The following is a 56,534-nucleotide window of genomic DNA, read 5'->3' on the forward strand; positions in this document are numbered from 1 at the left end:
CGACAGTCAGTGATACACCGTGGTCGTTGGAGTCAGACTAACGGAAGGGCTCAAGGCACCATAGTTTATCGACCTTCCTCTCCCAGCCGTAGTATACAATACCCGTTCTGAGTACATTTTCATCTTCTGTGGTGTAGCGCTGGTTTTTGCGCTACATGGATGGCTAACGAGATAGTAAAAAAAGGGATACCCAAAATAAAGTCGAATTATTACGGCAAACAAAAAGAACCCATTTTCAGTATTCTAAAACTATTTATTTTCACCAAAAGTGCCTAATTGAGTAAGTAGCAACCATCTGTTTCAACTGTTTGCTACTCTTAGATTACATCATTCTACTTTGCGATGAGCTATAGTAAAAATAAAATGACAGGAGCTGAAATCATGGCCTTCTATAAAAAGCTAAAAGAAGAACGCTTAAAGCATAATTTATCACAAGAAGAATTAGCCATTAAATTAAACTTTAGCAGACAATCCGTTTCTAAATGGGAGCTTGAAAAAGGTTACCCCAATATTGAAACGCTTAGTGCATTAAGTGATTTATTCAATATTAGTATTGACGAATTAATGAAAGGAGACAATTCCTTGAAAGCTACAAGCATCAAAGAAGAAGAGAGGGTATTAACAATGACATATCTATTCAAATGGATATATGTACTGAGTTCAATTTTAGTAGTATTTTGGCTTTTTGTACTTCCCTGGTCCGAACCATCAGGTCTTACATTAAGTATCATTAATCTCATAGCTGTTATTTACTTTGCAATTGTCATTAGCTACATCAAAAATAACAAGAACAAATTTTTTAATTAAACACGCAATTATGCCTGTGATGCAGGTCAGTTAACATTAGCTTAAGTTTGGAGGGAGATGTATGGTAAAAAAGTTGGGATTGCTTTGTTTACAATTGGTATAGTAATGATGTTTTTAGGTATGCCTTATTTATTGGGCTATTCAACAAATGAATTTTTAAAGTATCCTTTATATTTAGAATTAATAGTAACAGTTATCTCCTTCTGTGCCGAGCCGTTTACCACTGAATAAAAAAACTACCCAGCATTTCATTCTTGGGTAGTAGTGATTGATGCAATATTTGCTTTTGTCACAGCGACTAAATCATCTAGCTGTAGGTGGATTTGCATACCGATTTTCCCGGCACTCACTATAATATTTCCTTGCTCTTGGGCCGACGAATCGATGACAGTTGGATAAAGCTTCTTCATGCCGACTGGAGAGCATCCGCCTCGCACATAGCCTGTATAGCCAAGTAACTCCTTGACCGGGAGCATGTCGATTTTTTTCTCTCCTACAACCTTTGCAGCTGCTTTTAAATCAAGCTCATCTGCTACAGGAATAACAAATACAAAAAGCTTTTGTGCACTTGCCTTTGCTACTAATGTTTTGAAAACACGTGCAACTGGGTGACCAATTTTTTCAGCAACCGAAATTCCGTCAACTTGGCCATCACCAATCTCATATTCAATTACTTCGAATGGTATTTTTTGTTGCTCCAATAATCTTATCGCATTTGTTTTCGCATGCTTTGCTTTTGCCATATCAAAAATCCCCCATCTGCAGCATTAGGCTATCATGGAGATCATGGAGTCATTACTCGGTCGATAGCCGTCTTTTGCCATTTGAATATGAGTGGCATACTTTTCAGAAGCGTGTTTATATGTTCGCACCTTGTATGCCTCCGCATAACTCTTACCGAAAATTGTATCTACAAATGGATCTAATTTCAATTCCTTCGAAAAACGTTCTGGTACTTTGACTTCAATATCTTCACGTACAAAAGCTGGCTCACTGTCATCTACCTCTTGACCATTTAATTGCGCTTGCATGTGCTGTATATTTGCACTTGCCGCTACACGTAAATCCTGTGGTGATGGCTGCGCGGGTCCCAGCGCAGTATTCCGCACCCGCTCTAAAATTTGTAACGTTTCCTTGGCATTTGCATCATCTACTATAGGCGCTTCCTCATTTACACGCTCTACTTGTGAATAATGCTGCATTTGCTCATGGGCGAGCACATTTTTCGTCTGTTGCATATCTTGAATGATTGCTTGCTGTTGAGGTGTGACCTCTTTGGACGCCTCTTTTTGTTGCTCAAAGAGTTCTTGGTCTGTATGCCCTAAAAGTAAATTTTCTAGCTCAAGCAATAACGGATTTTTCTTTGGAGGAAAATACAGTGCACTTTTTCGATACGCATCACCAGCTTGTTTTCGCTGTAAAATCTTTTTACGATTATAGTATGATGATATTCTTTCTTGTTCAATTAAACTAGATAGTTTCATATGATTCACCTCGGCTTTCTTATTTAATATGCAAGTTAACTAATAGATATGATAATTTCCTCTATTAACTTTATCTATTCCTTCAGAATAGTTTCTGTACCCTAATTATCGGAATTTTCTTTACCAAATTCAAGAGCAAATTAATACTAAGCTCCTAAAGAAATATTTCACTTTCAATGAAATAGATACAAAGACCTAACTGATTCCTCGATATTATATTCATTTAGTATTTCAATATTTAATTTCAATAAATTTTATTATCGTTACCACTTTATAAATGGTGTTAATTCACCACTAAAAAAACAGCCCCATCACAAGGACTGTTTCTATCTGTCTTTTTTAGGCTTAATGAGTATACTTTTATAGGCTAAGTAACCAAGCCATGCGCCGAGTGTATTTAACATTAAATCATCAATATCAGCCGACCCAACCGTAAAAATAAACTGGATTGTTTCTACCGCTAGACTAGAGAAAAAGCCTGCCCAAATAACTGTCCGCGCTTTCCGAAACCTTTTTGATAATAATGGAAGTAAAAAGCCCATTGGGGTAAATATCAATAAATTGCCTAGTAAATTAATAATAATGATATCTAAATTAAAATACTGAGAGTAATTTATATAGCGAAGAATTGTATCAAAGGGAATAAAATTTGTGGTTAAACGCCAGTCACTATAATCAAACAGCCCTAATTCGTCTAGGGAATATTCGCCATTAAATAAAATAATAATTACATTCACTAGTCGATCAATAACTAGTTTATAAAAAGCTATTACAGAATAAATACAAAAAAATATCCAACCTATTATCTTGATTGGTAAATAATATGTATCTATCAATGAACGATAAGGTAACGGTAGCTTGGCACTACCCTGTAAATTATTTTTTGTCATGCCTATACGACCTACCTCCTGTATCCTCTCATAATTTTAATATGCCTCCCTTCCCCATGCAAGTGGCAATAAGAAGATGGGTGAAGCGTTTTAAATCATACTAGATACTTTATCCCCCTTTACTATACGTTTGTCCAGAGTCAATTAGAAAAGAAAAAAATACAATCCTCGGCTTTTAGTGATGCAAAAAAAGCTGCCTCAATTAAACTGAGACAGCATTCTTTCAGACTTTATACTGGATTTACTCCATGTTTACGCTCCGAGAATAATAAATATTTTGACATATACAGCTCTAAACGTGATTCAAGTGCTTTTCGTAAATCATTTGGCTCAATAACATCGTCAATGATGAGCTCTGAAGCTAGTCGATAGACATCGATCTCCTCTTGATATTCCTTGCGTTTCTCTGCAATAAAGTGCGCTTGCTCCTCTTTTGGAAGTTCAGCGATTTTATTTGCATATACTGCGTTGACCGCTGCCTCAGGGCCCATTACAGCAATTTGCGCGTTAGAAAGCGCAATACAGCAGTCTGGCTCAAAAGCAGGACCTGCCATTGCATACAGCCCTGCACCGTATGCCTTACGAACAATGACCGTTAATTTAGGGACTGTTGCCTCGCTCATGGCGAAAATCATTTTCGCACCATGGCGTATAATCCCAGCTTTTTCAACTTGCGTACCAATCATAAAGCCTGGTACATCTGCAAGGAAAAGAAGCGGAATATTAAACGCATCACAAAGTGAAATGAACTTAGCTGCTTTATCAGCTGAATCGTGGAACAAAACGCCACCCTTTACGCGCGGTTGATTAGCGATAATTCCAACGGATTGCCCATTAATGCGTCCTAGTCCTGTAATTAATTCTGGAGCGAATAATTTTTTCACTTCACAAAACGTATTTTCATCTATAATACGGTCAATTAGCTTATACATATCAAAAGGAACGTTTTGATTTTTTGGTATTAGCTCTTCAATCGATTTATCAAATGTAGCTGGTGGCTTTGGAGCCTCTACTTTACCGCGCTCTGCATAATTGTTCGGGAAGTAGCTCAAATATTTACGCGCATAGGCAATTGCTTCCTGCTCGGTTTTAGCAAGCACATCTCCACAACCGGAAATGGAACAGTGCATTTTCGCTCCACCCATCGTTTCCAAATCTACCTTCTCACCAATAACCATTTCCGCCATACGTGGGGATCCTAAATACATCGATGCATTGCCCTCTACCATAACTACAATATCGCAGAATGCAGGGATATATGCACCTCCTGCTGCAGAAGGTCCAAACAGTAAGCATATTTGAGGGATTTTACCTGATAGTTTTACCTGATTATAAAAAATACGTCCTGCTCCTCGTCGGCCAGGAAACATTTCTAATTGATCAGTAATACGTGCACCTGCCGAATCGACTAGATACAGTAATGGGCAATTTAACTTTTCAGCTGTTTCTTGAATACGAATCATTTTTTCTACTGTACGTTTACCCCAAGAGCCAGCTTTAATCGTCGAGTCGTTTGCTAATACACAAACGGTACGGCCATGGATTTTACCGATTCCTGTTACAACGCCATCTGCCGGTAAGTCACCGGCTAAGCAGTTTGCGTACAAGCCATCCTCTGATTGCAGCCCATCATCTAATAATAATTCGAGTCGTTCACGTACAAATAATTTTCCTTGCTGCGCGTTTTTATCGTGGTATTTTGGCAGACCGCCTGCTAAAATTTGTTCCTTCATTGTTTTAGTCGTATTTTCTGTCGGTACATTGCTCATATTTAATTCCTCCTTTTGCCCATTCGGTTACGCCTTAGCACTTTGTATAACTTTACTTCTGTGCTGAGAATTTAAACGATATGTTTGGATTTCATTGTTTTAAAATTCCTACTTTAAAACCATTCAAGATCTATCGAGCTTTTATTTCCCTAAGTATTGCGGTGTTCGTTTTTCTTGGAAAGCAAGTAAGCCCTCTAATCGATCTTCTGTAGGAATCAGAGCATTATATGCAAGTGATTCGATTTTTAAGCCCGTAGCTAAATCTACTTCAACTCCTTGATTCATGGCGATTTTCGCCTGTACTAAAGAAAGTGGAGCATTTTTTGCCATTTCGAGCGCAAGCTGCTGAGCCTTTTCTAGTACTTCATGTCCTTCATGAACATACTCCACAATACCGTAGCTTCTAGCTTCCTCTGCATTTAGTCGACGTGCTGTATAAATTAATTCCTTCGCTTTTCCAATGCCAATTAGTCTTGGAAGTCGTTGTGTGCCTCCTGCACCTGGGATGATGCCGAGAGATGTTTCCGTAAGGCCAATCTTTGCATGTGCAGCTGCAAGACGTAAATCACAGGCTAACGCTAGTTCGAGTCCGCCACCGAAAGCAACACCATTTAGTACGGCGATAACTGGTTGGGCGAGTGCTTCTACTTTTGCCACTGTGGCACCGATTAATTGCACAATTTGCTTTACTTGTCGGTCCGGCATCCCTTTACGTTCTTTTAAATCTGCTCCGGCGCAAAAGGCTTTTTCCCCTGCCCCCGTTAGTAAAACGACTCGCACTGCCGGATCACCGTTTATGTTGTCGAGTGTCGTGCTCAGTTCTTGGAGTAGTTGTACAGACATTGCATTTGCAGCTTCAGGTCTGGAAAGTGTAATAAGCCCAATGCTACCATCTAATAATTCAAAACGAACGAGCTGCGTCATAATTGACTCGCACTCCTTTCATTACGGGCAATCGCCATTTGTTTAGAGGCAACGGCCTTCCCTAGTTTCTGTTCAATAAATAGCGCAGCCTCTAGCACTTTATTGAGCTCTACACCCGTTGTAATACCCATTTCATGTAATAAATACAGTAAATCTTCCGTAGCTACATTACCTGATGCTCCTTTGGCATACGGACAGCCGCCAAGTCCACCAAGCGCACTATCAAACTTCGTAATGCCCATTTTTAAAGATTGAACAATATTCGCTAGCGCTGTGCCACGTGTATCATGAAAATGCATCGCGAAATGTTCTGCAGGATATCTTTTTAGCAATTCTTCTAACAGATTTTCCACCTGTGTCGGTACACCAACACCAATCGTGTCACCGAGCGAAATTTCATCGACGCCCATTTCTAATAATTTTTCTGTTACTCGCAAAACCTTTTCTGGTTGTATGTAGCCTTCATACGGGCACCCAATTACCGTTGAGATATAGCCTCGTACGTTTTTATGCGCTGCCTTTGCCCCTACCACAACTTCCTGTAGTATCGGAAATGTTTCATTAATCGTTTTATTAATATTACTTTGATTATGGCTTTCGCTTGCTGACATAAATACGCTTACTTCATCTATTTCAGCCTGCAATGCACGTTCTAAGCCACGCATGTTCGGAACGAGTGCCGCATATGTGATATCTTTTTGGCGTTTAATGCTCTGAAGAACCTCCACTGCATCAGCCAGCTGTGGAATCCACTTCGGATGCACAAAAGAAGTTACCTCAATATAATTCAATCCAGTTTGACTAAGTAAATTTACTAATTGTACTTTATCGGTAGTTGCAAGGTGCGTTTTCTCATTTTGCAAACCGTCACGAGGCCCTACTTCCTTTAACGTGACATGCTTCGGTAGCTGCATAAAGAAGCCTCCTTATTCAATTTCTAAAATATCATCATCAACGTTAATGAAATCCCCTTCGTTCGCAATGATTTTTGTGACTACGCCATCTTCCTCTGCTTCAATAGGAATCTCCATTTTCATCGACTCTAAAATTGCCACATCTTGTCCCGCTGTAACTTTCTCGCCCTCAGCTACAACAATTTTCCATACTGTTCCTGCCATGCTCGCTTTAACTGTTGCCATTGTAAATCCCTCCAAATATTATGAATGTACTGATAACGCATTCGCACTAATATTTAAGTGCGAATGCTTTTATCATTTTCGCCTTGGCGTAATTGTTGTTGTTGCTGTCGCTTCGCTTTCGCACAGAATACATTTGTTGCTGGCGCTTCGCTTTCGCACAAATAAACAATTCGTCCAGACGTTTTATTTTGTCTCTGCTAATTGAGGTAAATAATATTCATCTACAAATTTAGTTGTTGTATAGCCCTTTAAAAATTGTTCATGTGTGACTGTTTTTAGTAGCATTGGAATATTTGTTTGAATTCCTTCTATTTTATATGCTTTAAGTGCCTCAATAAGTCGTTCACACGCAATTGCTCGTGTTTCTCCCCACACAACTAATTTGCTAATCATCGGATCGTAAAAAGGTGTTACCGAAGTGCCAGCCTCTACGCCACATTCATGGCGAATACCTTCACCTGTTGGTAATTCAAAAGCCGTGATTGTACCTGGAGAAGGGAAAAAGGTCGAAGGATTTTCGGCGTAGATGCGTACTTCAATCGCATGCCCTTTTCTTTCTATACTATCGCGCGTAAATGCTAATGGTTGTTGTGCCGCAATCTTTAATTGCTCCTCTACAAGATCTAGATTCGTAATTTCCTCAGTTACCGGATGTTCAACCTGTAAGCGCGTATTCATCTCTAAGAAATAAAAGTTTTGCTCTGCATCTACTAAATACTCAATCGTGCCAGCATTCACATAGCCAATATGCTGAACTGCCTTGACGGAAGCATCTAGCATACTTTTTCTTGTTTCTTCAGAAATGAAAGGAGATGGTGCTTCCTCAACTACTTTTTGATTTCTGCGTTGAATCGAGCACTCGCGCTCAAATAGCGGTACGACATTGCCATTGTAATCCGCAATAATTTGTACCTCAACGTGATGAGGATTAGCAATAAATCGTTCCATATACATCGTGCCATCACCAAAGAATGACTGTGCACGCTTTTGATTTCCCTCAAAGGCTTTCGCCAATTCCTCTGCATTTTCTACGAGCTGCATCCCGATGCCCCCACCGCCAGCAGAAGCTTTTAACATAATCGGATAGCCTAGACCGGAAGCAATTTCAATAGCTTCTGTTACATCTTTCACCGGTGCCTCTACGCCTTCAACAATTGGTACACCTGCTGCCTTCATTGTTTTTCGGGCTTCTAATTTACTCCCCATCGAAGCAATCACGTCCGCGCTTGGCCCAATGAAAACTAAGCCCGCCTCTGTACAACGTTTAGCAAACTCAGCGTTTTCTGATAATAAGCCATAGCCTGGATGAACAGCTTCAGCACCGCTTTCCTTCGCTACTTCAAGAATACGATCAATATTTAAATAACTGTGTGCAACAGGTGGTTTCCCGATACAGAACGCCTCATCCGCTTCCTTAACATGTAAGCTTTCAGCGTCTGCCTCGGAATACACCGCAACTGTTTGAACATTTAGTCGTTTACATGTTCTAATAACACGTCTTGCTATCTCTCCGCGATTTGCAATTAATACCTTTTTGAACATAACACCGGCCCCCTTCTTACTTCACTGCTGGAACAAAACTCTCTCGTAATCTATACTTTTGAACTTTTCCTGATGCAGTCATCGGATAGTCGTCGATAAAGAAAATATGTCGTGGTATTTTATGTCTAGATATTTTATCCCGACAATAATCCCGAATTTCTTCCTCTGTTGCCTGCTCTCCTTCACGCAAAATGATCCAAGCTGCCGCTTCCTCTCCATAAACAGGATCAGGAACACCTGCAACCTGTACATCTGCAATTTTCGGGTGTGTGTAAAGAAATTCTTCAATTTCCCGAGGAGATATATTTTCACCACCGCGAATAATCATATCTTTTAAACGCCCTGTTACACGTACATAGCCCGCCTCATCCATCGTTGCCAAATCCCCGGTATGCAGCCAACCAGCCCCATCAATTGCAAGAAGCGTTTCTTCTTCGTTTTTATAGTAACCTTTCATGACGTGGTAGCCTCTCGTACATAGTTCCCCTTGCTCATTCGGCGCAGCTTCTTCGTCTGTACCAGGTACGATGATTTTAACTTCCAAATTCGGTAATGCACGACCAACGGTTTCTACCTTTAACAATAGCGGATCATCTGCTCTCGTTTGCGTAATAACAGGAGAGGCTTCTGTTTGTCCGTAGCAGATAGTAACATCCTTCATGCCCATTTTGTCGATCACGGCTTTCATTACCTCAATAGGACAATTAGAGCCTGCCATTACTCCAGTGCGTAACGTTGATAGATCAAAAGACGAAAAATTCGGTAAATTAAGTTCGCTAATAAACATCGTTGGTACACCATGTAACGCTGTACATTTCTCTTTTTCAACTGCTTGTAGCACTTCAGTAGCTGAAAATTCCTGAACTGGTACCATCGTCCCTCCACTAGTCGTAATGGCTAATGTTCCAATTACACAGCCAAAGCAATGGAAGAATGGAACAGGGATGCATAAGCGATCTTCGAAAGTTAAACCCATACATTCTGCAATATTAATCGCATTATTGACTAAGTTATAATGCGTTAACATAACACCTTTTGGAAAACCTGTTGTTCCCGAAGTATATTGAACATTAATAACATCATCATAATGAAGCTCTTGCTGCCTTTGATCTAATTGCTCCTCTGTTATTTGCTTTGCAGCCGATAACACATCCGACCAGTTTAGCACTCCGGGGTATTTTGTCTCGCCAATTAAAATAACATTTTTCAATAAAGGCAGTCGCTTTGATTGCAAATTACCCGGTTCACAATGTTCAAGCTCTGGACATAACTCTTGCAGTGTATTCATAAAAGAATGGTCTCGATAATTTTCAATTAGAAAAATCGTTTTTGCATCGGATTGCTTCAATAAATATTCCAACTCGCTTGAGCGATAATTCGTGTTGACAGTGACGATCGGAGCACCCATTTTACCTGTACCAAATTGCAGCTGTACCCATTCCGGGACATTGGTCGTCCACACTGCAATATGCTCGCCCTTCTCTATTCCCAGAGCCATTAACCCTCTAGCTACTAAACGACTTTGCCGATTGAGCTCCTCGTAGGTCATCCGTAAATCCCTGTCTGCATACACTAATGCTTCCCGCTGTGGATACTTTTCCGCTTGTTCATCTAGCAATTGACCAATAGTTTGATACACAAGTTCCGCCATGAAAATCCTCCTTTTAGCTACCTAAGATGATTAACAGCCTATTAAACGAGAAATAACGAGACGTTGAATTTCAGACGTTCCTTCACCGATTTCCATTAACTTAATGTCACGCAGATGACGCTCTACGTCATATTCTTTCATATAGCCTGAACCGCCGTGAATTTGAATGGCTTGATTACAAGTTCGGAAGCCCATTTCAGAAGCAAATAATTTTGCCATTGCCGCTTCCTTCCCGAACGGTTTCTTTTGATCTTTAAGCCATGCCGCCTTATGTACTAACGTACGTGCAAGCTCTATCTCCATTGCCATATCGGCCAATTTAAACTGTATTGCCTGAAGTTTTGAAATTGGTGCACCAAATTGTTCACGTTCTTTTGCGTATTTTAATGATTTCTCATAAGCTGCCTGTGCAATTCCTACTGATAATGCTGCTATGGAAATACGGCCTCCGTCTAAAGTATTTAAAAATTGGCTAAATCCGCGTTTTTCATCCCCTAAAAGATTAGCCCTTGGTACACGAACATTTTGCAAAATAATCTCACATGTATTGGAGCCACGTACGCCCATTTTGTCGTAATTGCAGTTGATCGTTACGCCAGGAGTATTAGTCGGTACAATGATAGCTGAGATGATTTTTTTACCATCCTCACGTTTACCTGTCACTGCAGTCACAATAACTTGACGTGCATGGCCAGCATTTGTGATCCAGCATTTTTCACCATTAATGATGTAATCATCACCATCAATTACAGCTGTTGTACGTGTCCCACCAGCATCTGAACCGGCATTAGGCTCTGTTAGACCAAACGAACCTAATGTTTCTCCCTTCGCTAACGGAACAAGCCATTCTTGCTTTTGCTCCTCGGTACCGAAATTATAAATAGGCGAAGCACCTAAGCTAACTGCTGCTGCATAGCTTAATCCGGTGCCACCACACGCACGACCGATTTCTTCAACAGCAAGTGCGTAGGAAACAGTATCTCCGCCTGAACCACCATACTCTTCAGGAAATGGAATACCTAATAAGCCTAGCTCTGCCATCTTGTTAAAGCTCTCTATTCTCATCGTCGATGTCTCGTCAACCTCACGAGCATACGGTTTAATTTCATTTTCAGCAAAATCACGCACCATGTCTCGAATCATTGCTTGCTCTTTCGTTAGTTCAAAGTTCATCCCCAGTCCCCCTAATGTTTAATGTGCCATAGCGGATTTCGTTCAGATGACAGTTGCAAAAAATCAATTATACCTCGTCATAATAGCATCCGGAATCGGACGAGGCTTTTGGCCAACGTGATGTTGGTCACTCAGTCGTTGCCACAGGACGTGGCGGTTTGAGATTGAGTTCCTCTATTTCAACTGGTGTTTAAATACCCATTGAAAGAAGTTGATACCGACTAGTCGGTTTGTTTTAACTATTAATAAAACCAGTTTTTGCTTCTGGCTTCTCCTTGACCATAAATTGAACGGCTTCTTCCATTGCTTGTTCAGTGACAATCGCACGCAATACCATATCCGTAAATACTTCTGTAATTTCCTCCATTGTTAAAGGGCCTGATTGCTTAAACCATTTGTATGTCCAGTTAATCATCCCAACAATAGCCATCGTTACAATAGTACAAGGTAGTTCTGTACGAAAATCCTTTGTTTGCTGGCCTTCCTCTATGACTTTTTGTAAAATATCCCGATATTGATCTCGTTTATTATGAATAATTTCACTATATTCCTCTGGCAAGGCACGACTTTCCTCATAAAAAACAGTAATATGTGCTTGATACACATCAAATACTTGAGTCAGTGTTTGCAGCATTGCACATAAACGTGTAATCGGTGTATCGTATTTGTCATATGCCTCCTGTGATTGTTTAATAACATAGGAAATAAATACATCGTGAATTTCATACAACAACTCATCTTTCGATTTAAAATTATGATAAAATCCACCCTTTGATGCACCAATATATTCAACAATGCGATCAACAGTGACATTGTGATAGCCATCTTGCTGAAATAGCACTACAGAAGCGTCAACAATGCGTTGTTTTAATGTTTTCTTTACCATAGGCATCTATCATCCTTCTTATAACTCTTTACTCCATCACTCTTTATAACTAGAAAAAGTTTGAGTCATCACCATAATGTGTTGTTGATTTCCGTTCCAGCTGGGCGCTTTAGTAGCTCACGCTTCACTTTCACTACGGAGCAAAGCTTTCTTGGGGCGTCCGATGAACCGCTTCACTCGCGATGCTCGCTCCCAGGGTTTCATCTGTGACGCTGATCCCCAAGAAATCGTCCAACCCTCCAATCAACTTACGTATATCGTATAAAATGCCATCCCATCTATCGGTGTCGAAACCTGATTTTTCTTAATTATAAAAAAACTATGACACTATTAATATAGCATTCACAAAAATTAGTGTCTAGCACCGAGATAGATTTTATTTGGAAATACGAGAATTAATTTTACGCAAAGCAGAATTTTTAAAATCCCCACGAATTTATTTCGCCTTGGTGTAATTGGCCGCTGTCGCTTTGCGTTTGGAGGTTTTATCTTTATTCAGTATCTCATCACCTACTGAAATGGGAATGTTCTGTAGCTTCAAGAAAGATTTGTAACAGTCGTTTCACTTACGTTACATTAAACATTTGCTGATTAAAAAACATACAATTACTGTATGATCATCAACTTGTTTTCATTACTAAGATCCAAAAAAATTCCCTAGCGCTGTATAAAAACACTAGAGAATCTCAAAAATATAATTAGGAAGCTTTTGGTATTTTACGTAGCCACGAGATGATAATAGCTACGATTAGTGCAAAGCCTAAATACCCCATTGTTGAATATACCTTTCCAACTAAAGTCGTGAACCCTACTAAACTCGCGACAAAGCCTATTAAGCCTATTACCACAATACCCAATTTAAAGCTTTTATGGTCAGGCGCTATAAAACGTACTGTAAATGCATAAAGCATTCCTACAGCCGTATTGTACATCATACCTAATAGAGCAATAGACATTAAAATACCTACTACAGGATGAATTTGTTTTGCTAGCTCTAATGTTGGCATTGCTGTCCCACCAACTATATCCATTTTAACGAACAAAGCAATATTAATAAGTATGATTAAAACACCGAGCATGACGCCACCAAGAAGACCACCTAAACCGGCAATCTTGCGCTCTTTTACCGTTCCCCCCATAACAATTAACATCGCAGTACCAGCAGCTATGTTATAAGATACATAGAGAAGTGCGCCCAATATCCAATTAGAAGACGCAGATGTTTGCTCCTGTGCTAACACATTCTGTTCGGCAATTGTTAAGTCCATCGTGAAAATAGAATAAATTAATATAATAAAAACGATTCCCATTAAATAGGGCGTCACTAAAGCTATTATATTAATAATGTTTTTTACATTTAATAGCAATGTTAAAATCGTAATGATGACCATAAAAATACTACCAATCATCGGATTTATATTAAACATTTGCTCGAATGTAGACCCCGAACCAGCAAACATAACAACCGCAACGCCAAATAAGAAGAATGTAATGACAATATCTAATAGCACCCCAACATACCGTCCACCAATTTGATAAATAACCTCTTTATGAGAGGTCGTTTGTGAATCCGCTCCTAATTGTGCTAGACTCATCCCTAAAAAAGCAAATGCAATTGTTGCGACTATTCCTCCTGCTATCCCGTAAAGACCAAAGCTCGTAAAATATTGCATAATTTCTTGTCCTGATGCAAAGCCAGCACCAACGATTAGTCCTACAAATGCGCCACCTATCTGCCAACTTTTTTTCATAGACCACCTGCTTATCTATTTTTTCAAATCCATATGACGGTAGATTCCTCGTAGGAGTTATCGCCTTATGATTTAAGTTCTATCCAATAGTTTTCTAAGATCGTATTATTTATATATTTTCTGTGCTACTGTGAATAAATCGATTGTCTCCCTATTCACTTCATAGCCGATTCCTGCTTTTTGAGGAACTTCAATATAACCGTCCTTCACTACAACTTCTGGGTCGATGATATCTTTTTCCCAATAACGGCTTGAGCCTGCAGTATCTCCAGGTAAAATGAAATTCGATAATGTAGTTAATGCCACATTATGTGCACGACCAATACCAGACTCTAGCATGCCTCCACACCAAACTGGAATGTTATTTGCCTCACAATAATCATGTATTTTCTTCGCTTCTGTTAAGCCACCAACACGACCAATTTTAATGTTAATAATTTTAGTACTGCCTAACTCAACAGCTTTACGTGCATCTTCTAACGAATGGATACTTTCGTCTAAGCAGATTGGCGTATCGATTAATTTTTGTAATGCCGCGTGGTCAATGATGTCATCCGACGCCAATGGCTGTTCGATCATCGTTAAATTAAAAGCATCTAACTGCTTGAGCGTTTCAGCATCTTCGAGACGATAAGCTGAGTTTGCATCTGCCATAAACGCCACATCAGGGAACGTTTCACGTAATGTACGCATGACCTCTACATCCCAGCATGGCTTAATTTTGATTTTCATTCGTTTATAGCCTTCATTCACAAAGCCATCGACTAACGCAATGAGGTCCTCGATTGTTTTTTGAATACCGATACTGACCCCTACTTCAATTTTATCCTTGTTGCCTCCAAGTGCTGCCGCCAGCGATTGATTCGTCTGTTGGGCGTAAATATCCCAAATAGCACCTTCAATTGTTGATTTCGCCATATTATTTTTGCGAATTGGTTTAAATAGCTCATTAACCTCATCCGGATGCTGAAGCTCTTTATTTAAAATAAGAGGGATTAAAAAATCCTCTAGCATATGCCAGTTCGTTTGCAATGTTTCCTCGTTGTACCAAGGAGAATGGAATGCAACAGATTCTCCCCAACCGATTGTTCCTGCCTCATCCTTAGCCTCTAAAACTAAAAAATCTTTATCCTCGAATGTGCCAAAGCTTGTTGTAAATGGTTCTTTTAATTTCATTTTCAAATGCCTGATGGTGATTTCTGTAATTTTCATATTGGTTTTACCCCTTCCAAATCTAAAGTTTCTAATTTTACGAGGACATACTCGTTATAATATTCTTGTTGCTGCAATTGAACTGCCGCATAGCCTTGTGCAAATAGACGTTGTAATAAATATCTCGTTTTGAAACGCCAATCCAATGCTAATGCTGGATCTTGTAGCTTCAAAGCTTGAAAATCCTTTGGTACAGGCAATGTATATAAGCCTTCTTTATATTTTAAATTTTCAGTTATAACTAAACGTAGAAATCCTTGTTCATTTAATACACAGCTAGCCACTGGTATAGCATCCGTCGTATCTATTGAAACATTCTTACTTACATAATTAGAGGTTATATGCCAACACACCTCAAAACGGTCTGAAGGTAGTCCCTTATTTAAGCCATCCTGCATTTCACCGTAGCAATTTTCTATATACGTATAACAAATACCATTTAATTTGGACAGATTGAGAAAACCATTTCGTGTTTCCAGCGGATCAAACGTCCACACCATTAAATCGTAGCCCCGATCAATAGCAATAGCTTGCTGGGCATATTTTAATTGTTCACCTATTCCTTGAGAGCGGTAATTTTCGTCTATCCCTAACATATGGGAACATAAATAGCTTTTGCCCTCTCGAAACCCCGAAAAGCCATAGCTAAAGCCAACTAATTGATCACCGTCATAGGCCCCAACAACGATACCGCCATTTTTCACAGCTGTTAAAGTTTGATGAATAGGGATTGAAGGCATGCCCCAAACGTTATATTCCAATTGCTGAACTTGCTCCAGCTGTTCGATTGTCTTTATTTCCCTTATGTCAATCATTGCTATCTCTCCTCCTTAGGGTCTATAAAGCTCGTAAAATAGCTCTCGTGATAATGTTCACACCGGTAATAAGCCGCTCTCGATTAAAGGTCATGTTCGGATGATGTAATCCTGGTGTTACACCACAACCTAAGCCAAGCATTGTTGCTTTCAGGTTCGGACGTTCATACGTATAAAAATGAAAATCCTCTCCTCCAGGAGTGACGACTGGTGAAGTACATGCTTTTTCACCTACTACGTCAACAATCGCTGCATTCATATGTTGTAATGCCTCATCATTCACTAATGCTGCAACAATATGTGCATCTACATGTAAGGAAATTTTTGCACCATACATCACTTCTATCGATGCTTTGACACGTTCAATACCATCCGTGAGCGTTTGCATTACTTCATTTGTTTGTGCTCGTGCATCGATGCTAAATGTTGCTTTCCCCGGAATAATATTCGTCGAGGTTCCTCCTGCATTAAATTGTGTCATTTTGACTGAAGCAGAGACATTTGGGTCGGTCCAGATCTTTTGTAAACCTTCGACAAATGCAGCCCCTACTTCAATTGCATTAATGCCGAGTTCAGGTCGTGCACCATGAGCCTCTTCCCCCAAAATTGCCCCAGTAAAAAGCTTTGCAGCACCGTGGTACAATGCTGGAGCATACGTCCCGTCCCTTAATTCTTTTAACGGACGAACATGGACACCAAATAAGTATTCTAAATGATCGATAAGCCCCTTCTCGACGAATGCACGAGCGCCCTGTGCCTTTTCTTCAGCGGGCTGGAAAAGAATACGTACTGCACCTGGGAGTGAATGCTCCATATCCTTTAACACTAGTGCCGTCCCAATAGCCATCGTCATGTGACCGTCATGACCACAAGAATGATTAGCCTTAAATTCACCATCTACTTCCTGCCATAGAGCATCAATATCCGTACGAAATCCGACTCTCGGCATTCCTTCACCAATATCTACATACAGTCCCGTCATATCCTCAAACAATTGAGGCTCCATCTGTGCCTCCTTCAATAAACCAGCGATGTATTGCGTTGTTTTCTTTTCTTGCCAGCTAATTTCCGGATGCTCATGTAAATATGTAAAAATATCAGCCAATCTCGGCTGTAAGTTTTGTAAAATTTGATTCATAGTATTCAACTCCATCGATTTGCTAAAAAGCTATTTTGGAAATCATCATATTTTACGCGTTGATTTTCATAATAATCGTGATCTTGTGCAGTCATACCTGCAATTAATGTATTTAAAAATGAAATCAGTGCTGGCATTGCATCAATCGTAGACATTTCTTGTTGTTCATTCACAAAGGTAATCGTCGCATATTGCGTGATAGGTGCAATTTTAGAATCAGTAATACCAATTATCTCGCAATTTTTTTCTTGAACTTCGGCTGCAAATTGAATCGGTTCTTTAAAATAACGATGGAACGATAAAATAATGACTACACTATCCTCATCAATTTCTTGTAAAGCTCTAATGATTTCACTAGTTTCAAATTCTAAAAGCACTACGTTAGGACGTAGTATATTTAACGTAAAACACAACCATTGTGCCGCTAAATGGGAAGACCCATTCCCGACAATATAAATTTTTTTCTTCGTATGCAGCAGGATGGAAGCACGATTAAAATCTTCCCCGTTAATGTTCTTCGCAACATTTAAAATACTTGCTGCATCCTTTTCCATCGTTTTTTCATAAAAACGTGGGGTCACAAAAAGTGCCTGCTTTGATTGCAAATAATTGTGTAAGCTACTTGTATTTCCTTCATTGAATAGCTGCATCGTAATTTCACGCTGTAGCTCAGCATAACCCGATAATCCGATAGCGTAGCAAAAGCGGATAACCGTCGTTTCACTTACCCCTGCCTTCTCCCCCACATATGCGGCTGAATGAACACCAACAGTCTGCAAATTTTTGAGGATGAAGATCGCTACCTTTTGCTGACTCTTTGAAAGCTCCTGATATTTATGTTGAATGACTTGTTGAATTGTTTGATTATCCATCAAAGAAGTTCATCCTTCTATTTTTATTTTTTGAAGCTTAAACTGCATTTTCATGTTACATACAGTAGCACACTTATTTTCTTAATTCAATATATTTTCTGAAATTTCTGTTTATTACGCAAAAAAAAAGCGGGAATGTTAATTTAGTTAACACTCCCGCTTTTTTATTTATAACTATTCATCAAACTTCATCCCTTTTAACAAATCTGCAAAAGCATTGTTCAAAGGTTCTGCTTCTTTTTCTTGCTGTTTCATATATTTCTGCACACTGCGCTTATCTACTTTGCCACCGCCTTCTTTTTTACGACGGGCTTCAAATGCAGATAACTTTTCGCGATAACCACATTTACATACGAAGATTTGGCCATCACCTTCACCACGTAGTTCAAGCTTTTTCTTACATTGCGGGCATCGTGCGTTTGTGACGCGTGATACATTTTTACGATGACCACATTCACGGTCTTGGCAGACAAGCATCTTGCCTTTTTTACCGTTAACTTCAAGCATTGGTTTACCACAATCCGGGCAGGACTTTGTTGAAATATTGTCATGCTTATATTTTTTATCACTTGCTTTAATTTCAGCGACTATTTCTTGTGTGTGCTTTTTCATTTCGTTGATGAACACATCTTTCTTCAACTTACCTTTTGAAATGAGCTCCAGCTTTTGCTCCCACTCCGCTGTTGTCGCTGGAGAGCGTAATTCTTCAGGAACTAAATCAAGCAATTGACGACCTTTGGATGTAATGTAAATATCTTTGCCGCCACGTTTTTCGATTAAGAATGAATTAAAGAGCTTCTCAATAATATCTGCTCGTGTTGCAACTGTCCCTAATCCACCTGTTGATTTCAACGTATCTACAAGTTTCTTATCGTTCGTTTCCATATACTTCGTAGGATTTTCCATAGCTGATAGTAATGTTGCCTCTGTAAAACGCGCTGGGGGCTTGGTTTGACCTGACGTTTGAGCAATTAGCTTCGTTTTTAATACTTGTCCTTGTTCTAAACGAGGAAGCAGCTGCTCTTTGACATCATCCGTGGATTCTTCATCTTCAAAACGATTTTGATATACTTCTTTCCAACCTGCAACTGTTACAGTTTTCCCTTTGGCAATAAATTTCTCATTACCGATTTGAGCTTGTACTGTTAATTGCTCATATTCTTGTGCTGGGAATAATACAGCTAAAAATCGCTTTACTACTAAATCATATATTTTACGCTCTTTATCATTGAATGCAGATAAGTTCACATAGCCTTCAGTTGGAATGATCGCATGGTGATCTGATACTTTACTGTCATCTACAAATGATTTATTCGCTTTAATCGGCTTTGTTAAAATTTTATTCGTTAATGTACGATATTCGCCGATGCCACATGCTTTTAGACGCTCAGGTAATGTGCCTACAATATCAGATGATAAATAGCGTGAATCTGTACGAGGGTATGTCAGCACTTTATGAGATTCATATAGCTTTTGCATAATATTTAAAGTTTCTTTTGCAGAATAACCAAATAATTTATTGGCATCTCGCTGTAATTCTGTTAAATCATAAAGACCTGGGGCAAATGATTTTTTAGGCTTGCGGTCAATTGAAACAATCTTTGCATCTTGTTTGCCTAATGCTTTGACAATAACGTCGACTTTTTCTTTATTAAAGCTACGTGAATTGCCATTTGCATCTTGCCATGTAAGCTTTAATGAATCTGTTTGTGCTTCAATACCGTAGTATGTTTGTGGTTTGAAGTTTTTAATTTCATCTTCGCGTGCAGCAATAATCGCAACAGTTGGCGTTTGCACACGGCCACAATTCAGCTGTGCATTAAATCTTGTCGTTAATGCCCGTGTCGCGTTTAATCCGATATACCAATCCGCTTCAGAACGCGCAACAGCAGCAGCATATAAATTATCGTAGTTCTTACCCGGTTTTAAATTAGCAAATCCTTCTTTAATCGCTTTATCTGTAACAGATGAAATCCATAAACGTTTAATTGGCTTTTTCACATTCGCTTTATCAATAATCCATCGAGCAACTAATTCCCCTTCACGCCCAGCATCAGTAGCCACAATGATTTCATTGACATCATTACGAGTTAATTGTGATTTAACTGCATTATATTGCTTACCTGTTTGTTTCATCACGACTAGCTTCATTCGTTCTGGCAACATTGGAAGGTCGTCCAAATTCCATGTTTTATATTTATTATCGTAGGCTTCTGGATCCGCTAACGTCACTAAATGACCTAATGCCCAAGTAACTATATATTTGTCACCTTCTAAAAATCCGTTCCCCTTTTTATTACATTTCAAGACATTTGCAATATCACGTGCCACTGAAGGTTTTTCAGCAATAACTACACTTTTAACCATATATTCCCGTACTCCTTTACTAACTATGTACTGTCTAATATACCATAAGTTCGGGGCAGAAATTGGTTAGAGCTATCTTCTTAGTCTTCATAATAGTCATTGCCGGAGAACTGATTAGGTAAGATCAGGTTCCCCACAGAGCTGGGGAGACGAATAATTTAAGGCTGTTTTCTAAAAGATTATTGCTGTTAAAACATAAAAAAAGAGTAAATCTACAAAATGTGTAGAATCAACTCTGTTTGATATCTCACAAATCAAATATTTAACTAAAGTACCCGTTACTTCCATGAGTATTCAGTTGCTTGTTTTATCCAATCTTTTATATCCTCTTCATTATGGATAAGTTGTCGGTGAATCTAATATGTCTATTCCACTAAGTAAAATTAGCAAATCCCAAACATTTTCATCATCAATATTAGGATTATCAGCCATCACATATAACGTAGCCCAATCGGAAACTTCTTCCCTTGTCATTTCACTTATAAGAACTAATTTTAATATTTTTATTATTTCGCTTACAGTTGGTTGCTTCATTCCACACGACCCAACTATCCTAAACTCAAGCACTCCGTTATCTTAATAAAAACATTCTCTTAATTTAGAAACTAATTCTTTATATTTAACAAAGAAATCTTTTATAGGAAGAATTGCAAAGTATGAATATACTTCATTATTAGCTAATAAACAGTCATCATATACTAAAATTATATTTAAGTGCTTTTGAGGTTCGACTCCACTATTCTTTAGAAAATTTGCCAATTCTAAATATGAATTTCGACCTATTCTATCGATAGACCTTTCTACCGAAAATCTCCCTGCAAAGCTATCCCACCACACTTGAAAAGATGTATATACTTCATTAAACCCTGTCAAACTATCTGCATTATTCATAAACAGTCTTTGATAGAATACATCTTTTTCTTCATAAAATATCCTTAAATCGCTACCATCATCATTATATATTTTTCCTGAGACTTCATTCCAAAGTTCCTAATACTTTAATTCAAAGTGTTCTTTAAACATCATTCTGTTTGATAAATATGGAAACCTTAATTCTTCTTCATTTTGATTTTGATTGAGAAAAATATTTTGAATGTAAATCAAAAAGTTTAAAGTAAAGGATTTATCAGTCTTCAACAATAATGAATTATCCAATTTTCTCTCTCCTTTTGATACTGTCACTATTTCAATAATTATAGAGATAATCAATTAATCCTTCCTCAACTAAACTGCACCGTTAGCACAAGAAGCGATTGCTCTAATCGAACAATCTTTCTTAGAATTTAGGGTATTACCTTTATTTACCGATATATTAGATGATTTCTAGAAAAGCAAAAATAACCTCTTAAGGGCAAGACCCAAAGAGGTTAAATAAATTTATTGTCTGTTTTTATTGAGTGTCTTCGTCACCTTTGTACTCCAAAATATCACCTGGCTGACAATCCAAAGTTTTACATATCGCTTCTAATGTTGAAAAACGAACCGCTTTCGCTTTCCCATTTTTCAGAATAGAAAGATTCGCCATAGTAATTCCAACCCTTTCCGAAAGCTCCGTTACGCTCATTTTTCGTTTTGCTAACATCACATCAATATTAATAATAATTGCCATATCATCCACCTCAGACAGTCAAATCGTTTTCTGATTTTATATTAATCGCTTCTTGTAGAAGTCGTTGGAGGATAGCAGCAAAAACGGCGATAATCAATGAAGCAAAAATGATGATGAGTCCCATTATTCCAATAGGAGGGTCAACTCCCTCTGCTATAAAATGGAAGAGTGGCAAACCTAATACATACAAACCACTGATTATAATCGCACAGCACTTTATGTTCTTTAACGCCTTTACAGATAATTCCGAGAACGCTGTGTTCTCGTCAATGTACCGTAAAAGATTAAAAGCCTGATAGAGAGCAAAGTAAAAAGCCACAGCCGATCCATACATCACGATGAAAATGAGATATTTCATTAAGGAAAAATGTGGATACAATCTTGATGCGAAATTAGCCATATTGGGTACTAAAAATATACATAAAGCAAGAACTGCAATTCCAGCCAGAAAAATAATTACCTTTAAGAAAGTTGTTGAACCTCGTTTAACATTCATATTAAGCACCTCACTTATTTAATAACATTATAAATTTAACACAAATTTTATCGTTTTACGATAAATCTATATTGTTTTTAATTATATTATTATTGTTATTTATATATCCTTTTAATTTTGACATTCATTAAAATATTCACAATAAAAAACTCGACCCATAACTAATGGATCATTCAACATCAACTAAACTGCTCCGTTAACCATCCATGAAGCGCAAAAATCAGCTCTTCACCACAGAAAATGAAAGATGATTAAGTTCTTTCATGGGAGTACAATAAGAAAAAAGAGCTGCATATGCAACTCGATGATCTTTAATTAAAGCACCCGTTCGTTTAAGTACATTTTTTCACAATCTTATATCTCCATTAGTATCTCTCAATTTTTATTGTTATATTTTCTTCGCTAATTGCTACGTTTTCCGTTTCAGAAACATTCTTAATAGAATCTTTAACTATTTGTTGAATCATCGTATCATCAACTTTTACATCCTTCGGGAAACCTACTGATACATCAATAATTCCTTTAGCAGGACTACCATCTAACATTATTGCTATTGACTCACTATCAAGTTCCGTTTGTTCTGTAATAGATACTATTATTTTATCTCGTAATTCTGATAATAAATTTGATTTTGGTGATATATTAGCATCATTTTCCCCGTCTTTCGGAGCATCTATTACTTTCACTTCCGGCCCTCCATTACACCCAACTAACAAAATTGAACTAAATATAATCCCTGAAATTATAGCTTTTTTCAGCATTTCTAATTTCTCCTTTCAAAAATAAAGTGCATATTCCACAACAATTCTCCATACGTAAGTTTGATGATAATATTAATATTGGTCGGTTGTTGCTCCTAAGGTAGCACCACGTATCATAGAATTGTCATTATATTTTTTTAAATCACTAGGTTTCCCTGTAACTACTATCCCAATAATTTTAAGGTTCTCGGGTTCTAGTTTTATTTTGCCCTGATTAGTTATGTTATTAATAATTTTCTCTGCATCGCCGTGATAATTACCACCATCTTCCTTTACCTTCTCTAAGACTGATATAAAGTTAGAGGCAGAATAGGCTTCTGCACTTCGGTTATACGGAAAGCCATATACTTCAAAACCATAGATCGTATCGTCACGGAAATTCTTATCTTTGTTAAATTTATTATCATTTTCTATATCATCTTTACTAAACGTATCTACCCAATACCATGCTAATTGTTTTTTAAATACCTCATTTACTTCCTCAATGGAGTATCCATCATCAAATGAAAAAGCCATTTCTACAACTTTGTTATCATCAATCACATTAAGTAATTTTCTATCATCAAATATTTGCTTATAATTTACTTGTGGATGAAAAAATTCAACGACTCTTTCTCCTTCATAATACAAAGGAATTCGCTCATCATCTGAGTAGCCTAAGCCAGAAGGACCATTATTTGAAATAAGTTGAGATGTTCCCAAAATAGTAAAAACTTTTTCCTGTTCCCCCCATGGAATCGGTACTCCTCCAACGATTTTTACTAACTTCGTTTTTGCTGTAGCTGAAGTTAGAGAGTAATTATATATTGTACCTCGCTCTTCAATGTTGGCACCCATAATTCCGCTCCAAGTCGAATCTAAGCTTGTCTCCTTTTCCATTTTTATTTTCATTACTGTATCGCCAATAAAATATAGACCAGTTAAAACGATCACACTAATAAATAAGGAAATAAACACCATTTTAATCATTGAACGTCTCTTCGCTTTTTTCACTAAATCCTCAAATTCAAAATCTTTATGTATAAATTCATTTTCTTTGCTCATTTTCATACCTCCTGTATTGTTCAATAAATTCTTTTCTTGCCCTGTGGAGAGTAGTCTTTACCGATCCTTCTTTCATGCTATATAATTCTGCTATTTCATTTATTTTCAATCCAGTACTATATTTAAGAAGAAGTAATTGTCTATGTTTCGGCTTTAATCTTTTTAACAGTTCATGTATATCTTTTTCTAATTCACTTTGTAAGAGGACACTTTCAGGTGTGTCTTCCTCAAATAATTCTTGTAAGTTAAATTTCAATAAAATTTCTCTCCTCCTAGATTTCTTGCGAGTCATGTCATAATATTGATTTACTGCTACTTTAAACAACCAACTTTGTGTATTAGTAGTTTTGACTGAATCAATATATTGTAAGAATTTATAAGCAGTATCCTGAATAATATCTTCTGCATCTTCCTTCGAAGCACCCATTTTTAATAGGTAAGAGTAAACAAATTTAAGTATTTCGTTAAGTTTTTTTCCCATCACGGAATCATTCATATCAGACCTCCCACCTTTAAAACGTTTTAATAATTAAAAGGTTAACAAAAACTTCTCAAAAATAATTTACTTGTTAGTCTAATACATTATTAACTACTGATAAATTTGACTGTAATAAAAAAGGATTAGACTATAAGGATTTTACATCCATGCCCAACCCTCTCTAAAATATATATCAAGTGCCATAAATCCCCTTTGCTTGATCCTCTATAGCTAATAAGTATATAAAGTTATTTCTACCTTCTGTTTTTATGGACTATTTGTCATACGGTTCAACGTTCTTAACTAACCTGCTCTGTTAGTGAAGTATTTATTTCTATGTAAACTCTTTCCAACAAATTGGAAATAACTTCTCTATAAATAATATTTTTGGAGGAATGTATTTTGTTAATGTCAAAAGCATGGAAAACATATGCATCTGAAATGAGAATTGAAGGTTTTTCCTTACAAACTTTAAAAGCATATCATCTTTAGGCGACATTACTTACTCGCTATTTTGAAGATGTTGATATTGAAACACTTACGACTGTTCAACTAAAAGAGTACTATCTAGTGTGTATCTTAAACCCTCTAGTCTTGCTCACCGAATTCGTTTTATGAAATCATTTTTCCGTTGGTCACATGAAGAAGGACATATATCTAAAAATCCAGCAGCTAAAATAAAAGAACCAAAAGTCGGAAAACGAATTCCTAAGTTTTTAACCGAAAGGGAAATTGAACATTTAAGGGAGGCATGCCATACTCAAACACTCCATATAAAATAAAGTCCGTTACTAAAACAGAAATGATGGAAATTTCCGATTTTTTATTACGCCATTTTTTATTAATCTTTTTAAAATGGAGGCCTTATTTTCTGCAGTTTACGTCTCATTGCTTCAAATTCTTTTTGACATTTTTCACAATCCACTAAATGCTTCATTTTGAAGCTCATTAAAGGTTTTATTTAACCATACAGTAAACTTTTCGCTCTCTTCGAACTGTGGATAATGAGCTGACTCTTCAAATATAATAAACTCTTTTACCGGTGCTTCCAGACTATCATAATAATTTTTTGCAGCATTAACAGACGTCATATAATCGAATTTCCCCATTACAAAATAAACCGGCAAATCCACTCGATTTACAATATCCGGAATATTATGTTGTGCCTCTTCGTTCAATAAAGTTTCTTGTGTAATACAAACCCCTCTTAGATAACGAATTACATCCAGCCCGTTATATTCAGTATTTAAAAGAAATCCTATTTGATAATCTCTATTATCATTAATAAGTCTTGCCGCACCTCCATATTTACGTACAAGATTTCTCGGTGTCTGCGCTTCTCCCTGTTCAATCAATCGTTGAAGTAGCATTAACCTTTCTACATCATGCAAATTCCCGTCTAGTTTTGCCTGTTCCATTGTAAATTCTAGACTGTCCAACTCACTTTGAACCGTATTGGCTACTTGCCCAATTCCTATATACGCATAATATTTCTCGGGTGCTTCAGCGACAGCTTGCATTCCAATATAAGTACCAAATGAATGCCCGACTAATAAAACCTTTTCTTGGTTAAACCTCTCCGAAATGTAATCAGTTACTGCCAGCAAATCCTCAATCAGTAAGTCAGTGGTTAGGTTTGAATAGTCTTCAAAGAAATGATAGGATTTTCCACTGCCACGCTGATCATAATGTACAATGGTAAATTGCTTTTCAAGGTCTTTTTGATATTTCCTTACATAAGGAATTTCGGAGCAGGCTGGGCCACCATGAACAAAGATGAGAATTGGATTGCTTGTATCTACTCCTCGAATCATAATTTCATGTCCTGTCCCATTAATTTCAACCTGTTCCATCGTACTTATGCTATGCTCCCCCTTAATGTGTGGTGTCCATGTAGGAAAAAACATCCAGATCAAAACAATCAACAAAGTAATTATTAAACTAAACTTGGATATTTTAGTTATACTCCTTAGCATTCTATTTCTCTCCTCACGGTATAGCCATATAATCTAATTATTACTATTATCCAATTTCATAGTCAAAAGCATCTAATCTATAATTAGTTTATTGGGTGAAGTGTTTCTAAAAACCTCATTTACTTATGATACGGTTCACCATAATTAATGTAAGTGCGTGCGTCTTTTTCATATAAACTTTATAATGTAAAAAAGGATGTGATGTAATGGATTTAACAATTGGATTTTTACCTAAAAAGTATTTCTCAAAATCGCCTTCCTCACATGGTGGCTATCCTTTTTTCGTATCTGAACGGCTTTTATACTCTTTAAATATTGGTGAAATGTATTATCCTGAAATTCCAGATAAGCAACTTATTGCATTTACCGAAAGCCTAGCACCTTATCCGCTTTATTATTTATTCGAACTAAATGACGAGGATGACTACAAAACCGTACAACAGATGCTTGTAGAAAATGATATTATTTTTGAGACGCTTTATACATCTCCTAAAAGTACTTTTCTGCTTACTACCATTCATGACAGTGAGGAGTTAGCACATCTAATTCCAACTCTTATTTGGCAGCACAATTACAATATGAGTACATTTTGGTCTCCTCATAAGCATGCTTTTACTATCGAGAAAAAGACCTGGAACTATGGGAAATACGTTGAACTAAACGATACCGTTTGCATAAATTTCAATCAACCGACAACTGTTTTCTGGCTTGGACATGACTTCCACGGAACAGATATTTATTCGAATGAGGGGAAATTCACAAAATTAGGGGATGTTCAACAGCTACTACCAACCTTCATCAAAACAGAAATTATTGAATTTGAATAAAATCAAAACCACCTAAAATGGTGTCAACATTTTAGGTGGTTGTTTTATAAACCGTACTTATTTATGATACGCTTCACCGCAACTAATATTAAATTCATTCCTAAAAACAGAATTCCTTCAACTAAACTGCACCGTTAGCCATCCATGAAGCGCAAAAATCAGCTCTTCACCACAGAAAATGAAAGATGATTAAGTTCTTTCATGGGAGTTGAATAGCACCCATTTAGAAAACAGCCTAATTTAAAGAGCAAATCACGTTAATTGTGAATTTGCTCTTTTTCTATGTTTCACATAAAAATATCAAAGATGAACTGCATACTCAAACTCTAAAAACATATGTTGAGTTAACAGAATGTTCACAAAATCAAAAGGGGATGAATGAATGGATGCTCGAACTTTTAGGCCTCGTAATGTGATTTGTATGACAATTATCGTTTTTATATCGGTGTTAATTGGTTACGGGATATATATAAATTTTATTGATGTTCCTTTCCCATGACTGTCTTATTTCTTTAACTGACTTAACAAGTATTTTCGGTTGTCTAGTATGCGCTGATCTTTTGGCTTAAATTTACGTGCTACTTCATTATGCTGATATGCATTTTCATAGAGACGCAGGCGATTGTATAACAAGCTTAGCTGTAAATGTGGAAGCCATGTGGAATAAGCGTGCTTGTGAATAGCCATTGTCTGTTCTATAGGTTGCTGTAATGCTTGTGAATACCAGTAAATAGCCTCTTTGTTTTTCGATTGCTCCATAAAAAAATGACCGATTCGACAGCATGTTTCTGGTCTTGGTCGATCATATAATAATGATTGTAAAATAGCTTGTGTTGCTTGTTTTGAATCGTGTAGCTGTTGGTAGCAATCCGCTAAATTTAAGCAAGCTTGAATTTGATCATCAGCAGAGCCTTTTGTGGAATCTAGGAAAATATTATAGTGATTGATTGCTTCTAAAAATCGCTGGTGAAATTTAAGCTCATTTGCATAATGAAAAGTTTCTCTAGCTGAAAATGGGTGCCCTTCTTTCTTTAAATGCTCATAAATATTAATATTGCGATGAATATCACTTTTTATTGGCAAATGTGTAATTGCTATATCGCTATGATAGAGCTGGCCTGTTACATCTAAATATTCATGGACGGCACCCTGCCACTGAAAATTACGTGCACGTTTTACGAGACGATACCTTTTTTCACTTGATTCTACACAGCCATCAGCATCCAGCGTTACATAATAATCCATTGAAACAGCATCGACGTTTGGATGAAAAAGAGATTGTTTAAGTTGTAGGAACTTTTGCTGATGTTCTGTTGTGATCACGTCATCTGCATCGAGCCATAAAATAAAATCTTTCGTCGCTTGTTGAAAGGAAAAGTTTCGAGCTTTGGCAAAGTCATCGCACCAGGTAAAGTCGAAAATTCGAGAGGTATAGTTTCGGACGATATTTTTTGTACGATCAGTTGAGCCCGTATCAATAATATTGATTTCATCCACTAAATGTTGAACGGAGTCTAGGCATCTTTCAATAGTACATTCTTCATTTTTAACAATCATACATAAACTAATCGTAAACATCGGTCCCCTCCTTTTTTTGTAATAATATATGCAAGCTTAAAAATTTAACGAGGCTATTTACCATTTTATCTCCTAACTTTTTGAATTTATCACCCAACTTTTCCGTTTTATCGACATACACCTTGAAAAGCACAAAAAAAACGAACGCTACACACACGTTCGTTTTTTGTCTTATAAGTACTTTTCACGCCACTTTAGTTGTTCTTTTTCTGTAAGCTGCTGTTCTAGGTGCGAATCCCATTGGTTTAACAGCGCATTCCATACTCGAACGAATAAAATATCTTGTTCTTTATCGTGAAGGACAAATTCAAGGCATGGGATATCATTGATTTGTTTAGCGTCTGTTTCAACAATTTTTGAAATTATTTTTTGAGAGGCTCCAGCTTCAGCTTTTTCTTCATCCTCTTGCTGTAGCGCTTCTATTAACATTGCTTCTTCGAATTGCTCCTGCTTCTCAGCCTCTTCATCCACATAGCGATATAATTCTGGTAGGTCATCATATTCTTCTATATTGTCCTCGTCGACAGCAAGAAATGCAAGATGGCATGGACTATAGTAAAGGGTAGCCATCTCCACATCTAGCTCCTCTTCGAAGATGCCACGTTCCAGCTGCTGCTGTCCTTTAGCGGTTAATCTATAGAAGTCTTCCGTTTGCTCAATAAGACTTACTCGGGACATTAACGATACTAAATCCTCAATAAATAACGGATCAACTAGTAATAGCTCACTTAATTCTTGTGCGTTTGCAAAATCCGCTTCCTGTATGCTCATTAACAGCATTGTCATCAAGACATCCATAGTAGAACGACGAACTGGCTCATAGGTCACTTCTACTGTTCGAATCGGGATGCACCATTCATCGGTTTTGACGATTTTAATATTTCGATTTTGATGAAGTTCACGCATTAAGCGCTGCTGTAATTTTGACAATCTACATCACCTGTCCTTCATGATTACGCAAGCCGTTATAGGATTTCACGGTCTCTAACAAATTGCTGTACATCTCTCGTGTATCTGGATGCTTCGCACGTTTGGCAAACATCTCAGCACTTCCGACAAGTAATAATAGTTCCCGTGCACGAGATAAGGCAACGTTTAAACGACGATAATCTCTTGCAAAACCAACGTCTCCCCCTTTAGGCGTATTACGTACCATACTAACTAATATGACGTCCATCTCCATACCTTGGAACTTATCGACTGTCCCTGTTCTAAATTGAAGATGCGGTAGCTGTAATTCCTGTTGCAGAAGGCGATTGATTTTCTTTACTTGCTCCCCATAGAAGCTAATTACTCCAACACTTTTTTGTGCATCCTGAGGTATGCGCCCAGCTGCTTTAGCTTCAATAACAGCTTTGTTCATATCTATTAAAATACGACGAATTGTTTGTAATTCACCCTCATTGTAACGACTCGTTCCGCCCTTTACCTGCTCCTCTAGATAAGGTTTTTCAGTTGGAATATCAATCCATAGCAAATGATCATCTCGGTTCACAAATTGTCCTTCTAGGCAATGGTCTCGTGCTGCATCCGAATCTGGTAAACCACATTGCAGACCGTTTTCCTCTTTCGCGTAAAACGGTGTAATACTGTGCATAATTTTTTCATGCATTCGATACTGCAATGCCAGCATTTGCTTATGTGTTTGCGGTAAATTATTAAATAAACGTTCAAACAGTGATTCACGCAGTAAATTTTTCAACTCCTGTGCGCCGTCAAAGTTTGGATTTTCATCGAGCATCGCCTTTAACGTTTCTTCCAACGTATCGTCTCCAAGTAGTGGAGGTAGCTGATGATGATCGCCTACTAAAATAACTTTTTTACCTTTAAGCATTGGCAATAATAGCTCTGGTGGTGTTGCCTTCGAAACTTCATCAATAATAACAACATCAAATGTCGGGTAGTTCTCCATAAACTCCTTACTTGCCGAAGCAACGCATGTTGTACCGATCACATTCGCATGACGCACATATAATTTACGAATTTCATCTAAATCGTATTCAGTAGCATTTTGTAGCTTGTCACGCCATTGCTCTTGTAATTTTTTGCGAAGAGGTAGTTGCTGTTCCTTACGCTGTAATTCCACTATTGCTGTTTTCGAGGATGCAATTGCTTCCACTACTTCCTCGGAAGTGCGCTCTGGTGTTGATTGAAGAAGCTTTGTGCATGCTGTAAGCTGCTTCTCCTTCTTCAATCCAGCTATATTAATTTCTTTTATATTTTCTTCTAATTGTGTTAGCTGTAGTTCAATCTCTTGTAAGTTCGTCTGCGCTGTTTGAAGTGCCGCTTTCTTTGGTAGGAGCTGTGAATTAGCGTGCTCCACTGCCTCAAGTTGTTGACGTGCTGTTTGAAGTGAAGATTTCGATTGTGATACGAGCATTTTTAAATGTTCTACAGACTCTTCTGGCTCAGCATCAATTTGGAATACCTCAGCTAACTGCTGAAGTCGTTCTGTATGCTGTAAAAATGGCTGCAATTGTCGTTGCAAGCTTTGGACGTCAAAGCTAGTAATGGCGCATTCTTGATGTAATAGGCCTCCAATACCTTTACGCAAGGACTCAAACTCCCGATCTTTATGATCTTGTTGTTGTTTAAGAGCTACACCCTTTTGCCAGACAAAATCACGACGCATATATAATCCGAGCAAGAAACGCTCAATTTGCTCGGCAGGTGGTGTTTGATCATCTTGAAAGGCTGTATTGAGCTGTGCAAAAACACCTGTTAGGTTTTGCAATGAAAACGATTGAACTTGCTGCACTCTACTTTTAGCAAGGGCACGTTCTTTTTCTTCATCAGATACTAACGATTCAAGCTTTGCGATCGCTTTTTGTAGACGTGAATTGATGGTTGCCCACGCCTCTAAATCTTTGGCATCCTCTAAATGTTGCAAACGGCTAATTTGCTGTGACAGCACATAGGATGGGCGAATGTGATAGTGCTGTAAAAATCGTTCAATTCGCTCATAGGACGTTAAATTACTGATATATTGTTCGGCTTCCTTCATTAATTGAAGACGATTATTTTCCTCTTCATATTTCGATTGGATATCTTTGAACTGCAGTGCTAAATGTTGCTTTTGCTGTTGCAGCTCCTTATATTGAGCAGCTGCTTCCAATTGCTCAATTTTTTGAGTAGTTTCTTCTATAGTAAGCTTCAGCTGCTCTATAGATGGGCTTTCAGCAAGGGTTTGCTCAAGCGACTTTACAGCAGGCTCGATTTGCGCCAGCTGTTTTTCGTAATGCTCTTTATGTGCCTCATTCTCCTGTTGTTCAGCTTTTGCTGCCTTTAATTCTTTCTTTAACGCTTGTATTTCCTGCTGTAAAATTGGCTCATCTATTGCGGCCTGCTCTTTTGCAGCTATTTCCTTTGTTAACTCCTCAAGCCACGCCTCAAGCTTTGCTAGCTCTTCTTCAGCCTTGATAATACTTGATTTTAGTTCTTGCTCACGTTCTGTAAAAGCTGTTATTTCCTCTTCAATCGCTACGAGAGTTTGCTCACGCCAATGAAGCGCAACATTTTCCTCAATAAACTTTTTACCCTCTTCTTCTATGCTTTCCGTTCTACCGTAACGTAAAATTCGAATTTCTTGATTGGAAAGAAGTCGTCCTAAAGCATTATCAACGGCGAGATTTGATTGAGAAGCTACGAGTGTTTTTAAGCCCGCCTTAACATTTTGCTGACAAATTTCAGAAATAACAGTTGTCTTACCTGTGCCAGGAGGTCCTTGAATCACATACAAATCTTCAACAGACAATGCTCCTAAAACAGCCCGTCTTTGATATTCGTTTAAATTATTGTGAAAAACAATATCCTCTCGAAGCTTGGATGCTCGGACAGTTGGGCGTTTTTCAAATAGTATTGTCTCTAAATTAGGGTTAACTGCCTCGCCTTTTTCTAGTTTTGTAAAACCATTGCGTAATCGTCTAATTTGACTCAATGTCGCAAAATTACTAAAGCTCGCTTGCTTTGAACGAAGGTTAAGTTGATCTTTACGTGCTAAATCCTGCACAAAAGGCTTTAAGTCAATTTCTATTGTCTGCTTTCCTGCATTAGCCTTCAATACTTGTCCAATTTCACCGCGTACCCCTTGAATGCTCACACTTAACCCTTCAAGCTTCTTCCATTCCTTCGATTTTATATAAGGGCAGACAATTGTCAGCCTAGTAAAATCTTCGTTAAAATAGCTTTGTTTAAACTCTGTATGAATATCATCAATGGTCGCATCGCGTTCTTGAATTTTTAAATAGCCTTCCCAGCTTGATATACGCTTTTTCACATATTCTGTGCGTTCCTCGGCTATCGGTAGCGCTCTTATTTTTGTATGAAGATCAAGCGGAATGCCCGCTCCATTATTAGGTCTTGTCACAAATTCTAATGCTGCTGGTAAGCGTCGGTTCGTATTGATTGGGCCTCGCATATGTACAAAACGAATATTTGTTGCTAGCAATCCTTCAACCTTTAGCACACAATCCATAATGGCTGTTTTCTCAGCAATGACGTCGGTTAGCTTTTCATTTTGCTCCGCATTAAAATAAATCGATAAAAATGTTTCACCAACTGTTTTTGCTTTGCGCTTTTCGATATAAACGGTGAATGTTTTTTGTAAGGCAAAAAAGGCATGCTCGTTTGCTGAGCATTCCTCTACCGCTTCCTTCGCCTTATTCGTCAATATTAGACTACAGCGTTGTTTTTCTAGTATAGCGATGTCCTGCATGAGCAGCCCTCCCTTCCGTTTCACTAAAATCCTATTTTATCACATCGTAAAAGGATACTTGAAAAGAAAAATCCCCTGCACAGTGATTTCTTTCCACTGCGCAAGGGATGAATTTTATTTTAATGTTGATCAATCGGTTCTTTCGGCAATGTTTTGCTCATTTCACAATACTGTACAAAAACACGAGCCAATTCACGTAAACGATTATGAACATCTTCGTCGACTATATGATTATTTGCATCAAAGTGAGATGTGTGTGTGTATACATAGTTCGGAGTTACAAGCGCACGGAAGTAGTCTAAAATTGGTTTCAACTGATTCTCTACTACTAAATGGTGCTGATACGTACCACCATTTGCCACAATCGATACAGGCTTATAGCGCATTGTTTTCGGATGCAAAAAGTCAAATGCATTTTTTAAAACGCCTGGAATCGATGCTTGGAAAATTGGTGTAGCGATAATATACGCATCCGCTTCTTCGAACTTTTGAATCATTTCTTTCATGTCATCATTTAACGGTGAACCGTCTACAATTTGATGCTTATATTGACTAAAATGCATAATTTCTAACTCGAAACCTGCATCTAATTCTTTAATATATTGCTCCACTTGTTCTAAGATAGCACCAGTTTTACGACCAAACATTGTGCCATCAACGAGTAAAATTTTCATTTTCGCTTTGCCTCCACATTCATTTCTACAATAATATTGTAACAAATGAAAAGAGGCACGGAAAGAATTGTGATGGTTGAAACCGTAAATTCAGTCTTTAGGCGGAATGGAGTCTACGCTGGAAATATGATTTCTAAAAGTTATTAAAATAATATTTGGCCCATATATGTGTAGTTGATTTCCTTTCCGGCTGGGCGCTTTGTTGTGGCTGTCGCTTCGCTTTCGCACAGATAAAACAATTGTGGCTGTCGCTTCGCTTTCGCACAGAGCAAAGCTTCCTGGGGCGTCCGATGACCACTTCACTCACGTTGCTCGCTCCATGGTCTCATCCGTGACGCTGTGATCTGACCCCAAGGAGTCGCCCAGCCTTCACTCCAATCAACTTATCTGCTTTGAATACATTTTAATAAAGAAATTTCGGTGATGAACCTTTATTTATCCTGACGACGCTGGAATTTTACTTCTATATCAACTACGGTTTCCTCTATTTTATATTTATCTCGATTAATCACGACTTCACGATTTACTTTATCGCCTTCATCGTTAGATCTCGATAATTTGCGATTATCCCAATTAAATAAATTCTCCCTTGAAACATCCTCACCCTGCGTTTCAGGGAAATCTAGCTTAGCCAATTCCTGAGATGGATAAATTGTAACCGGCTGTTTATTGCCATATAGCGCAATAACGATCATCGCCTTCGCAACCTGGGAAGCTTCTATAGCTCTTGAACGCTTTAATGGCCCAACTAATAACGGCTTTACTAGCTTTAAAGCTTTCTCACCCGCCTTTTCACCTAAGCGGAATTCCTCTCTATCGCCAACCAATAAAGATGGGCGAATAATTGAAAGTCTCTGTAAGCCTAGCTCTATAAGGTCATGTTCAAGCTTTCCTTTTACTCGATTATAGTAAAATGATGAACTTTCATTTGCCCCCATTGCTGTAATGACTAGCATATGTGGGATTCCTCGATTTTTCGCTAATGAGGCAATCGTTAACGGATATTCAAAATCAACTTTCTCAAATTCCTCACGTGATCCTGCCTTTTTAATCGTTGTTCCTAAACAACAATAAAGCTCATGTGCAAATTCGATATCTTTTTCCTCTAAAGTATCAAAATTACGAATTTTCACTTCTAGCTTCGGATGTGTAAATGCTAGCGCTCTTCGTGCAATAACCGTAACTGAAATATATTCATCGTTTTCACATAATTGTTCTACAAGAGAGGTACCTGTTAATCCAGTAGCCCCTACAACAATCGCTGCGCGCATTCCCATTAGTTGTACCCCCTTCTATACGGAACAAAAGTTTTGCTGAAAAACTTGCAAACTCTACTTTATTTATCGGTTAAAGAAAGAGCTCTTACTCATTTAATTTTAAGTTTTTATCATTTATACGTCGTTGAAAATGATTTAATAATCCTAATTTTTTACACATACTTGCCCATCATTCACCATAGTTTAAATAGACGGATGAAAGGATGGGATACATTTGCAAAACGAAATTCAAACAACGGAACTAAAAAAGACGATTGTTTTCATTATTGAAAGCTGTATCGATAAAGGGCTGTATCCTTTTGAACGGGTTGCAACGCTGGCAAAGCTACTTACAAATCAAGAAGTTTTCATATTTGTAAAGACCCCTTCAAACGATGGAATTCAAATTTTAATGAATGAAAATCTCTCGCCAATCTTATTTGAACATTTCGATGAGCTACCAAAGCAAATGAAAGGTATTCAACCTGATTTAATTGTAAGAGATGGTCGTAACTCCGAAAGTTGGCAAGTACAAAATTTACGACCGTTCTGCAAAACTATCATTCATTTTGATGATTTTGGCGAGGGTGGCCAAGCCTGTGACTGTGTATTGCTAGCACTCTATCAAGAAGTTAAAGATTATTTACCATCCCATTATATTGGGGGGAGTTTCAACTTCGCATTACCACAAGCTTTTCAGAAGTTTGATGATAGACCCGACAGTAAAATACCTGAAAATCCACCTCATATTGTTGTTGCTTTTGAGGATGGGGACGAGCATAACTTAACCTACCGTACTCTTCGACACTTAACGCAGCTACAAATTCCACTACAAATTACAGTGATGATTGATGATAGCTATCGCCACGCAACCGATGATCTGCAAATGATGGTGCTTAGTCGTCGTAATACTGCCATTCTTCGTGATAAAAACGCACTCCTAAAACTATTACCAAAAGCAGATGTAATTATTTGCAATGCTAACTATACACCTTATAAAATCGCCTCTTATGGTGTACCTTGTATTACTCTTGCACAAACTGAGGCTGAGCTATTACATGCCTTCCCTCGCGAACAGAACGGCTTTATTCACCTTGGACTTGGTCGCAAAATGAAGCAATCACAAATCCAAAACGCTGTTATGGAGTTTTTATTACATGAGGCCCGAAGCGAACGTGCTGTAAAAAAACAACGACAGCTCAATCTAGCAAATAACAATGAAGCACTACAGTCATTACTTTTAGATTTCGCTTACGATCGACACAATATCGCTTCTACTTAGTGATTCTTTGAAGGTGGATATGATACAATATAGAAGAATTTCATCTTTAATTATAGAAGTGAAATCAAGCAACATTAGTACCCGATTGATAGTAACCAATAAGCGGTGGGGGATAAAAAAACCTCCATCGCTTTAACTTCTTCAGCGGATGTCAAGGAATCGAAATTTGCGCAAGCACAACGCCGATTCCGGACGCAATTATGCCGAGGCATAATTGATACGCATTCGCTATACAACTATACACATAAAGGAGCAATCATCATGCCATCAAAAAGTGATATTGAATATCAAATTAGAGAGTTAAAAATGGATTATATGAATTTACAAGGCGACATCGAAAAGCTTGAATCTACAGGTCATAATGATCAAGTAGCAAAAGCAGAGCAACGTCTTGCAAATATGGAAGCTACGCTAGCGCAATTAAATAAACAATTAGCAGAACTATAAAAATGATATCGGCGGTCATAAAATAACTTAGGCCGCTCTCTCGGAGGAACGTATATGGCAATATTAACAGTTGAAAATTTAGGTCATTCTTTCGGTGACCGTACACTTTTTAAAGATGTCTCTTTTCGTCTAGTTGAAGGTGATCATATTGGTCTTGTAGGTGCAAACGGTGTTGGTAAATCAACATTAATGGGCATCATTACAGGTCAAACAATCCACGATACTGGTAAAGTTGAATGGCTTCCAGGAACGCATTACGGCTACTTAGATCAGCACACTGTATTGACAGCTGGCCGAACTATGCGTGATGCATTACGTGACGCATTTCTTCCTTTATATAAAAAAGAAGAAGAGCTTAATGAAATTACAGGAAAAATGGCCGAAGCAACACCTGAAGAATTAGAAGATTTACTAGAGCAAATGGCTGAAGTGCAAGATGCTCTGGATGCAGGAGATTTCTATTCTCTTGATATGAAAATTGAAGAGGTTGCACGCGGTCTTGGTCTTGATGCAATTGGCTTAGAACGTGATGTTGCTGCCCTTTCAGGTGGTCAACGTACAAAGGTTTTACTAGCTAAGCTATTACTTGAAAAACCAAAAGTATTATTACTAGATGAGCCGACGAACTATCTGGATGAAGAGCATATTACATGGTTAAAAAACTATTTAAAGAACTATCCACACGCTTTCTTATTAATTTCGCATGATACAGAGTTTATGAATGACACGGTGGATGTTATCTTCCAACTAGAATTTTCAAAATTAACTCGCTATACAGCGACATATGAAAAGTTTTTAGAGCTTGCTGAAATCAATAAGCGCCAGCATATTGATGCTTATGAAAAACAACAGGAGTTCATTAAAAAACAAGAGGATTTCATTGCGAAAAATAAAGCTCGCTACTCAACTACTGGTCGTGCAAAATCTCGCGCCAAGCAGCTTGACCGTTTAGAGCGTATCGATCGTCCTGAAACAGCTGTAAAGCCTGAATTTGGCTTTAAAGAAGCACGTTCTTCAAGTCGTTATGTAGTAGAGGCTGAAAACTTAGTCATTGGCTACGACAAGGACAAGCCGTTACTTCCTCCACTTACATTTGCTATTGAACGTGGGGAAAAAATTGCTCTAGTTGGTATGAATGGTGTAGGTAAATCAACATTATTAAAAACAATGTTAGGCAAAATAAATCCGCTAGACGGAAAAGTAATTCGTGGTGACTATCTTTACCCATCATACTTCGAACAAGAAGTAAAAGCTGAAAAAATCACACCTATAGATGACGTCTGGAATGCCTTCCCTTCAATGGAGCAAGCGCAAGTACGTGCAGCATTAGCACGCGCAGGACTAAAAACGGAGCATATTACTCGCCCTCTTAATTCTTTATCTGGTGGTGAGCAAGCAAAGGTTCGTTTATGTAAGCTTATGATGGATGAAGCAAACTGGCTTCTATTTGACGAACCGACAAACCACTTGGATGTCGATGCAAAAGATGAGCTAAAACGTGCCATGAAAGAATTTAAAGGCACAATCGTACTAGTAAGTCATGAACCTGATTTCTATGAAGGTTTAGCAACAAAGGTTTGGAATGTCCAAGACTGGTTTACTTCAGGACAACAAAACTAGAAATATTAACAATATGGGCAGTTACCGCTGTGATTCATGGATCAGTTCGGGGCTGCCCTCTTTTTTTGTCTTAAAATCGAGTGGTGTCGATAGCATCAATTTGGCAGTTCTTCAGCATACCTGAGCAGTTTTTCGACCTACCCGATCAGTTTCCTGGCTTACCTGAGCAGTTTTTCGACCTACCCGATCAGTTCCTTGGCTTACCTGAGCAGTTTTTCGACCTACCCGATCAGTTCCCTGGCTTACCTGAGCATTTTTCGACCTACCCGATCAGTTCCCTGGCTTACCCGAGCAGTTTTTCGACCTACCCGATCAGTTCCCTGGCTTACCTGAGCAGTTTTTCAACCTACCCGATCAGTTCCCCAACCTATCCAAGGTTTTGAAAACAGCTCTTTTCTCAGTCCAAAACAAAAATTTATTTATCTATGCATAAAAGCCTGCATTAAATCATATTAATAATCAGTGGATTAACAATATATCTATCTCCTTTAAATCAGACTATTTCTCTCTATATTAGAACAGCTCTCTTTATACTATGAACTTCTATTATTAATATTGAGTAAACTTACATCATTGTAAGCTGAATTCGCGAAACTTTTCGCTCTTTTGTGCGTATATTTTAGTGTAGTAGAAAAAATTCATTTCTGTTTAAAAATTTTCAAAAAACTATTGATTTATATATAGCTTACTAGTAAGATATATGTATAACCTAATTAACTTACTAATAAGATATATATTAAATATAATTCTAAAAAAGAAAGCGGGGAATGAAGAATGACAGTTACAATTTATTCACAAGCGAGCTGTTCTTCATCCAGAAAAGCATTAAAATGGTTAAAAGATCACAAAATCGAATATAAAGAAAAACGTATTACTTCACATCCACTAACACTTGCTGAATTTAAAGAAATTTTAAGCATGACAGAAGATGGAACAGACGAAATCATTGCAACTAACTCAAATGATTTTAAAAATTTAAATGTTGATATTGATCAGCTCTCTATCCAAGAGTTGTTTGCCATCATCCAAGCTCACCCAAGAATGTTACGAAGCCCAATCTTAATTGATGAAAAACGTATTCAAGTTGGGTACAATGAGATGGACATTCGCCGTTTTATTCCACGCAGAGTACGTGCTTATGAGTTAAACGCGATGACAAGATTGGCACAAGAAAGTTAAAACAGTTTTGGAGTTGACCTTATATGGATCAAGAAAAAGAAAGAGCCATTACCTCGTTATTTGAAGTAGTATCTTCCATAGAGCGTAAGTGGGCAAACGAGTGGAATAATCATAATGTACTCGGCTTTTCAAAATCCCATATTTTAATTTTAGACTACTTATCGCAGGAGGGACCAAAACGCCCTTCTGCCATTGCTGATCGGTTAAAAGTGACAACAGGTGGTGTCACTGTTTTAACAAGTAAGCTCATTAATGCTGGCTTTATTGAAAAAACACAGCATGCAACAGATCGACGAGCATCCCAATTGAAAATTACTGCTGATGGCGAAAACATTTTAGAAGATTCCCGCCAGCAAGTTAACGCAATTATACAAAATATGTTTGGTATGCTGTCAGCTGAGGAAGTACAAACATTACGAGATATTTTTGCAAAATTACTCAACGCTGAATCTAATCGACATGAGTAAACGCTTCATTTTCACACCGTAAAAAGTTAGATTGCATGTCTAACTTTTTACGGTGTTTTTTTTGACGAGTTTCGAGTTTCTAGTAACTCCCCTCCCCTTTTTTATCAGCGGTGCCCGAGATTTTGACGGATATAACTTCCGGAATGATGGATAGAACAGGCAAAGTGACTTGACTAAAGTCTTGTGCCTAACGTTGGGATTTCGAGGTTTAGCGGGGTTTCTTGCTTGTTAGTGGCGCAACTTTATGGTTTGGCGGCGTTCTTTTCTTGGTTGGCGGCGCAACTTTATGATTTAGCGGCGTTCTTTTCTTGGTTGGCGGCGTAACTCTATGGTTTGGTGGCGTTCTTTTCTTGGTTGGCGGCGTAACTCTATGGTTTGGCGGCGTTCTTTTCTTGATTGGCGGCGTAACTCTATGGTTTAGCGGCGTTCTTTTCTTGGTTGGCGGCGAAACTCTATAATTTGGTGGCGTTCTTTTCTTCGTTGGCGGCGTAACTCTATGATTTGGCGGCGTTCTTTTCTTGGTTGGCGGCGTAACTCTATGGTTTGGCGGCGTTCTTTTCTTGGTTGGCGGCGAAACTCACAGTTTTAGCGGCGAATTCCAACATAAGCTGGAAAATTTAGAGAAAATAAATCAGGGTTGAAAAACTTTGTATAGAATTTTACACAATATTAAAGATTTGACTCTATCAACGATGTTCGGGCGTTTATCAGCGGTTCTTGCTCTTCTATCAGCGATGTTCGGGAGTTTATCAGCGATTCTTACTCTTTTATCAGCGATTTTTGCTCTTCTATCAGCGATGTTCGCGCATTTATCAGCGTTTCTTACTCTTCTATCAGCGATGATTCGATCCTTTATCAGCGTTTCTTACTCTTCTATCAGCGATATTCGATCCTTTATCAGCGGTTCTTGCTCTTCTATCAGCGATGTTCGATCCTTTATCAGCGATTCTTACTCTTTTATCAGCGATGTTCTGAAGTTTATCAGCGATTCTTACTCTTCTATCAGCGATGTTCAGGAGTTTATCAGCGATTTTTACCCTTCTATCAGCGATTGTGAACCCTTTAGCAGCGATGTCCATCTTATACTAACTTTTACCATCAGCGCTGTTCATTCTCCTGGCTTTAAAAATCCATACAAAAAAAGATGCATTGCAAAATAATTTTGCAATGCATCTTTTTTTTGGATTGAATTGGCCGGGCGAATACTTCCGTCTAAGTAATTATGCTAGTGCGACCAATGCATTTCATTATGCTGGTAGCACAGACTCTACTATGGATGCATCGGCCATTAGCATTTCTTTTAAACGGGCTTTTGCACGGAATAAACGCGATTTCACAGTACCAATTGAAACTTTCATAATTGAAGAGATTTCTGCTAGTGAAAATTGGTCTATGTAGAAATACCATAATGTTTTACGATAGATTGTATCTAATTGACCCATTTTATCCTGTACTAATTTAGTAACAATATCTTTTTCAATTTTTTCTTCTGTTGAAATGTCATTATTGGGAACCAAATCTAATATCGGTACGTCTAATGTTTCAGGTTGGTTCATCATGTATTTACTACGTCGTGTTTTTTTACGATAGCGATCTCTAAATGTATTCATTGTAATTGTTGTTAACCAAGCTTTAATATGCTCTACCTCGGCAACGCTATCCTCATAGCGCACAACTTTTACCCATACTTCTTGCATTAAATCTTCAGCTTCTACATTATTGCGAGTAAGTTTTAAACATAAATGGTATATGTAACGATTGTATTCCTCATATACGCCTTCTAATTTTTCATTCATTGTGTATTCCTCCGCTTCTTGTTCTTGCTTCTATACACATTCTCGCAAAATAATGTATTACACTCTATCGTATTGGCTTTCAATTACATTACAATCGTGTAAGCTTAAATGCTTTCACTTGTAATATTCGTAAATAATGTTTTATTACTATATTTATTATTCGGAGAAAAGCTTTATAACACGCCCCTCCCTCTTCTTTTTTATTAAATATTCAATAGTATTCCCTTAAAATTCCTAGCGCGAAAGAAATCAGATTTTTCATACCTTTCAAACACTTAATTCAGAAGCAACAACTTGAGTTTTTCGTTTGACCGAGTTCAGACCATTTTTTTCTAATCAAATTCAAAAAAATGTTATATGATAAATGAAATACTATAAAAAGGAGCTGGCTATTATGATCTTTTCACCATTATTTGAACACGATGTACCTGAAGTTATTCTCCCTTAACGGAGAATTATCATTTCTCCGTTAAGGACAGGCATTGTCTAGAGCTAACGGAGGGGAAAAAATGAAAAAAACCTTATTAGGTTCCTTATATTTATCACTTGCTGCAAGCATTTGGGGCGGCATGTATGTAGTAGTAAAGGTAGTTGTTGATACCGTACCACCCTTAGAATTAGTATGGCTGCGCTATACGATTGCCATCATCGCTTTGTTCATTATTGGCACTATTACAAAGCAATCGTGGAAAATTGATAAGCGGGACTGGCTGTTAATTTTTATGATTGGGTTAATTGGAAATACGATTTCTATCGTTGCCCAAGAAATTGGTACTATGCTGTCTACTGCTCAAATGGGCGCCATCATTACAGCAACGACACCGGCATTTATGGTTGTTTTTGCGCGATTCATTTTAAAAGAAAAAATCACTTTAAAAAAAGCTGTTTCTATTCTTCTAGCGACGTTCGGAGTCTATATGATCGTAGGTAATGCACATATCGATGCCTCCCATCAGTTAGGTGGGGTTGCTCTACTAATCGCTGCCCTAACCTGGTCATTGATGTCTGTCCTTATTAAACGGGTACCAGAGCAGTATTCACAAATCGTTGTCACTAGCTACGGAACACTTATCGCTATCATGGTCTTAACACCTTTAGCCATTCCACGACTAATAAAATTAGACTTACATGCTATGGCAGAGCCATCTATCTGGGGTGGCCTACTCTACTTAGGCGTTATCTCTACAGCGTGTGGCTTCTTACTGTGGGTTCGTGGATTACAGATGCTTAATGCCGCAAGTGGTGGTTTATTTTTCTTCTTTCAACCAATTGTCGGTACCTTCCTAGGGTGGCTATTACTAGGGGAACAAATCGGCCTATCCTTTTGGGCTGGAACTGCATTAATCTTTAGTGGTGTACTATTGGTTATTCGTGAATAAACACTAAAAGCTGAATGATCTTTCTCATTCAGCTTCTTTTATGCTTCTACTTTCACATAACGTCGTAAATGTTTTGCTGTATATGAGTTTTCTATATCCAATAAATCGATAGGATAACCTTCAAAAAGAACATTTCCTCCTAAGTTTCCACCCTCTATCCCCATATCGACGATCCATTGTGCCTGGCTCATAATTGATAAATTATGTTCCAACACAATTACTGTCTTCTTTTTACTTAAAAGTTTTTTAAACAACACGAATAAATTATCAATGTCAGCTTCGTGCAACCCTGTACTCGGCTCGTCCAACACAATAAGGTCATTACTTGGGTCACCCAATATTTTTGCCATTTTTACCCTTTGAAGCTCCCCACCCGAAAAGGTGTCTAAACTTTGACCTAATTGTATATAACCTAAATTCGCCATAATTAAATTGACCATAATCCTTTGAATACCTTGATCACTAAAAAATTCTTTGGCCTTTAAGGGCGTCAGCTGAAGTACATCGTGAATGCTCAATCCCTTCCACTTAAATGAGAGTACTTCGTCGTTATATCTTTTCCCATGGCATTTCTCACAAACCTGATCAACGTCTCCCATATAGGCCAAGTCGAGTGTTATATGACCTTTCCCTTTACAAACAGGACAAGCACCTTTTCCATTAAAGCTAAATAAAGATGCACTTTTATGGGATGCACGAGCAAAGAGCTCTCTTATTTTATCGAATACATTGAGATAAGTTAGCAGATTGGATCGATTGCTCCCATGTATAGGGCTTTGATCTAGTACTATAGTTTTAGGATACTTTTTAGTAAATAAATAACGTATCAATGTACTTTTCCCTGAGCCCGCAACACCTGTTACAACAGTTAAAGCTTGTTTTGGTATTTTGACTGTTGCATCCCGAACATTATTAAGATTGACATGATCAAGTGTATAAAATGACGGAAAAGCCATTTTGTCTGTGTTGACTGTATGTTTTTTGGATAAAGCTTTACCAGTGAGCGTATCGGAAATTAGGAGATCCGAATAGTTTCCTTCAAACGTTATCCTTCCTCCATTTGCCCCCGCATACTCGCCAATGTTAATGATATGATCGGCCGTTTTAATGATATCTGGATCATGATCAACTAAAACAACTGTGTTTCCTTTTTTCTTCAATCCATGGAAAATTCGATTGATGCCAACAATATTCTCTGGATGAAGTCCAATGCTTGGCTCATCAAAAATGTATAAAACATCAGACAATGAACTAGTCAAATGCTTCGTCATCTTTATTCTTTGAGACTCTCCGCCCGAAAGTGTTGTGATATTTCGGTTAAGGGTGAGATAATTTAGCCCTACTAACTGTAAGCTTTCAAGTTTTCCAATTAAATCTTCAATAATAAGTGATACAGCCGGACTATCGATAGATTGTACAAATGACAATAAATCATCAATAGACATATCCACACAATCCGCTATAGATTTACCTTTTATTTTAGCTGAATGTACTGTTTTATTTACTCTAGTACCTAAGCAATCTGGACAAGTACGAATTTCTAGGATTCTCTTTAAATCGGATTGATATTTGGAATCTTCTTTTTCTATAAAACTTTTTTGAATCCGAGGTAGCACTCCTACATATGTAGAAGTCTTTGGCCAACGCTCAGTGGGATTCTTCGGAGAACTTCCTTCATTGTAAAGTAGAATATTTAACTCTTCTTCTGTATATTGAGAAATATTTTTATCATTATCAAAATTCCCTGTCTCCGTATAGCGAGTTAGCCGCCAACCGCCAGGCTGAAATGTAGGAAAATGAATGGCGCCTTCATTAAGTGATTTGTCAAAATCAATCAATTTATTAACGTTAATCTGTTGCGTCTCTCCAATACCTTTGCAAACCGGACACATCCCTTCCGGATTATTGAACGAATACGCCATAGAATAACCAATAAACGGAGTAGCCATTCTAGAAAACAGCAAGCGCAGACTAGTATAGATGTCTGTAAATGTACCAACAGTCGAACGAGCATTTCCTCTGACTTTTTTTTGATCAATAACTATTGACACTGGCAAATTTTCTATCTTATCAACGACAGGCTTATCAAAATGCGGCAGTAATTGTTGAATATAACTAGAGTAAGTTTCGTTTAATAATCTTTGGGATTCAGCAGCTAGAGTATCGAAAACCAAAGACGATTTTCCTGATCCAGATATGCCAGTTACAACAGTGATTTTATGCTTCGGAATATCAAGAGAAATATTTTTTAGGTTGTTTGTCTTTGTCCCCTTTATTGAAATAAACTCATTCATGATCCTTCAGCCTTTCATCCTTAAGAGCCTTGGAAAACTTCATTGATAGCTCCGAAAACAACTCCAACTCTCCCTCCGAAAATACACTACCTGCAATTTCGTAAAGTTTGTCATGACCTGCTTCTATGTTTGTTATTAGCGCTTTTCCATTGGCAGTCAACATAGTGATTAACTCTCTTCCATCTTGGACATTTGGTTTTTGTTCCAGATAATCTAAATGTTTTAGTTCTCTCAAAGATTTAGATAGTTTCGTTCTACTTATCCCTAAAATAGTACTTATTTGCGACGGTAATAATTTTCCCTCTTCTGATAACAAATGCAAAATATCATATTGTATCCAACTTATATTTTGCAAATTTACTTTATTTCTCTCTGCAACCAATTCACATTGCAAATTAATTAGAGCATTTTTTATTTTTTCCACTTATTTCACCTCGCATATAGTTTCTATTTAGAAATTATATTTCTTTAGCAATTAATAATCAAGAATATACACTCCAGCGAATAGTTCAATGTAAAGGTGATAACCGAGCAATACCCAAGTCCGTTACGATTGGGTGCTTTTTTGGGAGGTTAGATGGGCATACGATAATGAACCAAGATGGACTCTGCCCCGCTTCATTGAGCATAATAAAACCACTCAAATACGAGTGGTTGAATAAAACTTATTAAAGTTTAATAAAGATGTGCATTCCTCAATTAGTGATAAAAGATTCCGCATTTAGGTGCTCACAATATTCCCTTATTAGCTTCCATTCATCATTTTGTTCTTTCCTAAATCTCTGAACAAATAATTTCACTACCTCTAAAAATTTCCCGTCCATTTCAAAAGTTACCCAAAACGTTGCAATCACTTCATTTTCTGATGCAGGTGTAGTATACAATTCTTTAAAATGCCATTTTGGATCATGGCCTTCATACTGTTTATATGCCTCTACCCAACCTTTACAAGTTTCTTCGTATCCCCAATCTGAAATATCAGTACCAGGCCCTACCCACCGTACTGCTATATCCCGTGAAATTAAAGCAATCATTTCATCCGCGTTGCAACCATTCCATACTTTTTGAAAACGATTAAAAAAACTTTGAAAATCTTCGATTAATGTTGTCGTAGAAGACATTTAAAAACCCCCTTATAAAATATAGTCCACTAAGTACATTAACACAAAACTAAAAATTGAGAAAACTCCAAAACTACTACTATTTGTAAATAATTTGAAGACTTTTTCCTCTTAAAAAAATGGCGACAAAATCTAAAAGCAACCCCAAGAGTAGATGCTTTTTAGCAAACAAGTTATACAATCTGTCTACCAGCAGTTGCTTGCTGAAGGATATGTAGAAAGTAAACCAAGAAGTGGCATTTTCATTCTACCTTTTATCAGACCCTAGCCCCATCCGAATCCCAACATAATGATGGATTCTGGCTTTTGAAGATACCAATGGACGTTTGGGGAATATATTCGAACGCCCAATTTTTCAGCTTCAAACATTAAATTCCCTGCTTTTATATGTTTTAAATAAAGTAATACATGCGGACCAGCTTTTTCTCCTATTACTTAAATCGAAAGTGGCATTCAATTATCCTCCATTATTAGTCGTGAAGCTGTTCCAAAAGGGGTATATTCATAGTCTTTCAAATACAAAACACCTACTTTGTAGCCAAGTGCTTTGTGTTAATCATCCAGGTATGCAAGACTAAGCATTAACTAATTAAAACGTTAGAAACCATTGCTATAACAAGATTCCCCAACCACATTATGCTATACTATTTCTATTATCGAAATATTTGAAAAGAGGGATGCTAGATGACAAATTTACAGCAATTAGATGCGTATTTTTCAGAACATCGCGAAGCACATTTAAATGAATTAAATGAATTTTTACGTATTCCAAGTATTAGTTCTTTATCAGAGCATAAAGGAGATATACAAAATGCCGCTGAGTGGCTAGCAAATGCTTTTAAAAAGCTAAATCTTGAGAATGTCTCTATTACGCAAACTGCAGGACATCCTGTTGTTTATGCGGATTGGTTACACGCAGAGGATAAACCAACTATTCTATTTTACGGTCATTATGATGTACAACCGGTTGACCCACTAAATTTATGGGAAACAGAGCCATTCAACCCAACAATCCGAGACAACAAACTATTCGCTCGTGGTGCTAGTGACGATAAAGGGCAAGTATTTATGCACTTAAAAATGATTGAAGCATTATTTGCGACAACTGGCACTTTACCAGTGAACGTGAAATTCATCTATGAAGGTGAAGAAGAGATTGGTAGTCCTAACCTTCCTGCCTATGTTGAAGAGCATAAGGAGAAACTGGCTGCTGACTTAATTTTGATTTCTGATACAGGTTTATATGGCCCTGGTAAGCCTGCTGTATGCTATGGATTACGTGGCTTAACAGGTGTTCAGATTGATGTTCGTGGTGCAAAAGGTGACCTTCACTCTGGTCTTTACGGTGGCGGTGTCCAAAACGCTATTCATGCATTAGCTGACATTCTAGCATCCTTCCGCGATGAGCATGGTACAATTCAAGTTGAGGGCTTTTATGATAAAGTTTTACCATTATCGGAAGAGGAACGTGAAGCTTACCGTGCGCTTGGTTTCGATGAAGAATCTGTGAAGGAAGAAGTTGGCGTGAAGGAATTATTCGGTGAAGCTGGTTATTCCTATTTAGAACGTACTTGGGCACGCCCAACACTAGAGATCAATGGTGTATTTGGTGGCTTCTCTGGTGAAGGCATTAAAACAGTGCTTCCTGCTGAGGCTGGCGCAAAAATCACATGCCGTCTAGTACCAAATCAAGAGCCTAATGAAATTGTAGCACTATTAAAAGCACATATTGAAAAACATAAGCCAACCGGCGTTGAAGTGACAATCTCTGAATTCGATAAAGGTCGCCCATTCTTAACGCCATTTGATCATCCATTTATCCAAGCTGCTGGTCGCTCATACGAAAAAGTATATAATGTGCCAACTGCTTACACACGTGGAGGAGGATCAATCCCTATCGTGGCTGCCTTTGATGAAATTTTAGAATTGCCAGTAGTGCTAATGGGCTTCGGCTTATCAAGCGAAAACTTCCATGCACCAAATGAACACTTCCATTTAGAAAACTTCGATAAAGGATTACGCGTTTTAAGTGATTATTTATTCGAGGTAGCTGAATTACAAAAATAAATTAAATAAATCCCCTCGTCCATTTTAAACGAGGGGATTTTACTTTTGTTATTCTCCAAAAATCGAAACGATATCTACTGATTTTTTACGTTCTTTCCCTTTTGGTACTTCATCAAAATAGCCAACTTGTAGCATCGCGATCACACGCTCACCCGGCTGAATCTTTAGAGCTTCACGGAATTTCGGGTTATCTAGGAACCCAGGTGTTTTCCAACATGAGCCGATTCCCTTATCCCAAGCTAGCAATTGTATATTTTGAATAAAAATGCTTGCCGCTGCGTAATCTTCTAAACGCTCTTTTTGTCGAGCATCCTCTGGAACGATGATAAAAGCATAGCCACCCGGTAATGTAAATTTCGTCATTTGCTTCGCTAAATCTTCACTTGAAAGCTCCTGCCATTTCGGTATCGTTAAATCACGCAATAAATTATGAAGACCATCTAACTCCTTACCACATGCAACAACTAAACGCCAAGGCTCTCGATTTCCATGATTCGGTGCCCACACTGCATCGTCAATAATGGCCAATAAGTCTTCACGATCCACCGGCTGTCCATTAAACTTTTTAATAGATCGACGCTCAATAATCGCATCCCTAATAGATAAAAATTGTTCGCTCATTTACTCTTATCTCCTTCTAAACACTACAATAATTAAGATTTATCTTCATTCGTAAGTGAAACGGTAGTTACAAATCTCTCTTGTACCGAAAGCAAAGCGACAGGTACAGAGGACTAGACTCCCTTCTCTGAAAGTAATGAGGTAAATTCAGATATAGTTCCTTTATTTGGTGTCCACATACCTACTGAATGAAAATAAAGCCTTCGGCGGATGTCACGGATTTTGTTATTACAATTCAAAACCGGACGCAATTACGCCAAGGCAAAATTAATATCTTCTATCTTTCACATTATCACAAAATGATGAGCTTTAACACTACTATCACCTTAAGCAAAACTATCCTCTATATGAATATAATGATAAGTCATGCTTGGCGTATAAGCCGTTGAATCTTCATAAAAATACGGTCGATTAATGCTATCTGAAGTGTGTGCGTTAACATATGGAATACCATTTTGGATACTTGTCACAATTACGGAATGATCAACTCTTCCATCCCCTTGGAAATCATAAAAAATGATATCTCCAAGTTCTAATTCTTCCGCAGATTGTACACGCCTACCCTTCAATCCCGTTGTCGAGCCTTCCAAATACCATCTAAGGGAATGTGCAACAGACCAGCTAAAGCTCCAATTTCCATGTTGAACCCACCAACCTTTCCCTCTATTTGGAGCCCCTCGCATTGGTGCTCCTCCAGCAAGTAAACATTGGGATATATAGTTCGTGCAATCAACAGTAAAATTCGGAAATGCTGGATTACGCCTGTTCCACCACAAGTTTGCATACTGTACAGCGGCCTGTCTGTTATACATTTTTGCCACGCTTCCCCTCCTTAAGTTCAACATATGTATAATGAGGGATTTCTATTAGCTAGGTCCTTATTCATAAAAATGTCGAATGTGGTCTTATTTGGCACTATCATTGCCAATTTTGAGATAGTTTTTGCTACAATAAGGGTAAGAAATTATAGGCTTTTATATTACGAATCAGAAGGGATGTTAAAATTGAAGCAGCATGCTGAGAAAGAAATTATACAACCTACTCTTTTATGCGATAAAAAAGGTAATTTAAATCCAGCTGCCATCGGATTTGCTCGTAAACCTCTCATAAACAGCAATTTAAGTGGCCATATCATGCGCAAAAAGAAATGGAATTATTGGTGTGTCTATGGCGATGAGATCATCTTCTCAGCTACTATTAGCCATCTAGACTACGCAGCGGTCTGCTTCGTCTATTTCCTTGAATATGAAACACAGCGCTACTTTGAAAAAACAATTACAATTCCATTTGGTGGAAAGTTAAAAATGCCTACACAGGTGCTAGATTCCGTATCCTTCAAAAATAGTGAAATGATGATTGATATGACATATGTACAAAATGAAACCCATCTATCCGTTTCAATCCCAGACTTCGATGGAGATGTTTTACGTGCAAAGCTTGTCATTCAGCATCCGCCTACAGATGAGTCATTAAATGTAGTCATCCCTTGGAACCGTAAAACATTCCAATTCACAGGTAAGCATCATATACTCCCCACTTCTGGGTTTGTGACGATTGGTAATCGCCGTTTTATGTTTTCTCCTGAGGAAAACTTCTCTGTCCTAGAATACAGCCGTGGCGTTTGGCCCCGTGAATCCACATGGACTTGGGGAATGGCCTCACAGCGAGTTCGAGGCAGACGAATCGGACTCAATTTAGGGGGTAAATGGACAGACGGAACCGGAATGACGGAAAATGCTGTTTTCGTAGAAGGTAAAATGACCAAAATACATGAGGATGTACTGTTCAATTATAATCAAGAGGATTTAATGCAACGCTGGAAAATTAAAACTAAATTCACGAACCAAGTTTCATTAACATTCTCCCCATTTTTCGAGCGTGTATCCGTCACAAAAGCTGGTCTCATAAAATCTGAAGTACATCAAATGTTTGGCTATTTCGACGGCTCCGTATTACTAGACAATGGCGAAACACTTGTCATCAAACAAATGCTAGGCAGTATCGAAGAAAACCGCGCAAAGTGGTAAGAACCAAAAATTAATCGCTTGCTATACTCTTCACATACTAGGATTTAACGCACTGATTCGCACACCTCAGCGCGTTAAATCCAAAAAAGCCCTTAATAGCGCCTTTTTCGGCGATTGGCGGTTTTATCCGCCGCTTCGACTGGTTCTATCCTCGTCAATCTATCGGGGCGTATTCTCGATTTTGGCTGGGCTATCCGCGACTTTGAACATTCTTTCCTTCTGTTGGGGCTATCCGAGATTTCGGCGGTTCTATCCACGATCGGCGGTTCTATCCACGGCTTTGACTATTCTTTCCGTCACTTCGATTCTTCTTTCCGTCGTTTTGACCATTCTTTCCGTCACTTCGACTCTTCTTTCCGTCGCTCTAATTTCTATCCGTCACTTCGGCCTTTCTTTCCGTCGTTCTGGACTTCCTATCCGTCGCTTTGACCATTCTTTCCGTCGCCCTAACTTCTATCCCCCGCCCCTGCCATTCAACCCTACAAATCAGTCAATCCTGATACTATCTTTTCCGGGTCGTCTGTAAATATTGCCTGTACACCGAGCTGCTGTAATTGCTTTGCATGCTCGACATCATTAACTGTATAGACACGGACAGTTGCTCCTTCATTAAGAGCTTCTTGAATGGATCTCCGAAATGCTGTAGGTAGGCTAACATGTATAGCATCTGCCGGTATTTGAGCTGTATAGCAGTTAAAATCAACTAAAATTTCTGCAAACAGTGCCGCTTTTTCAATATATGGTGCTCTTTGTGCCACGATCTGAATAGATTCATGATTAAAGGAGGAAATAATGACTCTTTCTGTCATTTGATATGCAGCGACCTCCTTAATTACAAGCGCTTCTATCCCGTTATATGGAAATATATCGGTTTTGAGCTCAATATTAATGCGGTGATGTGTGCCTGCAAATAGCTCTAAAACGTCTCCTAGAGTTGGTATACTCTCCTCTTCAAATTTAGAAGAAAACCATGAGCCATAATCAAATGCACGGAGCTCTTGTAACGTGTAATCCTTTACGTAGCCAGAGCCATTAGATGTGCGATCGATCGTTTCATCATGAATAACGACTAACTCCCTATCCGCTGTTAAATGAACATCTAGTTCAATCCCTGTAATCGAAAGCTTTGATGCTGCCACAAAAGCAGCCATAGTGTTTTCTGGGTAATGTGCTGAAACGCCTCTATGGGAAAAAATGTCCAAATTTGATAACCTCCTATTTCGCCCAACTTTCAACTCAGGCGGGCCATTAAAATTTCGATTTCTCTTCTTTCTTAATAAGCCTATTACAATTTCACTTGATGGTAAATATTATATATAGTAGTATGAGAATCTACTTGAAAATGTAAGTACTTAGGAGGTGCTAAAAATGACTGCACAACATCCAGATTTTCAGGCTGAAGTGGAGCGACTAGCTTACACTAAAAATTACATGCAGCAAATTTTAAATGAATCACAAAGAGGTTTGCAATCTGCTCAGGAGAATATTCGTAAGTCTATGGCAGATCTTGATTATTTAGATTCAAGTTTGGGCTATATTAATATCTTAGCAAATGCTCGTTTCTTTGAAATGGCCCGAAACCAAAAGGAAGGCTTAGAAGCTATTCAAAAAAAGCCTTACTTTGCCCGAATTCATTTCCAAAAGACAGGGGATCCTGAAGAATTTCTTTATATCGGAAAAACGTCGTTGTTTCATCGAGAAACCCATGAGCCTATAATAGTCGATTGGCGTTCACCGGTAGCAAACGTCTATTATGATGGTCGCCTTGGGGATATGGAATATGATGTTCGTGGAGAAATCCATAAGGGACATCTATTTGCCAAACGCCAATATAAAATTAATGATGGTGAATTGCTCGATTTACGGGATATTGATTTAACAACAAATGATGAATTACTGCAAGAAGCGTTAGCTGGAAAAGCAGATGTGCGTTTAACAGAAATCGTCTCCACTATTCAAAAGGAGCAAAACGAAATTATACGAGCACATCTTCGTCAGCCAATTATCGTACAAGGTGCTGCTGGTAGTGGAAAAACAACAATTGCCCTACACCGAATATCTTACTTCCTTTACACGATGGGCGAGCATTTTAACCCTGAGCAGCTCATGATTTTAGCACCGAATAAGTTATTTATCGATTATATTGGTGATGTTTTACCAGAGCTTGGTGTTGATAAAATTTGCCAAACAACCTTTTCCGATTACGTTCTAGCCGCGACGAAGCTTAAATTGAAACTTCAAAACCCAAATGAGCAGTTAGAATCTCTTGTTGCAGGAGAACCCCAACAGGTAGCTTCGTGGATATCTGAAATGAAGGGCTCGCTTTATTATCGAGATGTAATAGAACGATACGTTCAAAAAATAGAGCAGGAAATTGCCAACCAATTTGAGGATGTTTTCATAGAAAAATACTGCATTATGCGTGCCTCCCATTTAAAGAAGCTATTTTTATATGAATTTTCTTATATGCCGATTGAAAAACGACTAGCACATATTAAAAAAGTGCTAGCAAGCCATGCTCGTCAAAAGAAACAGGCTATTTTAAATACACTTCATAAAAAATATGATGAAGCACTTGGCAGAGCACTTGATGGATTTCGTGATGATGACAAACGGCGTCGGGTTGTCACGAAGTTTATTGATGAACGTGATGAACGCATACCTGCCATTGAAAAAGAGGCAAAATCAACAGCAACAGTTTATATGCGACGCTTTGCTAAACATAACATCAAGACTCTCTATCGTACTCTCCTAACAAATGCTGAGCTTTTAGCAGAGCTTGCTCCAGAATGGCATTATCTTGAGCAACAGCAATTTTTACAGGCACATACTAAAGAACAATGGGCGCTTGAAGATTTAGCTGCACTGTATTATTTACAAGCTCGTATAAAGGGCATTCCTGATGAATGGAAAATGCGAGTCGTTTTCATCGATGAAGTACAGGACTATAGTTTATTTCAGCTTGCTACTTTAAAAACTGGCCTTGAAACAGATATGTTTACAATGGTCGGTGATTTAGCACAAGGAATTCACAGCTATCGTTCTCTTACTGCCTGGGAACCTGTCCAAAATCTATTTCCTAGAGCAAGCTTTAGAACACTGCAAAAAAGCTATCGAACAACAATCGAAATTATGGAGGTCGCTAACAAAGTCTTAGCTCAAATGGATGAACAGCTTCCATTAGTAGAGCCAGTAGTTCGACATGGTAATGTCCCTACCTTTATTCAAGCTCAATCATTTGATGCCTTGCAAATAAAGGAAATTTTTGAAGCCATTCGCGCCAATGGACATCATTCCGTTGCTTTAATTTGCAAAACGACCGCAGAGGCAAAAACAATGCAGCAAGCATTGCAGGACGAAAAAATTGCTTCTCAGCTTCTTACTGAAAATGAATCCATCAATCAGCAATTATTGCTCGTTGTTCCGAGTCATTTAGCAAAGGGCCTTGAATTTGATGCTGTGATCGTAGCTGCCTTCGATACACCCTTCTACGATACGAAGGTCGATCGCAAGCTACTTTATGTTGCACTCACTCGAGCCATGCACGAGCTTTATTTAATTGGTCCAACAAAAAATACATTTCTATTAGAAAATGAACAGACATTATAATTGCGCTTTCGCTGACTGAAAGAAGATAAAAAAGTCGCTATTAAAGCGACTTTTTTTGCATCGAACATTTAACTCATTTATCGATTCCGAGGCGGTATACGATAAAACCTCCCTCTGGATAAGTACGCTTTCACAACTTTCCACCATGACCTTGGTGCTTCCCTTGGAGGAGACTTCTTTTTAGGTAATGCCGGCATGCGCATGATAACGACTCCTTTCATAGGCTTACTAATACTATATGAAGATAGTTACAAATTTATGATAAAAAGGATCCCAATATCTTACTGTGAATCCTCGGTTCATTCGTAAAATACATGGCGGAATCTTAGCCATTTCTTGTACTGTTTTTCACTTATCCACAATAAAAAGAGAGATGCATCAAATATATGATAAATCCCTCCTTTTCACGTTCTAAAAACCAAGTATTCAAATATACACTGTATTGTGCACATGTTAAGTTTTCACTTTATTGTCTGCCAGAGCGGTAATATACTCACTCGCCAGTCGATGGATTGTTCTTGAAAAGTGAGCTTTGTCCAAGCAGTTGATATTCAGAAATTAAGGCTGCTTTTGTTTCAAAGTGCTGGTGTCGTGCATTAGCTTTAAAGCAATTGAAGTTAGTCTACTAATAATAGGACTAAAAATTATTTATTTTCACACACAAAAAAGCCGAGGAATAAATCCTCGACTTTTTTAGGTGCCTAGCGACGTCCTACTCTCACAGGGGGAAGCCCCCAACTACCATCGGCGCTAAAGAGCTTAACTTCCGTGTTCGGTATGGGAACGGGTGTG

The 56,534-nt window shown here is 38.0% G+C and carries 50 protein-coding genes and 1 rRNA gene; 13 read left to right on the plus strand and 38 right to left on the minus strand.

What is annotated here, in order from left to right:
• Window positions 1-381 precede the first annotated feature (381 nt).
• Entirely contained in the window at window positions 382-807 is a 426-nt protein-coding gene (locus ACIQ7N_RS18670; protein ID WP_402934851.1) for a helix-turn-helix domain-containing protein, read from the plus strand.
• Window positions 808-891: 84 nt separating this feature from the next.
• The gene (locus ACIQ7N_RS18675) at window positions 892-1,038 is read left to right on the plus strand and encodes a hypothetical protein (protein ID WP_402934854.1); all 147 of its coding nucleotides are present in this window, start codon (window positions 892-894) and stop codon (window positions 1,036-1,038) included.
• 17 nt (window positions 1,039-1,055) lie between these two features.
• On the opposite strand, the gene ybaK is transcribed toward ACIQ7N_RS18675, so the two are convergent.
• The 25 genes from ybaK to ACIQ7N_RS18800 form a co-directional block, all read right to left on the minus strand.
• A complete protein-coding gene (ybaK, locus tag ACIQ7N_RS18680; protein ID WP_402934857.1) occupies window positions 1,056-1,550 on the minus strand; it encodes a Cys-tRNA(Pro) deacylase in 495 nt (164 codons plus the stop codon).
• A gap of 24 nt (window positions 1,551-1,574) precedes the next feature.
• Window positions 1,575-2,291, minus strand: coding sequence for a hypothetical protein (locus ACIQ7N_RS18685; RefSeq protein ID WP_402934859.1), 717 nt, complete (start codon window positions 2,289-2,291; stop codon window positions 1,575-1,577).
• 326 nt (window positions 2,292-2,617) lie between these two features.
• The gene (locus ACIQ7N_RS18690; protein WP_402934861.1) at window positions 2,618-3,181 is read right to left on the minus strand and encodes a VanZ family protein; all 564 of its coding nucleotides are present in this window, start codon (window positions 3,179-3,181) and stop codon (window positions 2,618-2,620) included.
• Window positions 3,182-3,411: 230 nt separating this feature from the next.
• Window positions 3,412-4,950, minus strand: coding sequence for an acyl-CoA carboxylase subunit beta (locus ACIQ7N_RS18695; protein WP_402934864.1), 1,539 nt, complete (start codon window positions 4,948-4,950; stop codon window positions 3,412-3,414).
• 141 nt (window positions 4,951-5,091) lie between these two features.
• Window positions 5,092-5,874 (minus strand): enoyl-CoA hydratase, encoded by a 783-nt coding sequence (locus ACIQ7N_RS18700; protein WP_132360164.1) that lies wholly within the window; start codon window positions 5,872-5,874, stop codon window positions 5,092-5,094.
• Window positions 5,871-6,788, minus strand: coding sequence for a hydroxymethylglutaryl-CoA lyase (locus ACIQ7N_RS18705; protein WP_402934867.1), 918 nt, complete (start codon window positions 6,786-6,788; stop codon window positions 5,871-5,873). The genes ACIQ7N_RS18700 and ACIQ7N_RS18705 overlap by 4 nt, the downstream gene beginning before the upstream one ends.
• Before the next feature lie 12 nt (window positions 6,789-6,800).
• Window positions 6,801-7,013: an acetyl-CoA carboxylase biotin carboxyl carrier protein subunit gene (locus ACIQ7N_RS18710; protein ID WP_132360160.1), complete on the minus strand. Its 213-nt coding sequence runs from the start codon at window positions 7,011-7,013 to the stop codon at window positions 6,801-6,803.
• A gap of 183 nt (window positions 7,014-7,196) precedes the next feature.
• Window positions 7,197-8,555 (minus strand): acetyl-CoA carboxylase biotin carboxylase subunit, encoded by a 1,359-nt coding sequence (locus ACIQ7N_RS18715; protein WP_402934870.1) that lies wholly within the window; start codon window positions 8,553-8,555, stop codon window positions 7,197-7,199.
• 16 nt (window positions 8,556-8,571) lie between these two features.
• Entirely contained in the window at window positions 8,572-10,206 is a 1,635-nt protein-coding gene (locus tag ACIQ7N_RS18720) for an AMP-binding protein (protein WP_402934873.1), read from the minus strand.
• A 30-nt stretch (window positions 10,207-10,236) separates the two neighbouring features.
• Entirely contained in the window at window positions 10,237-11,379 is a 1,143-nt protein-coding gene (locus ACIQ7N_RS18725; RefSeq protein ID WP_132360154.1) for an acyl-CoA dehydrogenase, read from the minus strand.
• 235 nt (window positions 11,380-11,614) lie between these two features.
• On the minus strand, window positions 11,615-12,265 hold the full coding sequence (locus tag ACIQ7N_RS18730; protein ID WP_132360612.1) for a TetR/AcrR family transcriptional regulator: 651 nt from the start codon (window positions 12,263-12,265) through the stop codon (window positions 11,615-11,617).
• A gap of 698 nt (window positions 12,266-12,963) precedes the next feature.
• Entirely contained in the window at window positions 12,964-14,016 is a 1,053-nt protein-coding gene (locus tag ACIQ7N_RS18735; RefSeq protein ID WP_402934876.1) for a YkvI family membrane protein, read from the minus strand.
• A 105-nt stretch (window positions 14,017-14,121) separates the two neighbouring features.
• Window positions 14,122-15,228, minus strand: a complete 1,107-nt coding sequence (gene menC / locus ACIQ7N_RS18740; protein WP_402934879.1) for an o-succinylbenzoate synthase — start codon at window positions 15,226-15,228, stop codon at window positions 14,122-14,124.
• Complete coding sequence (locus ACIQ7N_RS18745) at window positions 15,225-16,043, minus strand: GNAT family N-acetyltransferase (RefSeq protein ID WP_402934882.1); 819 nt, start codon at window positions 16,041-16,043, stop codon at window positions 15,225-15,227. Before ACIQ7N_RS18745 ends, menC begins: the two co-directional genes overlap by 4 nt.
• Before the next feature lie 22 nt (window positions 16,044-16,065).
• Window positions 16,066-17,181 (minus strand): M20 peptidase aminoacylase family protein, encoded by a 1,116-nt coding sequence (locus ACIQ7N_RS18750; protein ID WP_402934885.1) that lies wholly within the window; start codon window positions 17,179-17,181, stop codon window positions 16,066-16,068.
• Between the two features lie 5 nt (window positions 17,182-17,186).
• The gene (locus ACIQ7N_RS18755) at window positions 17,187-18,053 is read right to left on the minus strand and encodes a MurR/RpiR family transcriptional regulator (protein WP_402934955.1); all 867 of its coding nucleotides are present in this window, start codon (window positions 18,051-18,053) and stop codon (window positions 17,187-17,189) included.
• Between the two features lie 174 nt (window positions 18,054-18,227).
• The gene (locus ACIQ7N_RS18760; RefSeq protein ID WP_402934888.1) at window positions 18,228-20,420 is read right to left on the minus strand and encodes a DNA topoisomerase III; all 2,193 of its coding nucleotides are present in this window, start codon (window positions 20,418-20,420) and stop codon (window positions 18,228-18,230) included.
• Between the two features lie 333 nt (window positions 20,421-20,753).
• Window positions 20,754-20,954, minus strand: a complete 201-nt coding sequence (locus ACIQ7N_RS18765; RefSeq protein WP_402934891.1) for a DNA-binding protein — start codon at window positions 20,952-20,954, stop codon at window positions 20,754-20,756.
• 42 nt (window positions 20,955-20,996) lie between these two features.
• Complete coding sequence (locus ACIQ7N_RS18770; protein ID WP_402934893.1) at window positions 20,997-21,311, minus strand: hypothetical protein; 315 nt, start codon at window positions 21,309-21,311, stop codon at window positions 20,997-20,999.
• Between the two features lie 499 nt (window positions 21,312-21,810).
• Window positions 21,811-22,029, minus strand: a complete 219-nt coding sequence (locus ACIQ7N_RS18775) for a helix-turn-helix domain-containing protein (RefSeq protein ID WP_049662949.1) — start codon at window positions 22,027-22,029, stop codon at window positions 21,811-21,813.
• A 10-nt stretch (window positions 22,030-22,039) separates the two neighbouring features.
• Window positions 22,040-22,525, minus strand: coding sequence for a DUF2975 domain-containing protein (locus ACIQ7N_RS18780; RefSeq protein WP_402934896.1), 486 nt, complete (start codon window positions 22,523-22,525; stop codon window positions 22,040-22,042).
• Between the two features lie 365 nt (window positions 22,526-22,890).
• A complete protein-coding gene (locus tag ACIQ7N_RS18785) occupies window positions 22,891-23,286 on the minus strand; it encodes a topoisomerase (protein ID WP_402934899.1) in 396 nt (131 codons plus the stop codon).
• Window positions 23,287-23,358: 72 nt separating this feature from the next.
• Window positions 23,359-24,330, minus strand: a complete 972-nt coding sequence (locus tag ACIQ7N_RS18790; RefSeq protein WP_402934902.1) for an anti sigma factor C-terminal domain-containing protein — start codon at window positions 24,328-24,330, stop codon at window positions 23,359-23,361.
• Window positions 24,314-24,826 carry an RNA polymerase sigma factor gene (locus tag ACIQ7N_RS18795; RefSeq protein ID WP_402934905.1) on the minus strand — a complete coding sequence of 171 codons (513 nt, stop codon included), beginning with the start codon at window positions 24,824-24,826 and terminating at the stop codon, window positions 24,314-24,316. The genes ACIQ7N_RS18790 and ACIQ7N_RS18795 overlap by 17 nt, the downstream gene beginning before the upstream one ends.
• Before the next feature lie 896 nt (window positions 24,827-25,722).
• Window positions 25,723-26,784 carry an alpha/beta fold hydrolase gene (locus tag ACIQ7N_RS18800; RefSeq protein WP_402934908.1) on the minus strand — a complete coding sequence of 354 codons (1,062 nt, stop codon included), beginning with the start codon at window positions 26,782-26,784 and terminating at the stop codon, window positions 25,723-25,725.
• 206 nt (window positions 26,785-26,990) lie between these two features.
• On the opposite strand from ACIQ7N_RS18800, the gene ACIQ7N_RS18805 reads away from it, so the two are divergent.
• On the plus strand, window positions 26,991-27,611 hold the full coding sequence (locus ACIQ7N_RS18805; RefSeq protein WP_402934910.1) for a hypothetical protein: 621 nt from the start codon (window positions 26,991-26,993) through the stop codon (window positions 27,609-27,611).
• 504 nt (window positions 27,612-28,115) lie between these two features.
• Here ACIQ7N_RS18805 and ACIQ7N_RS18810 read toward each other — a convergent pair.
• The 5 genes from ACIQ7N_RS18810 to ACIQ7N_RS18830 form a co-directional block, all read right to left on the minus strand.
• Window positions 28,116-29,189, minus strand: coding sequence for a glycosyltransferase (locus tag ACIQ7N_RS18810; protein ID WP_402934913.1), 1,074 nt, complete (start codon window positions 29,187-29,189; stop codon window positions 28,116-28,118).
• A gap of 171 nt (window positions 29,190-29,360) precedes the next feature.
• Window positions 29,361-30,119, minus strand: coding sequence for a hypothetical protein (locus ACIQ7N_RS18815; protein ID WP_402934916.1), 759 nt, complete (start codon window positions 30,117-30,119; stop codon window positions 29,361-29,363).
• A 1-nt stretch (window position 30,120) separates the two neighbouring features.
• A complete protein-coding gene (locus tag ACIQ7N_RS18820; protein ID WP_402934918.1) occupies window positions 30,121-33,903 on the minus strand; it encodes a DEAD/DEAH box helicase in 3,783 nt (1,260 codons plus the stop codon).
• Window positions 33,904-34,022: 119 nt separating this feature from the next.
• The gene (locus ACIQ7N_RS18825) at window positions 34,023-34,577 is read right to left on the minus strand and encodes an NADPH-dependent FMN reductase (RefSeq protein WP_402934921.1); all 555 of its coding nucleotides are present in this window, start codon (window positions 34,575-34,577) and stop codon (window positions 34,023-34,025) included.
• Between the two features lie 431 nt (window positions 34,578-35,008).
• Complete coding sequence (locus ACIQ7N_RS18830; RefSeq protein ID WP_402934924.1) at window positions 35,009-35,854, minus strand: NAD(P)H-binding protein; 846 nt, start codon at window positions 35,852-35,854, stop codon at window positions 35,009-35,011.
• A gap of 214 nt (window positions 35,855-36,068) precedes the next feature.
• On the opposite strand from ACIQ7N_RS18830, the gene ACIQ7N_RS18835 reads away from it, so the two are divergent.
• From ACIQ7N_RS18835 to ACIQ7N_RS18860, 6 genes are all read left to right on the plus strand, one after another.
• Entirely contained in the window at window positions 36,069-37,115 is a 1,047-nt protein-coding gene (locus ACIQ7N_RS18835) for a PseG/SpsG family protein (protein ID WP_132360126.1), read from the plus strand.
• 261 nt (window positions 37,116-37,376) lie between these two features.
• Window positions 37,377-37,562 (plus strand): SE1832 family protein, encoded by a 186-nt coding sequence (locus tag ACIQ7N_RS18840; RefSeq protein ID WP_132360124.1) that lies wholly within the window; start codon window positions 37,377-37,379, stop codon window positions 37,560-37,562.
• Between the two features lie 54 nt (window positions 37,563-37,616).
• Window positions 37,617-39,182, plus strand: a complete 1,566-nt coding sequence (locus ACIQ7N_RS18845; RefSeq protein ID WP_132360122.1) for an ABC-F family ATP-binding cassette domain-containing protein — start codon at window positions 37,617-37,619, stop codon at window positions 39,180-39,182.
• 774 nt (window positions 39,183-39,956) lie between these two features.
• Window positions 39,957-40,361: a transcriptional regulator Spx gene (gene spx / locus ACIQ7N_RS18850; protein WP_053484570.1), complete on the plus strand. Its 405-nt coding sequence runs from the start codon at window positions 39,957-39,959 to the stop codon at window positions 40,359-40,361.
• A gap of 23 nt (window positions 40,362-40,384) precedes the next feature.
• Complete coding sequence (locus tag ACIQ7N_RS18855; protein WP_132360120.1) at window positions 40,385-40,828, plus strand: MarR family winged helix-turn-helix transcriptional regulator; 444 nt, start codon at window positions 40,385-40,387, stop codon at window positions 40,826-40,828.
• Window positions 40,829-41,475: 647 nt separating this feature from the next.
• Window positions 41,476-41,988, plus strand: coding sequence for a hypothetical protein (locus tag ACIQ7N_RS18860; protein WP_402934929.1), 513 nt, complete (start codon window positions 41,476-41,478; stop codon window positions 41,986-41,988).
• 87 nt (window positions 41,989-42,075) lie between these two features.
• On the opposite strand, the gene ACIQ7N_RS18865 is transcribed toward ACIQ7N_RS18860, so the two are convergent.
• A complete protein-coding gene (locus ACIQ7N_RS18865) occupies window positions 42,076-42,624 on the minus strand; it encodes an RNA polymerase sigma factor (protein ID WP_132360114.1) in 549 nt (182 codons plus the stop codon).
• A gap of 509 nt (window positions 42,625-43,133) precedes the next feature.
• Here ACIQ7N_RS18865 and ACIQ7N_RS18870 point away from each other — a divergent pair.
• Window positions 43,134-44,003 carry a DMT family transporter gene (locus tag ACIQ7N_RS18870; RefSeq protein WP_402934932.1) on the plus strand — a complete coding sequence of 290 codons (870 nt, stop codon included), beginning with the start codon at window positions 43,134-43,136 and terminating at the stop codon, window positions 44,001-44,003.
• A 38-nt stretch (window positions 44,004-44,041) separates the two neighbouring features.
• Here the strand turns inward: ACIQ7N_RS18870 and ACIQ7N_RS18875 are convergent, their stop codons facing one another.
• From ACIQ7N_RS18875 to ACIQ7N_RS18885, 3 genes are all read right to left on the minus strand, one after another.
• Window positions 44,042-46,297, minus strand: coding sequence for an ATP-binding cassette domain-containing protein (locus ACIQ7N_RS18875; protein WP_402934935.1), 2,256 nt, complete (start codon window positions 46,295-46,297; stop codon window positions 44,042-44,044).
• Window positions 46,290-46,721, minus strand: coding sequence for a MarR family winged helix-turn-helix transcriptional regulator (locus tag ACIQ7N_RS18880; protein WP_402934937.1), 432 nt, complete (start codon window positions 46,719-46,721; stop codon window positions 46,290-46,292). The genes ACIQ7N_RS18875 and ACIQ7N_RS18880 overlap by 8 nt, the downstream gene beginning before the upstream one ends.
• Window positions 46,722-46,992: 271 nt before the next feature.
• Window positions 46,993-47,418, minus strand: a complete 426-nt coding sequence (locus ACIQ7N_RS18885) for a Cif family virulence factor (RefSeq protein ID WP_402934940.1) — start codon at window positions 47,416-47,418, stop codon at window positions 46,993-46,995.
• Between the two features lie 684 nt (window positions 47,419-48,102).
• Here ACIQ7N_RS18885 and ACIQ7N_RS18890 point away from each other — a divergent pair.
• Window positions 48,103-49,485, plus strand: coding sequence for a dipeptidase (locus ACIQ7N_RS18890; RefSeq protein ID WP_402934943.1), 1,383 nt, complete (start codon window positions 48,103-48,105; stop codon window positions 49,483-49,485).
• A 48-nt stretch (window positions 49,486-49,533) separates the two neighbouring features.
• Here ACIQ7N_RS18890 and ACIQ7N_RS18895 read toward each other — a convergent pair whose 3' ends face one another.
• Both ACIQ7N_RS18895 and ACIQ7N_RS18900 read right to left on the minus strand, forming a co-directional pair.
• Window positions 49,534-50,106: a nitroreductase family protein gene (locus ACIQ7N_RS18895; protein WP_402934946.1), complete on the minus strand. Its 573-nt coding sequence runs from the start codon at window positions 50,104-50,106 to the stop codon at window positions 49,534-49,536.
• 326 nt (window positions 50,107-50,432) lie between these two features.
• Entirely contained in the window at window positions 50,433-50,927 is a 495-nt protein-coding gene (locus ACIQ7N_RS18900; RefSeq protein ID WP_132360098.1) for an amidase domain-containing protein, read from the minus strand.
• A gap of 183 nt (window positions 50,928-51,110) precedes the next feature.
• On the opposite strand from ACIQ7N_RS18900, the gene ACIQ7N_RS18905 reads away from it, so the two are divergent.
• Window positions 51,111-52,133: a DUF2804 domain-containing protein gene (locus ACIQ7N_RS18905; protein WP_248719122.1), complete on the plus strand. Its 1,023-nt coding sequence runs from the start codon at window positions 51,111-51,113 to the stop codon at window positions 52,131-52,133.
• Between the two features lie 479 nt (window positions 52,134-52,612).
• Here ACIQ7N_RS18905 and ACIQ7N_RS18910 read toward each other — a convergent pair whose 3' ends face one another.
• Complete coding sequence (locus ACIQ7N_RS18910) at window positions 52,613-53,335, minus strand: glycerophosphodiester phosphodiesterase (protein WP_402934949.1); 723 nt, start codon at window positions 53,333-53,335, stop codon at window positions 52,613-52,615.
• Window positions 53,336-53,501: 166 nt separating this feature from the next.
• On the opposite strand from ACIQ7N_RS18910, the gene helD reads away from it, so the two are divergent.
• On the plus strand, window positions 53,502-55,742 hold the full coding sequence (gene helD, locus ACIQ7N_RS18915; RefSeq protein ID WP_402934952.1) for an RNA polymerase recycling motor HelD: 2,241 nt from the start codon (window positions 53,502-53,504) through the stop codon (window positions 55,740-55,742).
• A gap of 699 nt (window positions 55,743-56,441) precedes the next feature.
• On the opposite strand, the gene rrf is transcribed toward helD, so the two are convergent.
• Window positions 56,442-56,534 (minus strand): 5S ribosomal RNA (gene rrf / locus ACIQ7N_RS18920); the annotation flags it as partial.

The sequence above is a fragment of the Lysinibacillus sp. NPDC095746 genome (genome assembly GCF_044763535.1).
Taxonomy (GTDB): Bacteria; Bacillota; Bacilli; order Bacillales_A; family Planococcaceae; genus Lysinibacillus.

Bases quoted from the DNA above. Each gene is read 5' to 3' on its own strand.
- spx (WP_053484570.1), top strand. From the start codon at position 39,957: ATGACAGTTACAATTTATTCACAAGCGAGCTGTTCTTCATCCAGAAAA.
- menC (WP_402934879.1), bottom strand. From the start codon at position 15,228: ATGAAAATTACAGAAATCACCATCAGGCATTTGAAAATGAAATTAAAA.
- ACIQ7N_RS18865 (WP_132360114.1), bottom strand. From the start codon at position 42,624: ATGAATGAAAAATTAGAAGGCGTATATGAGGAATACAATCGTTACATA.
- helD (WP_402934952.1), top strand. From the start codon at position 53,502: ATGACTGCACAACATCCAGATTTTCAGGCTGAAGTGGAGCGACTAGCT.
- ACIQ7N_RS18770 (WP_402934893.1), bottom strand. From the start codon at position 21,311: ATGAATAATGCAGATAGTTTGACAGGGTTTAATGAAGTATATACATCT.
- ACIQ7N_RS18705 (WP_402934867.1), bottom strand. From the start codon at position 6,788: ATGCAGCTACCGAAGCATGTCACGTTAAAGGAAGTAGGGCCTCGTGAC.
- ACIQ7N_RS18690 (WP_402934861.1), bottom strand. From the start codon at position 3,181: ATGACAAAAAATAATTTACAGGGTAGTGCCAAGCTACCGTTACCTTAT.
- ACIQ7N_RS18830 (WP_402934924.1), bottom strand. From the start codon at position 35,854: ATGGGAATGCGCGCAGCGATTGTTGTAGGGGCTACTGGATTAACAGGT.
- ACIQ7N_RS18700 (WP_132360164.1), bottom strand. From the start codon at position 5,874: ATGACGCAGCTCGTTCGTTTTGAATTATTAGATGGTAGCATTGGGCTT.
- ACIQ7N_RS18805 (WP_402934910.1), top strand. From the start codon at position 26,991: ATGGATTTAACAATTGGATTTTTACCTAAAAAGTATTTCTCAAAATCG.
- ACIQ7N_RS18730 (WP_132360612.1), bottom strand. From the start codon at position 12,265: ATGGTAAAGAAAACATTAAAACAACGCATTGTTGACGCTTCTGTAGTG.
- ACIQ7N_RS18750 (WP_402934885.1), bottom strand. From the start codon at position 17,181: ATGAATCAAATTTTACAAAACTTACAGCCGAGATTGGCTGATATTTTT.
- ACIQ7N_RS18790 (WP_402934902.1), bottom strand. From the start codon at position 24,330: ATGAGCAAAGAAAATGAATTTATACATAAAGATTTTGAATTTGAGGAT.
- ACIQ7N_RS18715 (WP_402934870.1), bottom strand. From the start codon at position 8,555: ATGTTCAAAAAGGTATTAATTGCAAATCGCGGAGAGATAGCAAGACGT.
- ACIQ7N_RS18775 (WP_049662949.1), bottom strand. From the start codon at position 22,029: ATGGCAATTATTATTAATATTGATGTGATGTTAGCAAAACGAAAAATG.
- ACIQ7N_RS18875 (WP_402934935.1), bottom strand. From the start codon at position 46,297: ATGAATGAGTTTATTTCAATAAAGGGGACAAAGACAAACAACCTAAAA.
- ACIQ7N_RS18760 (WP_402934888.1), bottom strand. From the start codon at position 20,420: ATGGTTAAAAGTGTAGTTATTGCTGAAAAACCTTCAGTGGCACGTGAT.
- ACIQ7N_RS18870 (WP_402934932.1), top strand. From the start codon at position 43,134: ATGAAAAAAACCTTATTAGGTTCCTTATATTTATCACTTGCTGCAAGC.
- ACIQ7N_RS18855 (WP_132360120.1), top strand. From the start codon at position 40,385: ATGGATCAAGAAAAAGAAAGAGCCATTACCTCGTTATTTGAAGTAGTA.
- ACIQ7N_RS18685 (WP_402934859.1), bottom strand. From the start codon at position 2,291: ATGAAACTATCTAGTTTAATTGAACAAGAAAGAATATCATCATACTAT.
- ACIQ7N_RS18825 (WP_402934921.1), bottom strand. From the start codon at position 34,577: ATGAAAATTTTACTCGTTGATGGCACAATGTTTGGTCGTAAAACTGGT.
- ACIQ7N_RS18780 (WP_402934896.1), bottom strand. From the start codon at position 22,525: ATGAATGTTAAACGAGGTTCAACAACTTTCTTAAAGGTAATTATTTTT.
- ACIQ7N_RS18765 (WP_402934891.1), bottom strand. From the start codon at position 20,954: ATGAAGCAACCAACTGTAAGCGAAATAATAAAAATATTAAAATTAGTT.
- ACIQ7N_RS18745 (WP_402934882.1), bottom strand. From the start codon at position 16,043: ATGATTGACATAAGGGAAATAAAGACAATCGAACAGCTGGAGCAAGTT.
- ACIQ7N_RS18710 (WP_132360160.1), bottom strand. From the start codon at position 7,013: ATGGCAACAGTTAAAGCGAGCATGGCAGGAACAGTATGGAAAATTGTT.
- ACIQ7N_RS18800 (WP_402934908.1), bottom strand. From the start codon at position 26,784: ATGCTAAGGAGTATAACTAAAATATCCAAGTTTAGTTTAATAATTACT.
- ACIQ7N_RS18890 (WP_402934943.1), top strand. From the start codon at position 48,103: ATGACAAATTTACAGCAATTAGATGCGTATTTTTCAGAACATCGCGAA.
- ACIQ7N_RS18885 (WP_402934940.1), bottom strand. From the start codon at position 47,418: ATGTCTTCTACGACAACATTAATCGAAGATTTTCAAAGTTTTTTTAAT.
- ACIQ7N_RS18785 (WP_402934899.1), bottom strand. From the start codon at position 23,286: ATGCTGAAAAAAGCTATAATTTCAGGGATTATATTTAGTTCAATTTTG.
- ACIQ7N_RS18895 (WP_402934946.1), bottom strand. From the start codon at position 50,106: ATGAGCGAACAATTTTTATCTATTAGGGATGCGATTATTGAGCGTCGA.
- ybaK (WP_402934857.1), bottom strand. From the start codon at position 1,550: ATGGCAAAAGCAAAGCATGCGAAAACAAATGCGATAAGATTATTGGAG.
- ACIQ7N_RS18725 (WP_132360154.1), bottom strand. From the start codon at position 11,379: ATGAACTTTGAACTAACGAAAGAGCAAGCAATGATTCGAGACATGGTG.
- ACIQ7N_RS18720 (WP_402934873.1), bottom strand. From the start codon at position 10,206: ATGGCGGAACTTGTGTATCAAACTATTGGTCAATTGCTAGATGAACAA.
- ACIQ7N_RS18840 (WP_132360124.1), top strand. From the start codon at position 37,377: ATGCCATCAAAAAGTGATATTGAATATCAAATTAGAGAGTTAAAAATG.
- ACIQ7N_RS18695 (WP_402934864.1), bottom strand. From the start codon at position 4,950: ATGAGCAATGTACCGACAGAAAATACGACTAAAACAATGAAGGAACAA.
- ACIQ7N_RS18755 (WP_402934955.1), bottom strand. From the start codon at position 18,053: ATGGATAATCAAACAATTCAACAAGTCATTCAACATAAATATCAGGAG.
- ACIQ7N_RS18810 (WP_402934913.1), bottom strand. From the start codon at position 29,189: ATGTTTACGATTAGTTTATGTATGATTGTTAAAAATGAAGAATGTACT.
- ACIQ7N_RS18820 (WP_402934918.1), bottom strand. From the start codon at position 33,903: ATGCAGGACATCGCTATACTAGAAAAACAACGCTGTAGTCTAATATTG.
- ACIQ7N_RS18795 (WP_402934905.1), bottom strand. From the start codon at position 24,826: ATGAATGATTCCGTGATGGGAAAAAAACTTAACGAAATACTTAAATTT.
- ACIQ7N_RS18670 (WP_402934851.1), top strand. From the start codon at position 382: ATGGCCTTCTATAAAAAGCTAAAAGAAGAACGCTTAAAGCATAATTTA.
- ACIQ7N_RS18845 (WP_132360122.1), top strand. From the start codon at position 37,617: ATGGCAATATTAACAGTTGAAAATTTAGGTCATTCTTTCGGTGACCGT.
- ACIQ7N_RS18735 (WP_402934876.1), bottom strand. From the start codon at position 14,016: ATGAAAAAAAGTTGGCAGATAGGTGGCGCATTTGTAGGACTAATCGTT.